This is a genomic window from Actinoplanes sp. NPDC051513, assembly GCF_044454685.1.
GTDB lineage: Bacteria > Actinomycetota > Actinomycetes > Mycobacteriales > Micromonosporaceae > Actinoplanes.
The window spans coordinates 56,379-112,508 of the sequence record NZ_JBITDW010000028.1 but is presented as its reverse complement, the minus strand read 5'-3'; the positions used below and the strand labels follow the sequence as shown (position 1 = coordinate 112,508).

The 56,130-nt window shown below is 71.1% G+C and carries 51 protein-coding genes (1 of these 51 cut by a window edge); 20 read left to right on the top strand and 31 right to left on the bottom strand.

Going from position 1 to position 56,130, the window contains the following annotated elements; all coding sequences use genetic code 11:
• Both ACIA5D_RS44455 and ACIA5D_RS44450 read right to left on the bottom strand, forming a co-directional pair.
• Positions 1-1,535, bottom strand: partial view of a tyrosinase family protein gene (locus ACIA5D_RS44455; protein ID WP_396036704.1) — the 5' portion only. 1,216 nt of this gene lie to the left of the window's left edge; 1,535 of the gene's 2,751 nt are visible here — the first part of the coding sequence; the start codon lies at positions 1,533-1,535; its stop codon lies off the left edge, out of view.
• Positions 1,536-1,721: 186 nt separating this feature from the next.
• Positions 1,722-2,555: a hypothetical protein gene (locus tag ACIA5D_RS44450; protein ID WP_396036703.1), complete on the bottom strand. Its 834-nt coding sequence runs from the start codon at positions 2,553-2,555 to the stop codon at positions 1,722-1,724.
• 465 nt (positions 2,556-3,020) lie between these two features.
• Here ACIA5D_RS44450 and ACIA5D_RS44445 point away from each other — a divergent pair, with 465 nt between their 5' ends.
• A complete protein-coding gene (locus tag ACIA5D_RS44445) occupies positions 3,021-3,737 on the top strand; it encodes a hypothetical protein (RefSeq protein ID WP_396036702.1) in 717 nt (238 codons plus the stop codon).
• Positions 3,738-3,779: 42 nt separating this feature from the next.
• Complete coding sequence (locus tag ACIA5D_RS44440; protein WP_396036701.1) at positions 3,780-3,902, top strand: hypothetical protein; 123 nt, start codon at positions 3,780-3,782, stop codon at positions 3,900-3,902.
• A 7-nt stretch (positions 3,903-3,909) separates the two neighbouring features.
• On the opposite strand, the gene ACIA5D_RS44435 is transcribed toward ACIA5D_RS44440, so the two are convergent.
• Positions 3,910-4,392 (bottom strand): DUF1772 domain-containing protein, encoded by a 483-nt coding sequence (locus ACIA5D_RS44435; RefSeq protein WP_396036700.1) that lies wholly within the window; start codon positions 4,390-4,392, stop codon positions 3,910-3,912.
• Between the two features lie 88 nt (positions 4,393-4,480).
• On the opposite strand from ACIA5D_RS44435, the gene ACIA5D_RS44430 reads away from it, so the two are divergent.
• Positions 4,481-5,074 carry a BON domain-containing protein gene (locus ACIA5D_RS44430; protein WP_396036699.1) on the top strand — a complete coding sequence of 198 codons (594 nt, stop codon included), beginning with the start codon at positions 4,481-4,483 and terminating at the stop codon, positions 5,072-5,074.
• Between the two features lie 64 nt (positions 5,075-5,138).
• Here the strand turns inward: ACIA5D_RS44430 and ACIA5D_RS44425 are convergent, their stop codons facing one another.
• Complete coding sequence (locus tag ACIA5D_RS44425; RefSeq protein ID WP_396036698.1) at positions 5,139-8,144, bottom strand: EAL domain-containing protein; 3,006 nt, start codon at positions 8,142-8,144, stop codon at positions 5,139-5,141.
• Positions 8,145-8,219: 75 nt separating this feature from the next.
• On the opposite strand from ACIA5D_RS44425, the gene ACIA5D_RS44420 reads away from it, so the two are divergent.
• Together ACIA5D_RS44420 and ACIA5D_RS44415 are read left to right on the top strand one after the other, a co-directional pair.
• Positions 8,220-9,791, top strand: coding sequence for a chitinase (locus ACIA5D_RS44420; protein ID WP_396036697.1), 1,572 nt, complete (start codon positions 8,220-8,222; stop codon positions 9,789-9,791).
• Between the two features lie 7 nt (positions 9,792-9,798).
• Positions 9,799-10,290 (top strand): GNAT family N-acetyltransferase, encoded by a 492-nt coding sequence (locus ACIA5D_RS44415; protein ID WP_396036696.1) that lies wholly within the window; start codon positions 9,799-9,801, stop codon positions 10,288-10,290.
• Here the strand turns inward: ACIA5D_RS44415 and ACIA5D_RS44410 are convergent.
• Entirely contained in the window at positions 10,275-11,420 is a 1,146-nt protein-coding gene (locus tag ACIA5D_RS44410) for an arabinogalactan endo-beta-1,4-galactanase (RefSeq protein WP_396036695.1), read from the bottom strand. The two genes, ACIA5D_RS44415 and ACIA5D_RS44410, sit on opposite strands and share 16 nt — an antisense overlap.
• A gap of 116 nt (positions 11,421-11,536) precedes the next feature.
• On the opposite strand from ACIA5D_RS44410, the gene ACIA5D_RS44405 reads away from it, so the two are divergent.
• The gene (locus ACIA5D_RS44405) at positions 11,537-12,592 is read left to right on the top strand and encodes a LacI family DNA-binding transcriptional regulator (protein WP_396036694.1); all 1,056 of its coding nucleotides are present in this window, start codon (positions 11,537-11,539) and stop codon (positions 12,590-12,592) included.
• An 18-nt stretch (positions 12,593-12,610) separates the two neighbouring features.
• On the opposite strand, the gene ACIA5D_RS44400 is transcribed toward ACIA5D_RS44405, so the two are convergent.
• The 3 genes from ACIA5D_RS44400 to ACIA5D_RS44390 all read right to left on the bottom strand — a co-directional run bounded on the left by ACIA5D_RS44400 (position 12,611) and on the right by ACIA5D_RS44390 (position 15,967).
• Positions 12,611-13,519: a pyridoxal-phosphate dependent enzyme gene (locus ACIA5D_RS44400; protein WP_396036693.1), complete on the bottom strand. Its 909-nt coding sequence runs from the start codon at positions 13,517-13,519 to the stop codon at positions 12,611-12,613.
• Between the two features lie 48 nt (positions 13,520-13,567).
• Positions 13,568-15,310, bottom strand: a complete 1,743-nt coding sequence (locus ACIA5D_RS44395) for an MDR family MFS transporter (protein ID WP_396036692.1) — start codon at positions 15,308-15,310, stop codon at positions 13,568-13,570.
• Between the two features lie 195 nt (positions 15,311-15,505).
• Positions 15,506-15,967 carry a MarR family transcriptional regulator gene (locus ACIA5D_RS44390; RefSeq protein WP_396036691.1) on the bottom strand — a complete coding sequence of 154 codons (462 nt, stop codon included), beginning with the start codon at positions 15,965-15,967 and terminating at the stop codon, positions 15,506-15,508.
• A 68-nt stretch (positions 15,968-16,035) separates the two neighbouring features.
• Here ACIA5D_RS44390 and ACIA5D_RS44385 point away from each other — a divergent pair, with 68 nt between their 5' ends.
• Positions 16,036-16,422 (top strand): 4-oxalocrotonate tautomerase family protein, encoded by a 387-nt coding sequence (locus ACIA5D_RS44385; protein ID WP_396036690.1) that lies wholly within the window; start codon positions 16,036-16,038, stop codon positions 16,420-16,422.
• Positions 16,423-16,522: 100 nt separating this feature from the next.
• On the opposite strand, the gene ACIA5D_RS44380 is transcribed toward ACIA5D_RS44385, so the two are convergent.
• Genes ACIA5D_RS44380 through ACIA5D_RS44365 form a run of 4 tightly spaced genes read right to left on the bottom strand, consistent with a single transcriptional unit; the run spans position 16,523 to position 20,797 of the window.
• Positions 16,523-17,083: a hypothetical protein gene (locus ACIA5D_RS44380; RefSeq protein WP_396036689.1), complete on the bottom strand. Its 561-nt coding sequence runs from the start codon at positions 17,081-17,083 to the stop codon at positions 16,523-16,525.
• Positions 17,084-17,105: 22 nt separating this feature from the next.
• Positions 17,106-18,104: an Acg family FMN-binding oxidoreductase gene (locus ACIA5D_RS44375; protein ID WP_396036712.1), complete on the bottom strand. Its 999-nt coding sequence runs from the start codon at positions 18,102-18,104 to the stop codon at positions 17,106-17,108.
• Between the two features lie 2 nt (positions 18,105-18,106).
• Positions 18,107-19,060 carry an Acg family FMN-binding oxidoreductase gene (locus tag ACIA5D_RS44370; RefSeq protein ID WP_396036688.1) on the bottom strand — a complete coding sequence of 318 codons (954 nt, stop codon included), beginning with the start codon at positions 19,058-19,060 and terminating at the stop codon, positions 18,107-18,109.
• A 54-nt stretch (positions 19,061-19,114) separates the two neighbouring features.
• A complete protein-coding gene (locus tag ACIA5D_RS44365; RefSeq protein WP_396036687.1) occupies positions 19,115-20,797 on the bottom strand; it encodes a GAF domain-containing sensor histidine kinase in 1,683 nt (560 codons plus the stop codon).
• Positions 20,798-20,908: 111 nt separating this feature from the next.
• Between ACIA5D_RS44365 and ACIA5D_RS44360 the strand changes: the two genes are divergently transcribed.
• The 5 genes from ACIA5D_RS44360 to cydC all read left to right on the top strand — a co-directional run bounded on the left by ACIA5D_RS44360 (position 20,909) and on the right by cydC (position 27,271).
• Positions 20,909-21,556, top strand: coding sequence for a response regulator (locus ACIA5D_RS44360; protein WP_396036686.1), 648 nt, complete (start codon positions 20,909-20,911; stop codon positions 21,554-21,556).
• 63 nt (positions 21,557-21,619) lie between these two features.
• The gene (locus tag ACIA5D_RS44355; RefSeq protein WP_396036685.1) at positions 21,620-23,014 is read left to right on the top strand and encodes a cytochrome ubiquinol oxidase subunit I; all 1,395 of its coding nucleotides are present in this window, start codon (positions 21,620-21,622) and stop codon (positions 23,012-23,014) included.
• A gap of 14 nt (positions 23,015-23,028) precedes the next feature.
• Positions 23,029-24,024 carry a cytochrome d ubiquinol oxidase subunit II gene (cydB, locus tag ACIA5D_RS44350; protein ID WP_396036684.1) on the top strand — a complete coding sequence of 332 codons (996 nt, stop codon included), beginning with the start codon at positions 23,029-23,031 and terminating at the stop codon, positions 24,022-24,024.
• A complete protein-coding gene (gene cydD / locus ACIA5D_RS44345; RefSeq protein ID WP_396036683.1) occupies positions 24,021-25,646 on the top strand; it encodes a thiol reductant ABC exporter subunit CydD in 1,626 nt (541 codons plus the stop codon). The genes cydB and cydD overlap by 4 nt, the downstream gene beginning before the upstream one ends.
• Positions 25,643-27,271, top strand: coding sequence for a thiol reductant ABC exporter subunit CydC (gene cydC / locus ACIA5D_RS44340; protein WP_396036682.1), 1,629 nt, complete (start codon positions 25,643-25,645; stop codon positions 27,269-27,271). Before cydD ends, cydC begins: the two co-directional genes overlap by 4 nt.
• Positions 27,272-27,487: 216 nt before the next feature.
• Here cydC and ACIA5D_RS44335 read toward each other — a convergent pair whose 3' ends face one another.
• The 3 genes from ACIA5D_RS44335 to ACIA5D_RS44325 form a co-directional block, all read right to left on the bottom strand.
• Positions 27,488-28,024 carry a PH domain-containing protein gene (locus ACIA5D_RS44335; RefSeq protein ID WP_396036681.1) on the bottom strand — a complete coding sequence of 179 codons (537 nt, stop codon included), beginning with the start codon at positions 28,022-28,024 and terminating at the stop codon, positions 27,488-27,490.
• A 123-nt stretch (positions 28,025-28,147) separates the two neighbouring features.
• A complete protein-coding gene (locus ACIA5D_RS44330) occupies positions 28,148-28,813 on the bottom strand; it encodes an NADPH-dependent F420 reductase (protein ID WP_396036680.1) in 666 nt (221 codons plus the stop codon).
• 28 nt (positions 28,814-28,841) lie between these two features.
• Entirely contained in the window at positions 28,842-29,276 is a 435-nt protein-coding gene (locus ACIA5D_RS44325; protein WP_396036679.1) for an AraC family transcriptional regulator, read from the bottom strand.
• Positions 29,277-29,294: 18 nt separating this feature from the next.
• On the opposite strand from ACIA5D_RS44325, the gene ACIA5D_RS44320 reads away from it, so the two are divergent.
• Entirely contained in the window at positions 29,295-30,158 is an 864-nt protein-coding gene (locus tag ACIA5D_RS44320; RefSeq protein ID WP_396036678.1) for an arylamine N-acetyltransferase, read from the top strand.
• 35 nt (positions 30,159-30,193) lie between these two features.
• Here ACIA5D_RS44320 and ACIA5D_RS44315 read toward each other — a convergent pair whose 3' ends face one another.
• The gene (locus ACIA5D_RS44315) at positions 30,194-31,195 is read right to left on the bottom strand and encodes an alpha/beta hydrolase family protein (RefSeq protein WP_396036677.1); all 1,002 of its coding nucleotides are present in this window, start codon (positions 31,193-31,195) and stop codon (positions 30,194-30,196) included.
• A gap of 359 nt (positions 31,196-31,554) precedes the next feature.
• Here ACIA5D_RS44315 and ACIA5D_RS44310 point away from each other — a divergent pair, with 359 nt between their 5' ends.
• From ACIA5D_RS44310 to ACIA5D_RS44300, 3 genes are all read left to right on the top strand, one after another.
• Positions 31,555-33,006, top strand: a complete 1,452-nt coding sequence (locus ACIA5D_RS44310; RefSeq protein WP_396036676.1) for a diguanylate cyclase domain-containing protein — start codon at positions 31,555-31,557, stop codon at positions 33,004-33,006.
• 17 nt (positions 33,007-33,023) lie between these two features.
• On the top strand, positions 33,024-34,028 hold the full coding sequence (locus ACIA5D_RS44305) for an NmrA/HSCARG family protein (protein WP_396036711.1): 1,005 nt from the start codon (positions 33,024-33,026) through the stop codon (positions 34,026-34,028).
• A 75-nt stretch (positions 34,029-34,103) separates the two neighbouring features.
• Positions 34,104-35,009 (top strand): NAD(P)/FAD-dependent oxidoreductase, encoded by a 906-nt coding sequence (locus ACIA5D_RS44300; protein ID WP_396036675.1) that lies wholly within the window; start codon positions 34,104-34,106, stop codon positions 35,007-35,009.
• 2 nt (positions 35,010-35,011) lie between these two features.
• Here ACIA5D_RS44300 and ACIA5D_RS44295 read toward each other — a convergent pair whose 3' ends face one another.
• Positions 35,012-37,510 carry an HAD-IC family P-type ATPase gene (locus ACIA5D_RS44295; protein ID WP_396036674.1) on the bottom strand — a complete coding sequence of 833 codons (2,499 nt, stop codon included), beginning with the start codon at positions 37,508-37,510 and terminating at the stop codon, positions 35,012-35,014.
• Positions 37,511-37,652: 142 nt separating this feature from the next.
• Between ACIA5D_RS44295 and ACIA5D_RS44290 the strand changes: the two genes are divergently transcribed.
• Complete coding sequence (locus tag ACIA5D_RS44290) at positions 37,653-38,141, top strand: DUF4232 domain-containing protein (protein WP_396036673.1); 489 nt, start codon at positions 37,653-37,655, stop codon at positions 38,139-38,141.
• A 167-nt stretch (positions 38,142-38,308) separates the two neighbouring features.
• Entirely contained in the window at positions 38,309-39,367 is a 1,059-nt protein-coding gene (locus tag ACIA5D_RS44285; protein ID WP_396036672.1) for a M48 family metallopeptidase, read from the top strand.
• On the opposite strand, the gene ACIA5D_RS44280 is transcribed toward ACIA5D_RS44285, so the two are convergent.
• The 7 genes from ACIA5D_RS44280 to ACIA5D_RS44250 form a co-directional block, all read right to left on the bottom strand.
• Positions 39,364-41,334, bottom strand: a complete 1,971-nt coding sequence (locus ACIA5D_RS44280) for an acyl-CoA dehydrogenase (protein WP_396036671.1) — start codon at positions 41,332-41,334, stop codon at positions 39,364-39,366. The genes ACIA5D_RS44285 and ACIA5D_RS44280 overlap by 4 nt on opposite strands.
• A gap of 217 nt (positions 41,335-41,551) precedes the next feature.
• Complete coding sequence (locus tag ACIA5D_RS44275) at positions 41,552-41,974, bottom strand: DUF6220 domain-containing protein (protein WP_396036670.1); 423 nt, start codon at positions 41,972-41,974, stop codon at positions 41,552-41,554.
• 67 nt (positions 41,975-42,041) lie between these two features.
• Entirely contained in the window at positions 42,042-42,662 is a 621-nt protein-coding gene (locus tag ACIA5D_RS44270) for a dihydrofolate reductase family protein (protein WP_396036669.1), read from the bottom strand.
• A gap of 30 nt (positions 42,663-42,692) precedes the next feature.
• Positions 42,693-45,272, bottom strand: a complete 2,580-nt coding sequence (locus tag ACIA5D_RS44265) for a glycoside hydrolase family 78 protein (protein ID WP_396036668.1) — start codon at positions 45,270-45,272, stop codon at positions 42,693-42,695.
• The gene (locus ACIA5D_RS44260; protein ID WP_396036667.1) at positions 45,269-46,135 is read right to left on the bottom strand and encodes a flavodoxin family protein; all 867 of its coding nucleotides are present in this window, start codon (positions 46,133-46,135) and stop codon (positions 45,269-45,271) included. The genes ACIA5D_RS44265 and ACIA5D_RS44260 overlap by 4 nt, the downstream gene beginning before the upstream one ends.
• Complete coding sequence (locus ACIA5D_RS44255; RefSeq protein WP_396036666.1) at positions 46,132-46,545, bottom strand: VOC family protein; 414 nt, start codon at positions 46,543-46,545, stop codon at positions 46,132-46,134. Before ACIA5D_RS44255 ends, ACIA5D_RS44260 begins: the two co-directional genes overlap by 4 nt.
• A complete protein-coding gene (locus ACIA5D_RS44250) occupies positions 46,538-47,896 on the bottom strand; it encodes an FAD-binding oxidoreductase (RefSeq protein WP_396036665.1) in 1,359 nt (452 codons plus the stop codon). The genes ACIA5D_RS44255 and ACIA5D_RS44250 overlap by 8 nt, the downstream gene beginning before the upstream one ends.
• Before the next feature lie 64 nt (positions 47,897-47,960).
• Between ACIA5D_RS44250 and ACIA5D_RS44245 the strand changes: the two genes are divergently transcribed.
• On the top strand, positions 47,961-48,596 hold the full coding sequence (locus ACIA5D_RS44245; RefSeq protein WP_396036664.1) for an MBL fold metallo-hydrolase: 636 nt from the start codon (positions 47,961-47,963) through the stop codon (positions 48,594-48,596).
• On the opposite strand, the gene ACIA5D_RS44240 is transcribed toward ACIA5D_RS44245, so the two are convergent.
• From ACIA5D_RS44240 to ACIA5D_RS44210, 7 genes are all read right to left on the bottom strand, one after another.
• Entirely contained in the window at positions 48,565-49,341 is a 777-nt protein-coding gene (locus ACIA5D_RS44240) for an ATP-binding cassette domain-containing protein (protein ID WP_396036663.1), read from the bottom strand. The two genes, ACIA5D_RS44245 and ACIA5D_RS44240, sit on opposite strands and share 32 nt — an antisense overlap.
• A 5-nt stretch (positions 49,342-49,346) precedes the next feature.
• Positions 49,347-50,384: an ABC transporter permease gene (locus ACIA5D_RS44235; protein WP_396036662.1), complete on the bottom strand. Its 1,038-nt coding sequence runs from the start codon at positions 50,382-50,384 to the stop codon at positions 49,347-49,349.
• Positions 50,385-50,402: 18 nt separating this feature from the next.
• Positions 50,403-51,377, bottom strand: coding sequence for a sugar ABC transporter substrate-binding protein (locus ACIA5D_RS44230; protein WP_396036661.1), 975 nt, complete (start codon positions 51,375-51,377; stop codon positions 50,403-50,405).
• Positions 51,378-51,503: 126 nt separating this feature from the next.
• Entirely contained in the window at positions 51,504-52,436 is a 933-nt protein-coding gene (locus ACIA5D_RS44225) for a ketopantoate reductase family protein (protein ID WP_396036660.1), read from the bottom strand.
• A complete protein-coding gene (locus ACIA5D_RS44220) occupies positions 52,433-53,566 on the bottom strand; it encodes a heme-binding protein (protein ID WP_396036659.1) in 1,134 nt (377 codons plus the stop codon). The genes ACIA5D_RS44225 and ACIA5D_RS44220 overlap by 4 nt, the downstream gene beginning before the upstream one ends.
• Entirely contained in the window at positions 53,566-54,360 is a 795-nt protein-coding gene (locus ACIA5D_RS44215; protein WP_396036658.1) for an SDR family NAD(P)-dependent oxidoreductase, read from the bottom strand. Before ACIA5D_RS44215 ends, ACIA5D_RS44220 begins: the two co-directional genes overlap by 1 nt.
• 22 nt (positions 54,361-54,382) lie before the next feature.
• Complete coding sequence (locus ACIA5D_RS44210) at positions 54,383-55,141, bottom strand: SDR family NAD(P)-dependent oxidoreductase (RefSeq protein ID WP_396036657.1); 759 nt, start codon at positions 55,139-55,141, stop codon at positions 54,383-54,385.
• A gap of 146 nt (positions 55,142-55,287) precedes the next feature.
• Between ACIA5D_RS44210 and ACIA5D_RS44205 the strand changes: the two genes are divergently transcribed.
• Positions 55,288-56,064 carry an IclR family transcriptional regulator gene (locus ACIA5D_RS44205; RefSeq protein WP_396036656.1) on the top strand — a complete coding sequence of 259 codons (777 nt, stop codon included), beginning with the start codon at positions 55,288-55,290 and terminating at the stop codon, positions 56,062-56,064.
• The last annotated feature ends 66 nt before the right edge of the window (positions 56,065-56,130 follow it).

Here is a 56,130-nt window from a genome sequence, read left to right as displayed (position 1 = left end):
GAGGTCGCCCCGTGGGCCCCATGCGCCGCGATCTGGGTGAGGGCCTGCCCGCGCACGGGGTCACCGAAGCCGTTGCTGGTGACCTTGGAGATGGCCAGGCCCCCGTACGTCGGGTCGTTCGGTGGGTAGGCATCGTCGTCAAACCGGATCAGCCCGATGCCGTTGTCCTTCTGGATCAGGTTCGCGAACAATGCTGCCGCGTCTTTGAGCACGTCGAGCCGCCTGGCCCCGCTGGTACCGGCCGGGTCCGACATCGAGCCGGACTGGTCGAGGGCCAGCTCGACGGCGACGGTCGGCCGCGGAATCGTGGTGGCCACGAGCTCGAGGTCGAAGGCCTGGTTCCCGACGGTCACCGTCGTGTTCACGGGCCCAAGCGACTGCGGCGCCGTACCGACGGCACCGGCCGTGAACTCGAACCAGATGCGCACCTCGCGGTACTGGGTGGGTCCGGCCTTGGAGAGAACCTGCGGGGTGGAGACCCCGAACGGGGCAGCCGGCGCCGGCCCGGTCACCTGCAGGTCGACGTCGACGCACGTGCGGATCCGGAAGGTCGCCGATCGCCAAGTGGTCTCGAGCTCCGGGACGTCGGTGAACACGACCTGGTAGCGGGAGGTGGCAGCGTTCAAGTGGTTCTCCGCCTCGACGACCTGGAAATCACTGCCGTTGGTGTCGTAGCAGGGCGGCGAGACCACGGACAGATCGAGGTAGTTGATGACCGCACGCTTCGTCGGGTCCGACGCCCACGGCTCCAGCCCCGTACCGCCCGCCCACGGCTCGACGCGCTCGGTGATCAGGGCGTTGAGCTGCCCCGCATTCAATCCGGCGTACGCCGTGGCGGACGCGAGGCGCTCGGGATGCGCCGGGTCCGTCTGCCACTTCGCCCAGAGCCTGTCCAGGTTCGAGTGCAGGAGGAACACGAACGGGTCGTGGAATGAGTAATGCGGGTTGCTGATGGTTCCGCCGATATAGCTGTGCGCGACGTTGTCGTGCGCGGCCTTCAGCGCCGCGCCGAAGGTCGCGAAGTCCGAGTTGTTCGAGATTGCCGCGTCCGAGGTGATCGCGGGCGTCCCGTCCGGGTTCGCGGCGACCGACCCGGCGTCTCGCCAGATCTTGGTGTGCCCGTTGCCGGTCTCGGCGTCTTCGGTCGATTCGAAGTCGTTGAGCAGGTGACTTACGTTCCCGGAGGCGTTGTCCATGAATTGAGGCGTGAACAGCGCTGCTCGTGGGCCCGAGGCCACACGCGGGTCGGTGGTCCAGTCCCAGTAATGCAGCGACAGCTCAGGGTCTACCTCGCGCAACAGCGCCTCGAGGCGGTTGACGATCACCCGGTGCCACGGGATGAAGCCCGGACCCCCGTGGACGTCGACACCGTTGAAGTGGGCGTTCTTGTGGATCTGCTCCTGCTTGTCCCAGTACGAAACCCCGTCCGGGAAAAACTTGGAGGTGTCCAGCGTGCGGATCGCCTCGATGAAGCGGTCCCGCTCGAGGGCACTGACCGTGCCGATGTTGCGTCGAATGCCATCTCCCAGAGCCATGGTGCACCACTCCTCCTGGTGGGCCACCCACGCAGTGCCCCGATGGTGTACAGAGGGCCCTAGGCTGCAGGTGATACGGCCAGTCGTAGATCCTGTCGGGGATGGCAGTACCTACTCCGCCTCTGATCTTGAATGGCATCGCATCGCGCGTGGTCAGTCTGAGGGTCGCGGGCTTTTTCGTCGCTGTCAGAGCGCCGGGATGTCGGAGGCGGCGGCGCGGGCACGACGGCGCCGCGCCCGCGCCAGTAGGGCGAAGGCGGTGGAGCCGATCAGGGCGATGCCACCGGCTGCCACGGCCCAGGCAGTGCGGCTGGCATTGGCCGTGAAGCCGGCGTCCTCGATCTTCGGTAGTACGGCGGCCGTGAGGCTCGGGGTCGGATCCGTCTGCGGTGCTGCGAGCATCGCCGCGGGTTCGCTTGTGCTCGCGGTCGTTGTCCCGGCCCGGCTCGGCGCCGGTGAAGCGGTTCGCCGCGCGGCCGGCGCCCGACCCGTACTCGCCGACGTGGAGCGGGCCGTGGCCGGGGTTCGGTTGGTGCTGGGCTTGGTAGCCGGTGTGGCGGTTCCCAGGATGGAGACGTGGAAGGACAGGTCCACGTCATCGGTGCCGCCCTTGCGGTCCAGCGCCTCGTAGAAGCTGAAGCCGGCCATCTCCCAGTCGGGGTGTGGCAGCGTTTTGACGATCTTGTAGTGCAGGACGACCGTCTGGGACTTGCCAACCGCCAGCGGTCCCGGACTGGAGCAGTACTGCCCGCCGTCCGGGTCCGGCCGGCAGCCGGTGCCACTGGCGAATTTGGTGCCCACCTGGGTCTGCACACCGGTCAGCGCCCATTCCGGCTCGACGGCCGGGCCGTGGTTGGTGATCGTTACCCGGATGCTGACCGTGTCACCGACGTGCCCCTTGGCGTCCGTCGTGGACACCGACAGGTGCGTTGAACCTTCGACGGCGCGGGCCGAGGCCGGAAGCGGCGCCGAGACGAGCAACCCCGCGGCCGCGGCCATCAGCCCGAACGACGCCCACATGCCCAGCACCTTCCGCCAGCCCGTCCCATCGACGGGAGAGCTTACCGATCGATCGATCGATTCGGACACCACCCCGGTTTGGGCAAATCCACCCGGTCAATCTTCCCGTGGAGGTTCAGCGACACGGCCGGACACCGGCTGCGGTTCCTCTACGCCGGCCGCGGTGTAGCGATCACCGATACGGCGGGGCGCGCCGAATGTGACACACAGCTCAGAATTGGCGTTCATGACTTATTCGTGAGGCTGCGTTTTGGCGGTGGCGGATCAGTTGGGCCAAGTGGGCAAGGGTGAGTGTTTAGTCCCCAGTTGATCGTTGCCTTGGCGCGGGATATTCGGATGCTAAGCGATCTGAAGTGACGTACATGCCGGTCGGCGCTATTCGGCCGAAAGGGGCACCCGGCGCGAAATCGGCCGTCCTCTGAGGACGTTTACAGGAAATGCACAGGCTCTTTAAGCGGCCTGATCATGGCCGGCCTGCTCGGGGCGGTGTACGCCCTCACCGGCGCCCGCCGCGGTGGGCTGCTGCTTCTGCTGGCGAGCTTCGCGGTCGGCGCCTTCGTCAAGTATTCGCAGTTCGTCCTCCTCGCCGCCGCCTTGACCGGCGTCCTGACGATCCTGCTGCTGGTGCGATGGCGTCGCGGGAGCCGGGAGGTGGGCGATCTCGTCGTGACGATCGGCGCCACGCTCGGCGCGGCCGCGGCGATGTTCCTGCTGTCGAAGCTGCTGGGCTGGCCGGGCGGCACCGAGTCGATGCAGGACCTGCTCACCGGGCACTTCCTCAGGCCGGATGTCGCCGACCCGGTCGGCGGCTGGCTGCACACCAACGGCACGTTCTGGCAGCTCTGGCTCGCCGAGCAGCTGCAGGAGCCGTTCCTGCTGACCGCGTGGGCGGCGGGAGCGTGGGGCGTGTTCCGTTTGAACAAGACCGCGGGGTACGTCGTGTTCGCCGCCCTGCTCGCCGGCCTCGCGAACCAGGTCGGCCACCCGAACGTCAGCCAGGGCGACCGGATCTACATCGCCGCCTGGCTGCTGGCGGTCTACGGAGTGCCGCTGCTGCTGCAGACCTTCCTCACCCGGCAGCAGTCCCCGGCCATGGGGATCCGTGCCCAGGCGGGCCCCCCGTCGGAAGAAGGTGTCGCGGACCCCAGCGAAGCTCGGCACCCATTCGGCCTAGCTCGGTGAACACCCCTATGGCGGGCGCCGTCTCGGCGCCCGCCATACGTCGTGCCCTTTCGTCAGCGAAGCCGGCGCAGCGGCAGCCGGCTCGCCGAGGCCGCGCTGCACTGGGCGGCCAACGGCCTGGGCCTGTTGCTGGCCGCGGCCCTTGCCACCACAAGCCTCGCCTGACCGGCGCCTACCGGGTCTGGCCGCGCACCACGAGGGCCCAGCAGAGGAAGCCGAATGCGGCGGTGCTGGCGATCGTGCGGACCAGGTTCCAGGCGGACCAGCGCGCCTCGTGGAAACGCTCACGAACCGCCGCCAGGTCGGTGATCCGGTCGGGGTCGCCGGCGGCCTTGAGCGCGTCGTTGAGCGGCACGTTGATCGCCAGGGTGATGATGACCACCGCCAGATACAGGACAAACGCGGCGATGATCCACGGCTTGCCCGGGTTGAGGAACGCCGCGGCGGCCGTCAACAGCAGCGCCCCGAAGAAGCTGGTCATGAACCAGGGATTTATGATCGCCCGGTCCATGGCCTGGAACGCCCCGACGAACGTGCGGTCGTCGGTGTCCGCCAAGCCCCGCATGATGGTGTGCTGGTAGAGACCGAACACCCCGGCCGCCAGCCCCATGGTCATGGTTGCCGCTATGAGCGTCGTCACCCGCACTACGAACATGTCGCCTCACAGTCCTGGTCGGAACAACCTCGTACGACCAGTCAACCGGTGCGACTCCCGTCGGGCCATCGTTGAGGATCTACGCCGCATGCGCGAGGATCTCACGCGCAGTCCAGCCGTTCGTGACCGCCGGCCGGCGGTTGTCGTGCTGCCCACTGTGCGCGGGGCGTTGTCTGCAACGGGGCGGGGTTTGAGTAACGTGACCGGGGCCGGATCGCTGGAGGGAATCGCTATGAACGATGAGGAACTGGCCAAGAACGTTGCCGCCGAGCTGTCCGAGGATCCCAAGGTGGACAGCACGCTGATCGACGTGCGGGCCGATGGCGGCGAGGTTCTGCTGCGCGGGACGGTCGGTAGCTTCTGGCAGAAGCGGGAGGCGCAGAAGGCGGCCGAACGCGTCGATGGGGTCACCAACGTCGACAACATCATTGACGTGCGCCTGCTGACCGAGCACCGGCGGGCCGACGCCGAGCTGCGTGCTGACGTGCTGCACGCGCTCAGCCTGAACGGCATGGTGCCGGGCACCGTCGACGCGTCCGTCGACGACGGCACCGTGCTGCTGAGCGGCACCGTCGACTTGGAGCACCAGCGGGAGGAGGCAGTCCGCATCGCGGGTAACGTGCGCGGCGTCGTCAACGTGCAGAACGACATCTTCCTGAACCCGCCCCTCACCGACGAATAACTGGATCCCCGATCGGCGAGGCGTTTGTTGACAGGCACCGCTCCCTCGCGGCGGCCTACAGCCCTCAAGAAGCGCCGACCGCCGCCCGCTCGGCCGGCATCGGCCGTCCCAGATAGAAGCCCTGCCCCAGCGGCACCCCGCACGACGCGAGAGCATCCCGCTGCCGGGCGGTCTCGATCCCCTCGGCGATCACCGTGCACGAATTCTCCCGGGCGAACGAAACCAGCGACTTGATCGCCGCCTGCCGGGCGCCCTCGTCCTCGACCCCGTCCAGCTGGGAGCGGCCGAGCTTGAGGAACGCCGGCTTCAGGGCCTCCATCCGGGCGAGGCTGTCGTAGCCCGCGCCGGCGTCGTCGACCGCGATCCGGACGCCCACGGGAATGTCCGGGATGTCGGCGGCGTCGCTGATCTCCAGCACCAGCGGCCGGTCGCTCTCGGCCAGCAGGGGCGCCAGCTCGCGAGGCCGCCGCAGCAGGTCGCCCGAGACGTTGACCGACAGCCACGTCCCCTCGGGCAGCGAGTGCGCCGACGCCAGGGCCGCACGGATCAGCGCCACATCGAGGTCGATCTGCACGCCCTGGGCCTGCGCGGCGCGAAGACCCTCCTGCGGGCTGCTGCCGTCGGCGAAGCGGGTCAGCGCCTCGTACCCGACCACCTCGCCGGTGGACAGCTCGAAGATCGGCTGGAACACCGTGAAGAAGGTGAACTCCTCGAACGAGGAGGACAGCGGCGAGGAGAGCGGCGACGTCCGGCCGGCCCGGGCCTCGGCGTGCGTCGAGCGCACCGCGACCAGCCCGGAGGAGCCGCCCGAGTCCGACCGGTAGTGCAGCACCGAGGCCCAGTCGCCGATCGCCCCGGTCGGCGCGGCCGAGGCCGGTGCCGGGGCGGGCGAGGCGGCGCGCGCCGGGCGCTTGACCGGGCGGTACAGCCAGTTCCGCAGGTGCGTCAGAAGGTCCACGATCGTGTTGCCGACCCCGACAAAAGCCACGATCGCGTACGTCGAGAGCACCAGGTTCAGCCCCGCGAAGACGAGGTTCGCCCACCAGTGCTGCTGAACATCGCGCACGACGGTCCAGGCGCACAGCGCGATCAGCAGCATCGGCAGCACCAGGTACGTGGTGGCGGCCGTCGTCCGGTTGCGCACTTTCGGCGTACGTTTGAAGGCGCTCTTCTCGCCCGTGAGCAGCTGAAGGATCGAGGCGAAGCTCCCCGAGAGATTGACCGGCAGCAAGATCAGGTTGAATCCGTAGATGCGCAGGACGTCGAGCCGCTTGTAGCCCAGGTATCTCAGGTCGGCGCTCATCATCAGGAAGTACGGCACCGAGACCAGCAGCAGGATCGGGTTCAGCAGGTCCGCGTTGAACGGGTAGGCCAGCATCACCACGAGGCACACGGAGCTCCAGAAGATGGAGGCCATGTAGTTCACGCGCAGGAAAAGCTCGCCGAAGCGGTTCTTCTGCCCCTTGGCGCGGCGCGCGCGGAACTGGTCCTTGAGCCGGCTGAGGATGAGCAGGCCGCCGTTGGCCCAGCGCTGCCGCTGGATGCAGAGCGAGCCGAAGTCGGGCGGGGTGGCGCTGTAGGCCATCCGCTCCGGGTAGTTGAACAGCGTCCAGCCGTGCACCCCGAGGTCGATCGTCGACTCGGTGTCCTCGATGACGGTGCGGTCCTGGATGTAGCGGCGGATCTCCCAGTCGCCCTCGTACGAGACCTCGCAGATGTCGTCGAGGGCCTTCTTGCGCAGCACCGCGTTGGCGCCGACCCAGAACGTCGCATCGTAGTGGGTCATGCCCTGGTGCACGATGTGCTGGATGTCGGTGGTGGCGCCGGAGATGCGCTCGATGCGGGTGGCCGAGCCGGGGAACGCGCTGTACGGCGTCTGCGCGACCGCGTCCTGGGCGTGCGCGCCCTGCTCGAGCAGGTGCACGAGGCGCAGCGCGTACTCGGGGAGCAGCACGCTGTCGGCGTCGAGGGTCAGCACGTAGTCCGGGTCCGGGATGCTGAGATCGCCGCGGCCCGGGCCGGCCGGCACGAGAGCGACGCCGAGCGGCGTGCCGACCTCGTGGTAGGTGCCACCCATGAGGCCGATGTAGCTGTTGAGGTTCATCGCCTTGTTCGGCTCGCTGGAGAGCGAGACGTACCGCTTGCGCTCGAAGCTCGTCATCGAGACGTCGAAGATCGCGAGCAGGCGGCGGTGGAGCTGGACGAGCCGCTCCTTGGGCAGGGCGGCCGACTCGCCGGCGCCGCTCTCCAGGGCCTCGGCGATCGTGGCGAGGTCCTCGGCGAGCCGGTTGAGGATGTGCTCGACGAAGAAGACGTCGGTGTGGTCGACCATCTCCTGGCGGCGGCCGAGGCCGTACAGCCAGCCCACCGCGAACCGGTACTCGGCGGCGAGGTCGCGCATGTCGTCCACGGTTGCGGCGCGACCGTCACCATCGGCGACGAACCGACCGTACGCTGCCTGAACGCGCGCGAACGGCGCCGCGAACTCCGCCTCGATCGTGCCGGGCAACGCTCGCGCGGCGAGCAGTTGTTCGCGGGCGGCGCGAGTCCTGGGCTGCTGCGGGTCGTCGATGAGCAGCACCACGCGCAGGCCGGGGTACTCCTGCAGCGCCGCCGACAGCAGCGTGGTCCGGATGACCCGCTCGTCCTCCTGGTACGACGGCACCAGCACCGTCATCGACGGCATCTGGCCGGCAAGGAGGTTGTCCAGCGCGATCCGCGGCGCCCGGTGGTGCGCCCGGCTGCGGTAGAAGAAGCCGATCCGGGTGATCAGGTACGCCGTCGCCGAGGCCGCGAGGGCGGTCACCACGACCATGTACACGATCGCCTCGACCGCGAGCCGCGCGGTGCCGGCGTGACCGGCGATGAACTGCTCGATCACCGTGTAGATGATGTAGCAGGCCCAGACCGCGATGGTGAGCACGATCGCGAGGCGGCCGCGCGCGATGCGTCCCTCGGAGACCGGCGGCGCCACCAGGGGGTGCGGGGCCGAGCGGCGGTCGGCGCCCCACTGGCGCCGGGCGTCCGGCGTGGGCTGGCCCGGTTGGCGCTGGTCCGGTTTGCGCGGCATATGAGTCCATCGGCGGGAACATCACCCTTCTGAACGTTTTCTTCATTGCGCGGCGAGATTGCCGATCGGGTAGCTATGCCGATCGAATCCGCCACGCTCCAGGCCGACCCGCTCGCCGACCCGGACTGGCAGGAGCCGGAGGCGCCGGTCGAGCGCTTGTCGTGGCTGCGGCTCGGCGTCCTGATCCTCGTGCTGGCCGGCCTCGGCGCCGGCGGCACCGCCGCGGTGCTGCATCTGCGGAACACGGCCGGCCCGACCGCGAAGTCATGGGCGGTCCCGTACGTCGACGTCACGCTGACCCCGGCGTTCGACTTCCAGGACCCGAGTGCCAACCCGGCCAACGACGTGGCCCTCGGCTTCGTCGTCGCCGACCCCCAGGACGGCTGCACGCCCAGCTGGGGCGGCTACTACACCGCCGACGAGGCCGCCGGCTCCCTCGAGCTGGACCGGCGGATCAGCCAGCTGCGCTCGGCCGGCGGCGACGTCATGCTCGGCGTCGGCGGGCTCAGCAACACCGAGCTGGCGGTCGCCTGCGCCGACCAGGCGAAGCTGACCGCCGCCTACCGGCAGTTGATCAAGCGGTACGACGTCGACACGATCGACCTGGACATCGAGGGCACGGCCGTCGCCGACACCGCGTCGCTGCAGCGCCGGGCCGCCGCGCTCGCGACGCTTCAGGCCGAGGGGACGCTGGACGTCTGGCTGACCCTGCCGGTGACGCCGGACGGGCTCACCGCCGACGGGCTCGCCGCGGTGCGGACGACGCTCGAGGGCGGCGTCTCGCTGCGCGGCGTGAACGTGATGACCATGGACTTCAACACCGGCGCCACGTCGCCGGACATGCTCGACCTGGCCACCAGCGCGCTGAACGCCACCCACAAGCAGTTGTCCGACCTCTACCTGCGGCTCGGCGTGAAGCTGACCTCCCCGCAGGTGTGGTCGCGGATCGGCGCCACCCCGATGATCGGCCAGAACGACGTCGACGCCGAGCGGTTCACCGTCGCCGACGCGCAGGGCCTCGCCCAGTTCGCGGTCGACAACGGCCTCGGCCGGGTCTCGATGTGGTCGTTGAACCGGGACGCTCCATGCAAGGGCACCTTCACCAACGTGGTCGTGCACTCGAACACGTGCAGCGGCGTCACGCAGGACTCGCTCGCCTTCTCGAAGACCTTCGCCGACCTGCCCGGCAGCGTGGTGGGCGCGTCGGGCCGGGACTCGGTCGCGATCCCCGACGCCTCGCCGAGCGTCGACGACCCGGCGAAGAGCCCGTACCCGATCTGGCGTCTCACGGCCCAGTACGTGACCGGCTACAAGGTCGTCTGGCACGGCGTGGTCTACGAGGCCAAATGGGCGAGCTCGGGCGTGGACCCGTCCGCCGCCGGCGACGCCTCGACGCCGAACCCGTGGGCGGTGATCGGCCCGGTGACCTCGACCGACGCCGCGCCCAAGCCGACGCCGACGGTGACCGGCGTGACCGCCCAGTGGAACACGACGACCATGTACGTGCGCGGCGACAAGGTTCTGTTCGGCGGGCTGCCCTACCAGGCGCGCTGGTCGACGAAGGGCGACGTTCCCTCGACCGAGTACCCGGTCGACCCGGACGACCCGTGGCAGCCGCTGTTCACCGTCCCCGGCGAACCGGTGTGATGAGGGCATGACATCCGTGGCACTTGGTGACGGGTACTGGATGGCCGAGGGCCCGCCCGCCGTCGACGACTACCTGAGCCTGCGCGGGCGCGCCGGCCTCAGCCCCCGCCGCCGGGACCAGGCCGAGGCGGCCGTGCGCGGCTCGTGGTGCGGCGTGCACGTCATCCACGAGGAGACCGACACGGTGGTGGCGATGGGCCGGGTGATCGGCGACGGCGGCTGGTACTTCCACATCGTCGACATGGCCGTGCTGCCCGAGCATCAGCGGCGCGGCCTCGGCAACGCCGTGCTGACCGCCCTGCTGGAGAGGATCAGGGCCGGCGCGCCGCCCGGCGCCTACGTCAGCCTGATCGCCGACGAGCCGGGGCGCCCGCTCTACCGCCGGCACGGCTTCGAGGACACAGCGCCGGCGTCGATCGGTATGGCCCGCCTGCTTGAGAAGGGCGGCGCGGGCCATCGCCGGGGATGGCCCGCGCCGAGGTCTCAGGGGCGCCGGTAGGACCGGATCGAGGGCAGCGCCCGTCCGGTGAAGTCGAACTGGGTGAGGTTGTCGTTGGAGGCCTCGGCGCCCGGCTGCCAGCCGACGCCGGGGATCCACTCGGGCTCCCAGGCCATGAAGCCCAGGCCCTTTCCGCCCGGCACCTGCGCGAGCACCCCGCGCAGCGCCTCGTAGAACGCGGCCTGTCCCTGCGGCGTCGCCGGGAAGCGGTCCACGTCCGGCAGGTACGCGTCGGGGCCGACGATGTTGCCGCGGCCGTCGCCGTCCTCGAACGTCCACGGGTAGGACACCTCGGCCAGCAGGATCGGCTTGCCGTAGCGGCCGGCCGAGTCGACGAGGTTGGCCTGCAGCTCGGCCATCGAGCCGTGCCACATCGGGTAGTACGACTGGCCGATGATGTCGTACGGCACGTCGTATTTCGCGATGTTGTCGAAGAACCACTGGGTGTCGCCCATCCGGCCGCCCTTGTCGATGTGCAGCATCGTCTTGAGGCGGTGGCCGCCGCAGCCCTCGAGCGCGCCCTCGGTGCCGGCCTTGAGCAGGTCGGTGAAGGCCTCCCACTGCTGGGTGCCGTCCGGCAGGTAGAGCTGGCCGACCGGCCACAGGATTCCGTTGGTCACCTCGTTGCCGATCTGGATGAGGTCGACCGGCGTGCCCTGGGCGGCGAAATCCCGTACGAGAGAACGGGTGTAGTTTTTGATCTTGGCCGTGAGACCGGCCAGATCGGTGGGCCAGCTCGCGGGGATGGGCTGCTTTCCGGGGTCGGCCCAGAAGTCGCAGTAGTGCGGGTCGAGCAGGATCTTCATGCCCGCCTTCTTGGCCCGCTTGGCCAGGGCCAGCGCGCGGGCCTTGTCGCTGTAACCGGCCGGCGGGTCGATCCAGACGCGCAGGCGCATGTAGTTGGCGCCCTCGTGGGCGAGGATCTGCTCGGCGGGGCGCACCCGCCCGGCGAGGTCGCGGTAGCGGACGCCGGCCTCCTCCAGCTGCGGGAGGAAGGAGAGGTCGGCGCCTCGGATGCTGAGGGTGGTCTTTGCTTTCTGCGCCGCGTGGGCCTGGGAGGGGACCAGCGTGGCCAGGGCGATTCCGCCGGCCCCGGCGAGGAAACCGCGGCGGCTGAGTGAGGACGGCATCGATGACCTCCATGTTCCAATGGAGACTGTGAGCGCTCACGGTGCTCCGCCGTAGGCGCGATGTCAAGGGCGCGTTATCGTGCAGACGTTCCAGAAACCGGAGGGACACAGAAGCGATGCCGGACGATGCGCCCGCCCACCCGAAATCGCGCGGCGCCGCCCGCCGGGCCCAGCGTCGCGGACCCACCATGGAGGACGTGGCGACGCTGGCCGGGGTGTCGCGCGGCACCGTCTCGCGGGTGCTCAACGGGGCCAACCATGTGAGCTTGGCATCGCTGGAGGCGGTCCGCGAAGCGATGCGCCAGACCGGGTACGTGGTGAACCAGAGCGCCCGCAGCCTGGTGACCCGCCGCTCGGGGGCGGTCGCGTTCGTGCTCTCCGAGCCGTCCGACCGTCTCTTCGAGGACCCGGTGCTCGGCGCGTTGCTGCGGCATTGCACCCAGCTGCTGGGCGCGCAGGGCCGCAGCCTGATGCTGTTGCTGGCCGGAACCCCCGAGGAGCGGGAACGCGTCCTGGTCTTCGCCCGCGCGGGCCACGTCGACGGGGTGCTGCTGGTGTCCATGCACGACGGGGATCCGCTCGCCGCCGACCTCGTCGGCACCGGCGTCCCGGTGGTCGTGTGCGGCCGGCCGCCGCTGGACGGCCCCGCGATGCCCTATGTCGCGGCCGACGACCGCGGCGGCGCGCGCCTGATGACGCAGTATCTGCTGGATCGCGGCGCCCGGCGGATCGCAACGGTGGCCGGCCCGGCCGACACGGCCGGGGGAGTGGAGCGGCTGGCCGGCTTCCGGGACGTGCTCGGCCGGCGGGCAACCGGGCGGGTGGTGGCCCGGTCCGCGGAATACAGCATCGAGGCCGGCCGGAACGCGATGACGCAGCTGCTGTCGTCGTGTCCCGACCTGGACGCGGTCTTCGTGGCCTCCGATCTGCTGGCCGTGGGCGCGTTGCAGGCGCTGTCGGGGGCCGGCCGCCGGGTGCCGGAAGACGTGCTGGTCGGCGGCTTCGACGACTCCACGATCGCGTCGGCGACCACGCCGCCGCTCACGACGATCCGTCAGCCGTTGTCGCAGGTGGCGGGCGAGATGGTGGAGGTGCTGCTGCACCTGGTGGCGGGCCGCGCCGCCTCGTCGCGGGTCCTGCCGACCACGCTGGTTCGCCGCGACTCGGCGTGACCACAGCGCTGTGAGCGCTCACAGGGGTTGGTCGACACCGAACAGGCCGGGCAGGCCGCCGCTGTGCAGGAAGACGACCCTCCGACCGGCGCCGGGCGTCGCGGCGAGGCCGGCCATCGCGCGCCCGGTGTAGATCGGATCGAGGAAGAGGCCCTCGGTGCGGGCGGCCAGGCGCAGCGCCGCCCGGACCGGCTCGGTCACCGTGTCGTACCCGGCGCCGATCTGTCCCTGGTCGATCGCCAGCTCGCCGGGGTTGCTCGTCAGCAGCGCCCGGACCGCGGCCTCGGGGTCGGGCGAGGCGCCGGTGTCGAAGCCCAGCACCCGCGCGGCGCCCAACTCGGCGACCAGGCCGGCCATCGTGGCGCCGGAGCCCACCGCGACGACCACCCGGTCGAACTGGGCCTGCGCCTCCAGTTCCCGGGCGCACTCGGCGTAGGCGGCGACGGACGTGGGGGAGGATCCGCCGAACGGGATCAGGAAGGAGCCCGCGTGCCGGGCGGCCTCCTCGGCCGCGACCTCGTCGGCCGGTCGCTCGCCGGCCCACACGATCTCGGCGCCGGCGAGCCGGTCGAGAAGCAGGTTGCCGGCCGGACTCTGCGGCGCGGCCGGACTCTGCGGCGCGGCCGGGTCCTGCGGCGCGTGGCCGGTCAGGACCAGCACGCAGGCCAGCCCGAGGCGGGCCGCGGTGGCCGCGGTGGCCCGGGCATGGTTGGACTGCGGGGCGCCGGTGGTGACCAGAAGCTCGGCGCCGGCGGCGAGCGCCTCCGCGCAGGTGTACCGCAGCTTGCGTGCCTTGTTGCCCCCGCCGCCCAGCCCGATCAGGTCGTCCCGCTTGATCCACAACCGGTCGAGCCCGAGGGCGGCGGCGAGGCGGGGCGCGTCCTCCAGAGGGGTGGGGAAGACGCCCAGATCAAGCGGTTCAACCATGCCGGGACTCTACGGCGTCCAGGCGTCCGCGAAGGGCGCGTCCCACGATCAGCCCTGCGACTCGGCGGTGGCCTGCGTGGTGGCCTCCGCGGCGTTCTTGGGGGCGTCCTCCGCGGCGTCCTTCCGGGCGGCCTCGGCGCGGTCCTCCTCGGCCCGCGCCGACAGCCCCGACTGGGTGCGCAGCGGCAGCTCCGGCAGGAACAGGAAGATCACCAGCCCGGCCGCCAGCACACCGGCCGCGATCAGGAAGATCATGTCCATCGAGGTCGAGAAGCCCACCTTGAACGGGGCCGCCAGCACCGCGTCCACGTGATTGAGGAACGACGTGTCGTTCAGCGCCGACGAGTTCAGCCCGCCCCGCAGCACCGCGATGATCGGCTTGTTGGCCGGGTCGTTCGCGACGGCCGGGTTCGCCAGCGCCTGCTGCAACCCGGGCCCCGCCGTCCGCAGCGCCGACGCGATGTTGGCGCCGACCGTGGAGAACAGCAACGACAGGAACACCGCAGTCCCCGCCGTCGCGCCCATCTGGCGGAAGAAGGTCGCGGACGACGTCGCCACGCCGATCTCCCGGGGCGACATCGCGTTCTGCACGGCCAGCGTGATCGGCTGCAAGATCAAACCAATACCCAGCCCGAGTACGGCCATGAAGGCGCCCGTACGCCAGAAAGGTGTCGCCGCGCCGATCGTGTGCAGCAGCGCGAATCCCGTCGCGGCCAGCACGCTGCCCAGAATCGGGAAGACTTTGTAGCGCCCGGTCCTGCTGATCAGCTGACCGGAGATGATCGAGCCGATCATCAGCCCCGCGGTCAGCGGCAGCAGTTGCAGGCCGGACTCGGTGGGCGTGGCGCCCCGGACGATCTGCAGGTAGAGCGGCAGCACCGCGAGCCCGCCGAACATCCCGACGCCTACCAGGAAGCCGCCGATGGCGGTGAGGCCGAACGTGCGGTTGCGGAAGAATCGCAGCGGGATCAGCGCGTCCTCCTTCATCGCGCGCTCGGCGACGACGAAAAGCAGCAGTCCGAGTACGCCCACCGCGTAGCACCCGATCGCGCGCCCCGAGTCCCAGCCCCAGGCCCGTCCCTGCTCCGCCACGATCAGCAGCGGCACCAGAGCGACGCAGAGGAACAGCGCGCCCCACCAGTCGATCCGGTGTTCCCGCTTCTCCTGGTCGATGTGCAGAACTTTCGCGACGACGATCAGCGCGACGATGCCGATCGGCACGTTCACGAGGAAGACCCAGCGCCAGCCGGTGATGCCGAGGATGGTGTCCGCCCCGGCGAAGAAGCCGCCGATGACGGGGCCGAGCACGCTCGACGTACCGAAAACCGCAAGAAAATATCCCTGGTAGCGGGCCCGTTCCCGGGGCGGCACGATGTCCCCGATGATCGCCAGCGCGAGCGAGAACAGGCCGCCCGCGCCCAGCCCCTGGAACGCGCGGAACGCGGCGAGCTGGTACATCGACATGGCGAACGAGCTGGCCGCCGACCCGACCACGAAAATCGCGATCGCGGCCAGGAAGAACTTCTTCCGGCCGTAGATGTCGGAAAGTTTCCCGTACAGCGGCGTCGAGATCGTCGCGGTGATCAGGTACGCCGTGGTGACCCAGGCCTGCGCGCTGAGCCCGTGCAGGTCGTCGCCGATCGTGCGGATGGCCGACGCGACGATCGTCTGATCGAGGGCCGCGAGGAACAGGCCGAGCATCAGGCCGCCGAGGACCTGTAAGACCTGGCCATGGGTGAGTGGGCTGCCCGGCGATGCGGCCGGGGCGGTGGGTGCGGTGGCGGCGCTCATTCGCATACTCCCTGGGCTTGCTGTAGGCGTGCTCCTACCCAGCGAATGGCGCCCCCAAAGGGTTCAATGGCGCAGCTAACCTGCGACGTCGGTCACGGCTGCCTGGTCGGTCACGGCGCCTCGTGGGTCACGGCGCCTCGTGGGTCACGGCGCCTCGTGGGTCACGGCGCCTCGTGGGTCACGGCGCCTCGTCGGTCACGGCGCCTCGTCGGTCACGGCCGCCTCGTCGGTCACGGCCGCCTCGTATGCGAGCAGGGTGTCGACCACGAGCCGCTGCTGCTCGGCGGAGAGCGACCCGAGCGCCTGCCGCCACGCCCGCGCGAACGGCGACAGCCACTCCGAGATCGCCGGCCGCGCCTGCTCGGTGATGTCGACGATGCGCCGCCGCCGGTCGTCGTCGTCCTCGCGCCGGGCCAGCACACCCTTCCGGCTCAGGTCGCCGATCAGCAGGCTCACCGTCGTCGGCGCGACCTCCAGCCGCGCGGCCAGCTGCGAAACTGTCTGCGGCCCATCGTGCAGAAGCAGCGAAAGCAGCGACAAGTGCCGCGGCGCCAGATCGAACGTGCGCAGCTGCTCGGGCGGCGTGATCCGCTTGGCCCGGCCGACCAGGCGGGGGAACAGCATGATCAGTTCACGCACGGCGTCGTCGGTTGACACTCCGCTGGCACCCCATTAGCTTTGACCTCAAAGGCAATTTGCATTCAAAACCATTTTAGGGGTACGACATGCCGCACCTCACCGTGCACGCAGCGGAGTCCGACCTCACCGGGCGCGAGCCCGAGTTGATCGCCGCGCTGACCGATGCCGTCGTCGCCGTCTACGGCGAATGGGCCCGCGAGATCGCCGTCGTGCTGTTGATCGGCGTGCCGGCCGCACGCTGGGGGGTCGGCGGAAAGGCGGCCTCCTCGCCCGCGCCGCGGGTGACTTTCGGGATTCGAGCGACCGTTTTCGACCGGCCCGACGCCGCCGACGTGCTGTCCCGGCTCGCCGCCGGGGTGACGGACGCGATCGCCGGCGTCGTGGGGGATCAGGTGCGCCCAGGTGTGACGGTCGAGTTCGTCGGAAGCCCGGATGGCCGCACCGGTGTCGGCGGGGTTCTGGTCGCGCACTGACCAGGGGTAGTTGTTCGCGGCGCCGTCCACAGGCGGCGGGCCCGGCATGCGAATGCCCTGCCGGGCCAGGGGCCGGCAGGGCACATGTGGTGTGGGGATGTCAGATCAGCCAGCGGTTCTTCTGCACCAGGGGAAGCTTGGCCCACCAGCGGCCGAGGCCCCACGTGTGGCCCGCGTAGGTGAGCGCCAGCGTGACCGCGCCGATCGCGTAGATCACGTGGTAGTCGATCAGCGGGTTGGACGAGCCCTGGGCGAGCGGCCACTCGGCCAGCCACATCAGGGCCATCATCGCGGTGGCGGCGACGGCGGCGACCCGCAGGCCGATGCCGAGGACCAGGGCGAGGCCGATGCCCAGCATGCCGAGCATGAATCCCCAGTCGGCGACCGGGTTGCCCGCGATGGTGTGGAAGAAGCCCTGCAGCGGGCCGGCTTCGACACTGGCGAGGAAGCCCTTGGTGGGCGATCCGCCGTTGATCCAGGCCTTGGCCGCCGGGGTGGCGTAGCCGAATCCGAAGGTCTTGTCGAGGAAGGCCCACAGGAAGACCAGGCCGGTGGAAACGCGCAGCACGGCGAGTGCCTTGGCCGCGCTGGTGGTCAACATGGCGCCGGGGGCCTCGACCTGCTCGAGGTGGGCCGCGTGGCTCCGGCCGATGATCGTCATAGCTTTCTCCTTCGTCCATTTCTTACATCCCCGACTCTCCTCCGCTTGCCGGCGCGGCAACCGGGCCATTGATCCCGATCGTCCCGGGACCAAAGTCCTCCATCACCTCGGAGGCGTCCCGGCGCGGCGCGGGGTGGCCCGGGGTGCCGTAGCCGAAGCGCACCACGATCTGCGGAGACCCGTTGCGGCCGAGGGCGCGCCGCAGCTGGTCGCGCGCGGCCGGCACCTCGATCGGCTGGCTGATCATGGAGGTGTCCAGGCCGGACGCGGTCGCGGTGAGCAGCACCTTCTGCAGCGCCTGGCCGGCGATGATCTGGTCGACCGGCAGGTCGCCGGGGGAGCCGAGGATGCCGATCAGCGGCTCCGGCTCGTAGTCGCGTGCGGTCGACCGCCGGCGGTCGTTGAAGAGGCGCTGCGGCAGCAGGTCCTGCGGCTCGGCCAGGGGCGCGCCGGCGCTGACCGGGACCGCGTCCCGCCACGCGGCGAGGGCCTCCTGGTACGCCGTGTCGCGGCGCAGCACCCGGTCGGCGCTCTGCGCGATCTCGGCGAACCCGCTCAGCGCGGTCGTTCCCACGAGCAGGTCGAGCCAGGCGCCCTCGTCCCGGGCGGCCTCGATGAGCCGTACCCGCACGTCGGCCGGCACGGGGTCGGGCCAGAACGGCCGGCGATTGCTGTAGCGGCGCGGGATGGCGTCGAAGAGCTCCTGCTCGGCGTAGGTCGTGGGCCGGGAAGGCTTGGCCGAGAGCCGGGCGATCACGCCGGGCGAGGGATGCAGCCGTACGGCGGCCGGACGACCGGCGGCCGCGAGGGCCAGCCGGGCGTTGTAGGTGGCCGCGCCGCAGGCGATGCGCGTCGCCCAGCCGCCGTGGTCGGCCGCCGGCAGGCTGCGCGACGGGTCGGCCAGGATCTCGACGGCGCCATCGCTGAGCCGGAAGAGCCACGGCTGGCTGTTGTGCAGCGACGGCGCCCGGACGCCGGCCGAGGCCGCCCGGTGCAGGTCCGCGACCTCGTAGGCGGCCATGGTCACTCGATTATGGTGATCACGTCGCGCGGGTCGCGGCGCGGCGTCGGCGGCGGGGGCGGGGCGTCGGGCAGGTAGCCGAGGCGGACCACCAGGTAGGGCTCGCCGAGGCCGGCGATCAGACCGCGCACCAGGTGCCGGGGCCACTCGACCTCGATGGCGTCGCTGATCAGCGAGGTGGACAGCCCGTCGGCGGTGGCGCGCAGCAGCAGCGCGGAGAGCGCCTCGCCGCCGCGCAGCAGGGCCTCGGGCTCGTCCGACTCGCCGAACAGCACCACGTACGCGGCGCCCTCGTCGTGCGCGTCGCCGGCCGGCTGGGCCGCGGCGCCGGCGGGGTCGAAGTCGCGCAGCGGCACCCGGCGCAGCTCCTGCCGGACGCCGGTCTCGGGCGGCACGCCGTCGCCGGTGAACGACGGCCGGCTGGTCCAGCGGGCGAGCTCGGCCTGGTAGGCCTCGTCGTCGCGTTCGGCCAGCGCCGCGGACTCGGTGCTGATGGCCAGCTCGGTGATCTGGTCCGGCCGCACCACATGCAGGTACGCGCCCTCGGCCTCGACCAGCCGGCGCAGCCGCGTCAGTTCCTCGTCGGCGACGGGCCGCGCGCCGTACGCGCGCCGGTCGCTGTGCCGCCGCGGTATGGCCGCGGCGAGGTCGGCGAGCGAGGGGGCAGCGGGCCCGTCGATGCGCAGGGCGGCGAGCAGATCCGGACGGGACGGGTCCGGCGTCAGCGTCACGGAGACCGCGAACCCGGCCGCGGCGAGCGAGACCCGAGCGTGGTGCAGCGCGGTGCCGCAGCTGAGCATCAGCAGGTTGCCCGATTTATCCACGGTGTCGAGCTGACGCGCCGAGTCCGCGAAGAGTTCCATGGTGTCGCCGGTGATCCGCCACGACCACGGCTGGGTGTTGAAGACCGAGGGTGCGTGCTGGGCCGCTCGGGCGGCTTCTTCGAGCGCTGTCATACGACAAACCATCGCGTACGCGGGCAGCACGCGTTCAGGGCCGAAGGTCCCGACTCACGCCGTGACCGGGGCCCGCCAGGTCACCACGGTTCCGTTGTCGCCCGGGCCGGGCCCGATCTCGAAGGTCCCGCCGAGGTCGTGGGCGCGCTCGCTCATGTTGGCGATCCCGCCGCGCGCCCCGGCCGGGTCGGCGCCGATCCCGTCGTCCTCGACCCGCAGCACGACCTCGTGCCCGTTCGCCCGCACCGACACCCGCACCCGGGTGGCCCGGGCGTGCCGGGCGACGTTCGACAGCGCCTCGCCCAGCACCGCCATCAGCTCCGGCACGATGTCGTCCGGGATCGCGCTGTCCACCGGCCCGATGGTGTCGAGGACCGGGCGGAAACCGAGCGTCGCCGCGGCGGACTCGACGGTCTCGTGCAGCTCGGTGCGCAGGGACGGGCCCACCGGCGTACGCAATTCGAAGATCGACCGCCGGATGTCGCGAATCGTCGCGTCGAGGTCGTCCACGGCCGCGTTGATCCGTTTGACCGCCTCGCCGCGTGCCGCGTGCGGCACCGCGCCCTGCAGCTGCATGCCGGTCGCGAACAGGCGCTGGATGACCACGTCGTGCAGGTCACGGGCGATCCGTTCGCGGTCCTCGAGCACCGCGAACTGCTCCCGCTGCTCCTGCGCCCGGGCCCGCTCGAGGGCGAGCGCCGCCTGCCCCGCGAACGTGGAGAGCAGCACCGCCTCCTCGTCGTCGGCCACGCGGTCGGCCGGCTGGGTGACGATCAGCATGCCGCGCAGGGTGTCCGCCGCCGTCAGCGGCGCGGCCAGGGCGGGCCCGTCGGGCACCGGCGCCGGCCACTCGGTGACCGCCGACAGGCTCTCGACCACCTTGTACTTCTCCTGGCCGAGCTCGACGTCGGCCGGCACCTGCCGGCCGGTCATCTCCTCGGCGCCGTCGGCCACCTCGATCGTGTAGCAGCCGTTCTCGTCGTCGTGCAACAGCACCATGACCAGCTCGGCGCCGGAGACCTCGCGGGCGCGGCGGGCGATCAGGCGCAGCGCCTCGTTGCGGCGCGCGGTGCTGACCAGCACCGCGGTGATCTCGGCGGTCGCGGCCAGCCAGCGCTCGCGGCGCTGGGCGAGGGCGTAGAGGCGGGCGTTGTCGATGGCGACGCCGGCCGCGGCGGCGAGCGCCACCACGATCTCCTCGTCGTCCTCGCTGAACTCGGGCGCGCCCCGCTTCTCGGCCAGGTACAGGTTGCCGAAAATCTGGTCGCGGATGCGCACGGGGACGCCGAGAAAGCTGTGCATCGGCGGATGGTGCGGCGGAAACCCGTACGAGTTGGGATGTTTGCGAATGTCCGGAAGCCGGACCGGGTTCGGATCGGTGATCAGGAGCCCCAGCACGCCCCGGCCGTGCGGCAGGTCGCCGATCTCGGCGTGGGTGGCGGCGTCGATGCCGTGGGTGATGAAGTCGGCGAGCTCGGTGCGGTCGGCGCCGATCACTCCCAGCGCGCCGTATCTCGCGCCGGCCAGCGCGCAGGCGGCCTCGACGATGCGCTGGAGCGTGCTGCGCAGGTCGAGGTCGGAGCCGATCCCGACGACCGCGTCGAGCAGCGCCCGCAGCCGCTCCCGGCTGGCCATGACGTCGCCGACCCGGTCGAGCATCTCCTGGAGGAGCTCGTCGAGCCGCACCCGCGACAGCGGCCCGAGCCCCAGCGAAGGCGGTTCCGCACGCTCCGACATGCCGCCAGGCTATCGGTGATCACGGTCGGCGGGCATCGTCCAGGGAAGGTGAGGTGGACACGGGACCTTGGTCCCTAGGTGGCGGGCGTCACGGCCCGGTAGAAATGAGGGATGATCCGCGTATTTCTGCTCGACGACCACGAGGTGGTCCGCCGCGGCCTGGTCGACCTGCTGCAGGCCGACGGCGACATCGAGGTCGTGGGGGAGTCCGGCTCGGCGCAGGAGGCCGCCCGGCGCATCCCGGCGCTGCGCCCCGATGTGGCCGTGCTCGACGCCCGGCTGCCCGACGGCAACGGCATCGACGTGTGCCGCGACGTGCGCGCGATCGACTCGACGATCAAGGGGTTGATCCTCACCTCCTACGAGGACGACGAGGCGCTGTTCGCCGCGATCATGGCCGGGGCCTCGGGGTATGTGCTCAAGCAGATCCGCGGGACCGACCTGGTCGACGCGGTGCGCCGGGTCGCCGAGGGGCAGTCGCTGCTCGACCCGGCGGTCACCCAGCGGGTGCTCGAGCGCATCCGCAACGGCGTGGAGCAGCCGCAGGAGCTGGCCGGCCTGACCGATCAGGAGCGGCGCATCCTCGAGCTCATCGCCGAGGGCCTGACCAACCGCGAGATCGCCGGCCGCATGTTCCTCGCCGAGAAGACGGTCAAGAACTACGTCTCCAGCCTGCTGGCCAAGCTCGGCCTGGAACGCCGTACGCAGGCGGCGGTTCTGGCCACCCGGCTGCTGGGCGAGAAGAAGGCAGGACTTTAGACCCTGCCGCCGGGCCGTCGAGCCTCGAAATGATCAGGGCGAACCTGCGGAAAGGACTCGCCCGTGGACACGCTCGACCTGGCGCGGTGGCAGTTCGGGATCACCACCGTCTACCACTTCTTCTTCGTGCCGATCACCATCGGCATGTCGGCCCTGGTGGCCGGCCTGCAGACCGCCTGGGTGCGCACCGGCAAGGAGCGTTACCTGCGGGCCACCAAGTTCTGGGGCAAGCTCTTCCTGATCAACTTCGCGATGGGCGTGGTCACCGGCCTCGTGCAGGAATTCCAGTTCGGGATGAACTGGAGCGACTACTCGCGCTTCGTCGGCGACATCTTCGGCGCGCCGCTGGCGATCGAGGGGCTGCTCGCGTTCTTCCTGGAGTCCACGTTCCTCGGACTGTGGATCTTCGGCTGGGATCGCCTCCCGCGCCGCGTGCATCTCGCGACGATCTGGATCGCCTCGATCGGGACGATGCTCTCCGCGTATTTCATCCTCGCCGCCAACTCGTGGATGCAGCACCCGGTCGGCTACCGCATCAACGAGGAGGCCGGCCGGGCCGAGCTCACCAGCATCGGCAAGGTCTTCACCAACTCGACGACGATCGTCACCTTCGCGCACACGCTGACGGCCTGCTTCCTCACCGCGGGGGCGGTGTTCCTCGCGATCAGCGCGTGGCACGTCAAACGTGGCCACCAGACCGACGTGTTCCGGCCCGGCCTCAAGCTCGGCGCCTGGGTGGTGCTGATCGCCGCGGTCGGCGTCTTCATCTCCGGCGACACGCAGGCCCGGGTCATGACCCAGCAGCAGCCGATGAAGATGGCCGCCGCCGAGGCGCTGTGGCAGAACTCCGGTCCGGCCAGCTTCTCGCTGTTCACGATCGGGTCGCTCAACGGCGACGAGGAGAGGTTCAGCGTCCGCGTTCCCGGCGTGCTGTCGTTCCTGTCCACCGGCACGTTCACCGGCGAGGTCGAGGGGATCGACAACCTGCAGGCCGAGTACGAGCAGAGGTTCGGCCCCGGCAACTACACGCCCAACATCCCGGTCACCTACTGGTCGTTCCGCCTGATGATCGGGTTCGGCAGCCTCGCGGCCCTGGTCGCGCTGGTGGCGCTCTGGTTCGCCCGCGGCGGCCGCACCCCGCGCAACCGCTGGCTCTGGATCGCCGCGATCGCCTCGATCGGCATGCCGCTGGCCGCGAACTCGTTCGGCTGGATCTTCACGGAGATGGGCCGGCAGCCGTGGACGGTCTTCGGCGTCTTCAAGACCGCCGACAGCGTGTCACCCGCCGTGAGCCCGGCCAACGCGGCCACGTCACTCATCGTGCTGACCGTCCTCTACGGCATTCTCGCCGTCGTCGCGCTGGGCATTTTCGTCCGGTACGCCCGGGCCGGCGCCCCGGAGATCCCGCCCGACCCGGATTCCTCTGAAGAGGACCGCCCGCTCGCGTTCGCGTACTGAAAGGGCTGCGGAGAATGGAACTCACCACCGTCTGGTTCGCGCTCATCGCGATCCTCTGGGCCGGATACTTCCTGCTCGAGGGATTCGATTTCGGCGTCGGCATGCTGCTGCCGGTTCTCGGCCGCGACAATCGCGAGCGCCGCCTGCTCATCAACACGATCGGCCCGGTCTGGGACGGCAACGAGGTGTGGGTGATCGTCGCCGGCGGCGCCACCTTCGCGGCGTTTCCCGAGTGGTACGCCACGCTGTTCTCCGGGTTCTACCTGCCGCTGCTGATCATTCTGGTCGCGCTCATCATTCGCGGCGTCGCCTTCGAATACCGCGGCAAGCGCGACGAGGACCGCTGGCGGCGTCGCTGGGACTGGTGCATCGTCGCGGGCTCGCTGCTTCCAGCGATCCTCTGGGGTGTCGCTTTCGGCAACATCGTCCGGGGTGTACGCCTCGACGCGCAGCACGAATACGCGGGCACGTTCTTCGATCTGCTCAATCCGTACGCGCTCGTCGGCGGCCTCACCACGTTCGTGCTCTTCGTGCTGCACGGCGCCGTTTTCATCGCCCTCAAGACCGACGGCGAGATGCGGCAGCGTTCCGGCGCCCTCGCCGCGCGGATCGCCCCGGCGGCCGTGGTCGTGGCCGGCGCCTTCCTCGCCTGGACCGCCATCGCCCACCACGACGGCGGAGGTCTCGCGCTGTTCGTCGCGGCGGCGCTGGCGCTGGCCGGGGCGGTGGTGCTGACCCGGCTGCGCCGTGAGGGATGGGCGTTCCTGGCGACCGGGGCGACGATCGTGCTCGCGGTGTTCGGGCTGTTCGTGACGCTGTTCCCGGACGTGATGCCATCGACCATCGCCGACGCGAACAGTTTGACCGTGCACAATGCGTCGTCCACGCCGTACACGCTCAAGGTGATGACCTGGGTGGCGGTGTTCTTCACCCCGATCGTGCTGCTCTACCAGGGCTGGACGTACTGGGTGTTCCGCAAGCGGCTGAGCGTCGAGAAGATCCCGGCATGAAACCCTTGGACGCCCGGCTTCTGCGCTATGCGCGCGCCAGCCGGTGGTATCTCGGGGCGACGGTGGCGCTGGGGGTGGCATCGGCCGCGCTGATCGTCGGGCAGGCCACCATTCTCGCGTACGGGATCAGCGCGGTCTTCCTCGATGGCGCCTCGATCTCCTCGCTCGTGCCGGCGCTGGCCGCATTGGCGGTCGTGACCGTCGCGCGCGCGGCGATCGGGTGGGCGCAGGAGTCGGCGGCCGCGCGGTCGTCGGCCGCGGTGAAAGAGGAGCTCCGGGGGCGGCTGCTGGCTCATGCGGCCGCCCTCGGCCCCGGCCGCGGGCCTGCCACCGGGGAGCTCATCACGCTGGTGACGCGCGGGCTGGACGCGCTCGACGCCTATTTCGCGCGGTATCTACCGCAACTGGTGCTCGCGGCTCTGGTTCCGGCGGTGGTGCTCGGCCGTCTTCTGCCGGCCGATCTGACGGCGACGGTGACGATCGCGTTGACGCTGCCGCTCATTCCGGTGTTCATGGCGCTGGCCGGGCTGCACGCCGAATCGGCGAACCGGCGCCAGTTCAAGCTGTTGTCGCGTCTCTCCCACCATTTCCTCGACGTGGTTTCCGGACTCGCGACACTGAAGGTGTTCGGGCGGGCCGGTGCGCAGGTCGAGAACATTCGGCGGGTCAGCGACGAGCAGCGGCGGGTCACCCTGCGGACCCTGCGGATCGCGTTTCTCTCGTCGCTGGTGCTCGAGCTGCTGGCGACCTTGTCGGTGGCGCTCGTGGCGGTGGGGATCGGATTGCGCCTCGTGTCGGGGAATCTCGATCTGCGGACCGCACTGCTGGTGCTGATCCTGGCCCCGGCGGCTTACCTGCCGTTGCGGCAGGTGGGGGCGCACTATCACGCGAGCGCCGAAGGGCTGGCCGCGGCATCGTCGGCCTTCGAGGTCCTGGAGAAGCCGCTTGTGGTCGCGGGCTCGGCGCCGGCGCCTTCGGGGGCCATCTCCTTCGAGGACGTTGTCGTGCGTTATCGGGAGAGTGATGCCCTGCGGCTCTCGACGGTTGTCGCGCCGGGTTCCTTTGTGGCGCTCACCGGGCCGAGCGGTTCGGGGAAGTCGACCGCCTTGAATGTGCTGCTGGGGTTTGCCGCCTGTGATGCGGGGCGGGTGACGGTGGGTGGCGTTGATCTGTCGACCGTTGACCCTGCGTCGTGGCGGTCCCGGGTGGCTTGGGTGCCGCAGCGTCCGTCGCTCTTTGCTGGGACAATTCGGTCAAATATCGCGCTCGGCGCCGATGCCGCCGACATTTCGGACATTCACCGGGCGGCCCGGCTGGCCGGGGCCCATGACTTCGTTCTCGAGCTGCCGGCCGGCTACGACACGGTGATCGGGGACGACGGGGCCGGGCTCTCCTCCGGGCAACGGCAGCGGCTCGCGCTGGCCCGCGCCTTCTTGCGGGACGCGCCGCTCGTGCTGCTCGACGAGCCGACCGCCAACCTGGACGCGTCTTCCGCGGAGGCGGTCATGACGGCGATCAAACGGCTCGCCGCCGGCCGGACGGTGATCATGGCGGCGCATCGGCCCGAGCTGATCGCGCTGGCCGACCGGGTTGTCGACCTGACGCCGGTGGGTGCGCGATGAGGCTCCGCATGCTGGCGGCGGTGCTGGCCGGGGCCGGCGCGGCGGGGGCGGCCGCCGGGCTGATGGCGACGTCGGCGTGGCTGATCTCGCGGGCCGCCCTGCACCCGCCGGTGCTGCACCTCATGGTGGCGATCGTGGCCGTGCGCGCCTTCGGGATCGGGCGCGGCGTTCTGCGTTACGCCGAGCGCCTGGCCGGCCACGACGCGGCGTTGCGCGCTCTCGGGCGTACCCGGACGCGGATCTTCGCCCACCTGGCGAAAGTCGCGCCCGCGGGTCTCGCCGACTTCCGCCGCGCCGACCTCGCCCGGCGCCTCTGCGACGATGTGGACGCGGTGCTCGACCTGCTCACCCGGGTCGTCCTGCCCTACGCCGTGGCCGTGCTCGTCGGCGCCGGGTCGGTGCTGCTGATCGGCTCGCTGTCGGTGCCCGCCGGCGTCACGCTCGCCCTGGGCCTGTTGCTGGTCGGCGCCGGCGTTCCCGCGCTGCAGTCGCGCGCGTCCCGCCGGGCCGACGGCCGTCTCGCGCCGCTGCGCGGCTCGCTCGCCACCGCGACGGCCGACCTGGCGCATGGCCTTCCCGACCTCATCGCGTACGGGGCGGTGGACGACCGCCTGCGAAAGCTCGCCGCCACCGGTGCCTCGTTGCGCGAGGCCGAGCGGCGCTCCAGCGCGATGGCCGGCATGGCGGCGGCCGTCACCGCGGTGGCGACCGGGCTGTGCCTGCTGGTAGGGCTGGCCGCCGGGGCGGTTGCCGTGCGTGGCGGCGTCCTCCAGGGTGAATTGCTCGCCGTGGTCGTGCTGACGCCACTCGCCGTGTTCGAGACCGTGGGCGCTCTGCCGGCGTCGGCCCAGCGGTTCGCCGCCTGCCGGGCCTCGGTCCGCCGGCTCCGCGAGGTGCTCGACGCCCCGTCGCCGGTCGTCGTGCCGGCCTCGCCCGCCGGCGTCCCGGCCGGGCCGCACACGCTGCGGCTCGAGAACGTCAGCGCCGGCTGGGTTCCCGGCCGTGCCGTGCTGCGGGACGTGTCGCTCACGCTCGCGCCGGGGGACCGGGTCGCGCTGGTGGGACCGAGCGGGTCCGGCAAGAGCACGGTCGCCGCGCTGCTGGTCCGCTTCCTCGACCCGTCGTCCGGCCGGGCCACCCTCGACGGCGTCGACCTGCGCTCGTTCACGCCCGAGCGGGTACGCGAGATCGTCGGGTACCTGCCCGAGGACGCCTACCTCTTCGACACGACGATCGCCGCGAACCTGCGGATCGCCCGCCCGTCCGCTTCCGAGCAGGAGTTGCGGGCGGCGCTGGCCTCCGCCCGGCTGCTGGACTGGGTGGATTCGTTGCCGCAGGGTCTCGAGACGCCGGTGGGGGAGCACGGGATGTCACTGTCGGGCGGGCAGCGCCGTCGCTTGGCACTTGCCCGGGCCCTGCTGGCCGGCTTCGAGATCCTCATCCTCGACGAGCCGACCGAGCATCTCGACGACGAGACGGCCTCGGCCCTGACCCGCGACCTGCTGGCCGCGGCCGGCGACCGGACCGTCCTGCTGATCACCCACCGGCCCGGCTTCGCCGCCTCGGTCGACCGGGTGGTCACCCTGGGGGAGTCCCCGGCCGGCCGGTACGCGAGCGTTCGCTGACCCGCTCGCGGCGACGCATCGGGCGTTGCGTGCCCACGTGTTGTGTGCCCACGTGTTGTGTGCCCACGTGTTGTGTGCCCACGTGTTGCGCGCCCATGTGTTGCGCGCAACTGGGCCGTTGCGCGCATTGGGCCGTTGCGCGCACGGGGCCGTTGCGCGCACGGGGCCGTTGCGGGCACTGGTGTTGCGCGCCCAGGCGTCCTGGCCGGCGTTCGGTCAGGCGGCGGAGGCCGTCGTCTCGCGGCGGATCGCGGTCGCGTGGCGGTCGCGCAGCTCCTGGTAGAGCGCGCGGAACCGCTCGGGCTGGGCGTGGAAATCGACGCCCTTCTCCCACAGCGAGGTGTTCACGCGGGCGCCGTCGCCCCGACGGATCATGATGCATTTTCCGGACGGGATCGCGAAAGCGCCGACGCGGTGGCCCACCTGCTCGACGGTGATGTTGTCGACCTGCTGCCACGTGAGTTTCCTGGTGGACATCAGGTTGCGGATCATGATGCCGTCGTCGCTGGTGTAGAGGCCGATGCGGTGGATCCGCCACGCGCCGGCGAGCCAGACGACGGCCAGGAAACCGGCCAGGGCAAGCTCCAGCGCATCCGTCAGGCCGAGCATGCGGGACGTGGCCCAGTGCAGGTAGGCGAGGGCGCCGGCCTCCCAGAGCACCACCCACCAGCGGCCCCGGCCCGGCTCGTACGGGCGGGTCCAGGAACGGGACATGGCGAACTCCGGGGTGCGTGGGAGGCAGGAAAGTCTCACCAGTGCAGCGTCCGGCGTGGGCGGAAGGAATCGGCCGATCGGGCTGCTCGCGCGCACTGACGCGTACCCGTCAGAACCAGCAGTGACCCCCACCCGGCCGGCTGGGGGTCACTCAGGCCGATGTCAGCGCTTGGCCTCGGCCACCGCGGCCCGGACCTTGTCGGCGCTCGCGGGCGTCCCGGCCGGGTCCTCGACGGTGCCGTAGGGCGGGCCGTAGGCGGGCTGACCGGGCTCCACGCGCCAGCTCTCGGCCAGCGGGCCGACGTCGACCGTGTCGTAGCCGATCGCGTCGAGGAACTCGGTGGCAACCTTCTTGGCCTCGCCGTCGTCACCGGCGATCGTCAGCGCGGTGCGGTCGGCGGCGCCGTGCGGGCGGGTCAGCGAACCCAGGTGCAGGTGGAAAATGTTGTTGAATACTTTCACGACCTTGGCGCTGCCAAGGTGTCGCTGCTCCAGCTCGGCGCTGGTGAGCAGGCCCTCGTCGAGCTCGGCGAAGTGGCCGTCGCGGGCCGCGTAGTAGTTGTCGGTGTCGAGAACAACTTTCCCGGCGAGTTGCTCGACCGGCAGCGTCGCGTGCGCGTGGAACGGCACGCTCACCACGACCAGGTCGGCCTGGGCGGCATCGGCGGGCGTCGCGGCGCGCGCCTTGTCACCGAGATTTCGTACGAGGTCGGCCAGCGTCTCCGGGCCACGCGAGTTGCTCAGCACCACGTCGTAGCCGGCGTTCACGGCGAGGCGCGCGACGGTGCCGCCGATCAGTCCGCTGCCGATGAATCCCACAGTCGTCATGCCCCGGACAACATCCCTGCCGCGGCAACTATTGCGCGGTTTCGCGGAGCAGATAGGAGATCTGCGTCTCGGGAATCTCCTGGTGCGGGCCGTAAATTTCCCAGCGCGGCCCGGCGAGGGGCAGGCCGCGGCTCAGGATCGCCTCGTGGGCCGCGCCGAGGCGGTCGTATGGCCCGCGATGGATGGTCGTCGCGACCCGGCCGCCGGGCAGCTCGGACGCCACGACCGGGTCGCCGAGCGGGATCGGCGCCGACAGCAGCACGCCGACCTCGACGTGCGGGATGTCGTCGAGGTAGAGCATGACGTTGGGACAGCCCCGCGTGATGCCGGCCGCGTGGAGGCGCTCCCAGACCTGGTCGAGCATCGGTTTCCACGCCCGCGGGAAATCCGCCCAGCTGCTTTTCGCGCGCACGACCGCCGTGGGCCGCGCCCCGACGGAACTCACCACTACCTCGTAGCCCATGTGGGTCATGATGACGCGATGAGCGCCTCGATCGACATCTCCGGTTACCTGCGGCGGCTGCGGCTCGGCCACCTCGAGGGGCAGCCGCCGAGTGTGGAGAGCCTGCACCTGCTGCACCGGGCGCACGCCGAGCTCATCCCGTACGAAAATTTCGAGATCTGGCTCGGCCGGCCGACGACGGTGGACCCGGCCGAGTCGGTTGCGCGAATCCTGCGCGGCCGTGGCGGTTACTGTTTCCATCTCAACGGCGCTTTCTCGGCGCTGCTGATGGCGCTCGGCTACCGGGTGACGCGCCATCTCGGCGGCGTGCAGAACAACACGCTCCGGGAGGCCGGCGCCACCGGCAACCATCTGGTCCTGACAGTTTCTGAACTTCCGTCCGCTGCCGCCCCGTCCGGCCGGTGGCTGGCCGATCTGGGCATGGGCGACGGCCTGCACGAGCCGCTGCCGCTCACCGCGGGCACTTTCCGGCAAGGCCCTTTCGAGTACGTCCTCCGCCCGTCCGACGCCGAGCCCGGCGGTTGGCGTTTCGACCACGACCCGAGCGGTTCATTCCTCGGCATGGACTTCCGTTCCGCCGGGACGGAGATGTCCGCCTTCGACGACATGCACAGTTTCCTGTCCACGTCGCCCGATTCCGGCTTCGTACGCGCCCTGGCCGTGTTCCGCCGCGACGCCACGGGATGCGATTGCCTGCGCGGCCTGGTGCTGACCCGCGTGGGCGAGCTTTCGTCGCGGACCATTCTCGACCGCGAGACGGACTATTTCGCGGCGCTGGCAGACGTTTTCGACATTCACCTCGAGGACGTGACGAGGACCGAGCGGGCCGCCCTCTGGCGGCGCCTGAGCGCGGCGCATGAAGAGTGGCTCGCCCAGGCCTGACCCGCCGCCGGCCACCGTCGCCCGATGCCGGGCCGCTACTTCGAATCGATGCGGCCCTGCGGCTCAGCGCTCGCCGCCGCCCAGCCGGAATCCGACGGGTCGAGCGCGCTCCGCAGGAAGGCTGCGGTCAGCCGCCGGACGGCGTCCACTCGCTCCGGGCTCTCGTCGGTGGTCTCGGTGGACTGGTAGCCGGTGATGCCGCCCAGCGAGTGCTCGGCGCCGAACAGGGTGAGCAGGCTCTTCGCCCCCGGGCTCAGGCGGTAGGCGTCGGTGAACCATTCCGGGCCCCGCACGGACAGCGCGGACTGGTCCTTGTCGCCGGCCACCACCAGGGTCGGGGTGGTCATCGACGCGAAGTCGGGGTTCATGAAGGGGAAGTGCTCGGCGGCGAAGGGTGTGAGGTCGGCGCCGCCGGTGCCCGGCACGGCCAGCAGCACGCCCGCCCTGACCCGGGGGTCGGGGGTGGCGAGGGCGCGCGGGTCGAGCGTGCTCGCGGCGCCGGGGTTCTGCGGATCGGCCGTGGCGCCGGGGCTCTGCGGATCGGCCGTGGCGCCGGGGTTCTGCGGATCGGCCGTGGCGCCGGGGCTCTGCGGATCGGCCGTGGCGCCGAGCACGCGGGCGCCCAGCAGCATGCTCACCGATTGAGCGCCCCACGAGTGACCGGCGGCGGCGATCCGGTCGCGGTCGATGCGGCCCGCGAGACCGGGCACGGCGTCCTCGACGGCATCGAGGTGGTCGAGCGTCCGGGAGAGGTCCTCCACCCGGAAGCGCCAGATCTCCGGATACCGGGCGTCGTCGGGGGTGACGTTCAGGGTTCGCGAGTCGAGGTGGGTGGGCTGCACGACGACGAAACCGTTCGCGGCCCAGTAGACGGCCAGCGGGGCGTAGCCGTCCATCGACTCGCCGAAGCCGTGCGAGAAGACGATGACGGGCAGGTCGGTTCCGGCCGCCGGGGCCGACACCCGGAGCTGCAGGTCTTCGCCGCGGCCGGGCGCGGGCAGCACGACGGGCCGGACCGAGATGACGGGGATGGTCATGGTTGTCTCCTGGGTAAGCGGATCCTGGTTCCGTTTCGACAATATGGAACCAGGTTCCGCTTAACAAGGTGACAACGGTCTCAGCCGAGCCCGGGCGGGCCGTCAGTCGAAGTCGTAGACCGTGGTGGGGATGCCGGCGGCGTTCCGGCTCGGGCCACCGCCGGGAGATGGCCAGGACGAAGCCATTGCCCCAGCCGCCCAGATCGTTGCAGACGTGGGCGATTATCTTCGGGCCCTTCGCCTGCGGGCTGGTGGCGTCGCCCTTGACGATTTTCAGCGACGGTTCCATGGCCGGAACCGAAGGGCACGGGTACGACAAAACCGTCAGGTGCGCGCGGCGGCCGCCGAAAGGAACGACCATGCCCAGCCGCCTCCCGATCGCGCACCTGTGCCTCGGCGTGCTCTACGCCGTCCTCATGGTGCTCGCGGTCAGCCTGGGCGAAAATGTCGCGGAAGTTGCCCGGGTCGTTTTCGGCCTGATCGGGCTGGCCGCCGCGGCATGGGCGGCGCGCGACCGGGGTCCCGCCCACCGCGCGTGGCTGGCGGTGGCGGTGAGTTTCGCGGTGCTCGTGGTGTCGCCGCTGCTGCGGGTGGCGCTCACGCGCGTGGGCATCGGCTCCGCCGACGACGTGACCCACGTGACTTTCGTGCTGGCCCTGCTGGTCGCGCTGCGCATGTTTCCGCTGGCGCGGATGAACCGCCGCGAGCGATGGAAGTCCGCGATCGACGCGACGACGGTCCTGGTCGGCGGCACGATGGTGCTCTGGTACACCTCGTTCGGCGGGCACGCCGAGCGCAACCTGCTGGTCTCCGCCGGCCTCTTCCCCCTCTCCGACCTGGCCCTTCTGTTCGCCGCGTCGCGGGTGCTGCTGCGCGGCGCCGACGATACCGCCCAGCGTCCGCTGCGCTGGCTGGTGGCCGGCGCGCTGGTGCTTTTCGCGGGTGACGCGGTGCACGGTTCCCTCGTCGCGCACGACAAGATCGAGTTCCACGCCCCGTGGCAGTTCCTCTGCTGGATCACGGCCGACGCGCTGCTGGCGGCCGGCGCCCTCACGCAGTGCGCCGCCGTCGCCGGGAAACCCCGTGGGGTCCGGCCGAGCGTTCCGGTTTCGCGCTTTCTCCCGTACGGGGCGGTGGCCGTCGCCCACGTCCTGATGTTCGCCGCCGCCGTGCAGGAGGGCACGTTCTTTCCGTGGGGCGGCCTGGCCCTCGGCGGCGCCGCCCTCAGCGCGCTGGTCCTGTTCCGTCAGGCGCTGGTGCAGCGGGAGAGCGATGAGCAGGCCATCACCGACCACCTGACCGGCCTGCCCAACCGCAACCTGTTCCGCGCCACCGACACCCGCTCGCTGGCCCGGGCCGCCCGCACCGGCCGATACAGCGCGGTCCTGGTGATCGACATGAACGGCTTCAAGGAGGTCAACGACACGCTCGGCCACAAGTCCGGCGACCTCGTGCTGGTAGAGTTCGCCGAGCTCCTGCGCCGCTGCGTGCCCGCGCCGGGCCTGCCGTGCCGGCTGGGCGGCGACGAATTCGCCGTGGTGCTTCCCGATCTCGGCAATCCCGGGCAGGCGTACGAGGTGGCCGGCCGGATCGCCGCCGAGGTGTCCCCGGTCGTCATCGCCGGCAAGATCATCGCCATGGCGGCCAGTGTCGGCGTGGCCGTCTCCGCGCCCGGCGAGCTCACCCACGACGAGATCGTCCACCGCGCCGACCAGGCCATGTACCGCGCCAAGCGGTCCGCGCCGCACACCCGCTGGGCGGCCTGGCAGGAGTCGTTCGAGCAGCCGGTCACCGAGCTGCGCGCGGCCTGAGACCGACGCCACAACCCATCGGGAATTGTCGATCCCTTCAGCCCGTTGAGCGGGCCACGAGAGGGGAGCGAATCAGGAACGAGAAGAAGGTCATCGCGGTCGTCGGCGCCACCGGGGCGCAGGGTGGCGGCCTGGTCAAGGCGATCCTGGACGACCCCGAGGGCGGTTTCGCGGTGCGCGCGCTGACCCGCGACGCGACCTCGCCGCGCGCCCAGGAGCTGGTCAAGCTGGGCGCCGAGGTGGTCGAGGCCGACAACTACGACCCGGAGAGCCTCGACCACGCCTTCGCCGGCGCGTACGGGGCGTTCGTCGTCACGAACTTCTGGGCGCACATGTCGGCCGAGCGCGAGCTCGAGGAGGCCGCCAACCTCGCCGGTGCCGCCAGGAAGGCGGGGCTGCGGCACGTCATCTGGTCGACGCTCGAGGACACCCGCGACCACATCCCGGCCGGCGACGACCGGATGCCCACGCTGCAGGGCACGTACCGGGTTCCGCACTTCGACGCCAAGGCCGAGGCGGACGCGCTGTTCGTCGAGGCCGGAGTGCCCACGACATTCCTGCGCACCACGTTCTACTGGGAGAACCTCGCGAGCGGCTGGGGCGCGTCCCGCGACGAGAACGGCGTGCTCACGCTCGGCCTGCCGATGGGCGAGAGCCGGCTGGCCGGCATCGCGGTCGACGACATCGGCAGGACCGCGTACGGGGTCCTGAAGGCCGGCGACGCCTACGTGGGCAAGACGCTGCACATCGCCGGCGAGCACCTGACCGGGCACGAGATCGCGGCCGGCCTGACCTGGGCGGTCGGCGAGACCGTCGTCTACCGCCCGATGAGCCACGACGAGTACCGCGCGCTCGACTTCCCGGGCGCTGACGAGGCCGGGAACATGCTGCAGTACTACACCGAGTTCGCGGACTACTTCACCGGCGTGCGCGACCTCGACGAGGTACGGCGGATCAACCCCGGGCTGCAGACCTTCGAGCAGTGGCTGCGCGCCCACGGCCACACCATCCCCGCCGCCTAGCCCCACCGCCTAGGCGGGTTTGCCGTTCTGGCAAGGAAGCTTGCGCCAGCGACAAGGCGGGCGCATGGTCGACTCATGAATGACGCGTACGAAGTAGTGGTGATCGGTGGCGGAGCGGCCGGCCTGAGCGGCGCCCTCATGCTCGCCCGCTCCCGCCGCTCGGTCCTGGTGATCGATGCGGGTCAGCCCCGCAACGCCCCGGCCGAGGGCATCCACGGCCTCCTGGGCCGCGAGGGCATGTCGCCCCTCGAACTGCTGGCCCGCGGCCGCGAGGAAGTCCGCGGCTACGGCGGCGAGGTCGAGGAGGGTGAGGTCGCCTCCGTGGGCCGCGACGGCGACGGCTTCGCGGTGAGGCTCGCCGACGGCCGCGGGGTGGGGGCCAAGCGGCTGCTGGTGACCGCCGGCCTGGTCGACGAACTGCCCCCGATCCCCGGACTGCGCGAGCGCTGGGGCCGCGACGTCGTGCACTGCCCGTACTGCCACGGCTGGGAGATTCGCGACCAGGCCATCGGCGTGCTGGCCACCGGCCCGATGTCGGTGCACCAGGCGCTCCTGTTCAGCCAGCTCAGCGACGACGTGATGTTCTTCGCCAACGGCCAGGAAGTCTCCGCCGAGCAGCGGGAGCAGCTGGTGTCCCGCAGCGTCGAGATCGTGACCGGCGAGGTCGAGGGCCTGGAGATCGCCGGCGACCGCATCACCGGCGTCCGCCTCGACGGAAAGACCGTGCGACGAGAGGCGATCGCCGTCGCGACCCGGATGGTGGCCCGCGCCGCCTTCCTCGCCGACCTGGGCCTCAAGACCGTCGAGCACCCCACCGGCATGGGTGAGCACATCCCGGCCGACCCGACCGGCCGCACCGAGGTGGCCGGCGTCTGGGCGGCCGGCAACGTCGCCGACCTCTCCGCCCAGGTCGGCTCGGCCGCGGCGGCCGGCGCCCTCGCGGGCGCCCAGATCAACGCGGATCTGGTGCTGAACCCATAGCCTTAGCCGTGCAGGTTGTCGAGGCCGAGCAGGCGGTTGAGCAGCCGCAGCCGGTAGGCCAGGCTCAGCGAGGCGAACCACAGCGTCAGCATCACGAAAACGATGACGAACATCGGGCGCGACGGCCCCGCCAGGCCGAAATACGTGTACAGCGTCGGCGAGAACAGCACCGCCCCGAACGCGACGATCAGCCCGCACACCAGATAGGTCGGCCGCCGGTCGGCGATCGGCGCGGTCCACGCGGCGAACAACCGGTTCGGCGGCGCGAGGAAAAGTATCAGCAGGAACGACGCCAGGCAGAAGAAGGTCGAGAGCCCGGTCTGCGCGGCGATGGTCGCGGCCGCCACCGTGAAGTCGGTGTCCGACCCGTACGTGAGGCCGGTGTATCTCTCGAACTCGCTGATCACCTCGGTGGGCGTCCGCCCCGAGCTGAACCCCACGGTGACGGCCTCGTAGAGGCCGGCGTAGATCGCGGTGCCGAAACCCGACGTGATGACCGCCGCCGGCACCACAAAACCGGCGAGCCCGCTGAGCAGGTTGCGTTCGGGCGGCAGGGGCTTGGCCCACATGGTCAGGAAGAAAGTGGGCACGCCGACCGTGAAAAGCGTGAGGCCCACTTGCGTGGGCGAGTAGGGAAAACCGATCCCGAGCATGGTGACCGCGAGGATGACCAGGCCCTGCGTGGCGACCCGGGCCAGGAAGACGTAGAGCGACATCCCGATCCCGTTGATGATCCGCCGGCCCTCCCGCTGGGCCGGCGGCAGCGCGGCGAACGAGTCCTCGACCAGCACGATGTCGGCCACGTCCCGGGTGACCGCGCTGCCGCTGCGCATCGCCACGCCGACCTGGGCGCCCTTGAGCGCGCGGGCGTCGTTCACCCCGTCGCCGATCATCGCGACGTAGTGGCTCTGCCGGCGCAGCGACCGCACGATTCTTTCCTTGTGCTCCGGTGCGACCCGGCCGAAAACTGTCGTCCTCTCCACCAGGCGGTCGAGCGTCGCGTCATCGAGCGAATCCAGCGAGGCTCCCGCGACCGGCTCGCCGGCGTCGAGTCCGGCGCGGGCCGCGATCGCCGCCACCGTGCGCGGATCGTCGCCCGACAGCACCTTCATCGCGACGCCGTCTCCGCGCATGCGAACGATGGTCTCGCCCACCTCGGGCCGCAGCTCGTCGGCGAGGGCGACCAGACCGAAAGGCTCGAGCGCCGGCAGGGTGGGGTGTCCGGCGCCGTCGCGCAGATTCGCTCCGCTTTCCCCGGGCTTCGCCAGCAGGAGTACGCGGAGACCGCACTCGGCGTGTTTCGCGACCTCGTCCTCCGCGACGGGCGGGGTCAGATGCCCGGCCAGCGCGTCGGGCGCCCCGAGCACCCAGGTTCCTTCGTCGGCGATGATTCCCGACCACCGCAGCGACGACGCGAACGCAATTTCGTCCCGTACGCGGAAAGCCTGACCGCCCAGCGCAAGCGCCAACGCCTGCGTCGTCAGATTCGGGGTTGTCGCGCTTCGCGCGAAAGAACCGAGCGTCTTTTCCACGTCGGCCCGGCTGTGCGCGCCGATGGGGTGGATCTCGTCGACCGTGAGGCGGCCGGTCGTGAGCGTGCCGGTCTTGTCGGTGCAGACCACATCGACGTTGCTGACCGACTCGACCGCGTTGACCTGCTGCACGAGCGCGCCCGAGCGGGCGATCGCGGCGGCGCCGGCGGTGTACGCGACGGCGATGAGGAAGAAAAGCCCGTAGGGCACCAGGCCGGAGAGCACGGCCGTCATCTGCACGACGCGCAGCAGCGTGAAGCCCTCGATCGCGGCCTGGCCGAGGATCGCGCCGCTCATCAGGGCGGTCAACGCCATCACCAGGCGCACCAGAAACTCCACCCGCCTCTGCAGCGGCGTCTTGTCGGTGGTGACGCGCCGCGCCTCCGCCGTCAGCCGGCCGGCGTAGCTGTTCGCGCCCACGTCGCGCGCGACCATCAGCCCCTCGCCGGCCACGCACAGGCTTCCCGACCGCAGGTCGTCGCCCGGCAGCTTGGGGACCGGGTCGGACTCGCCGGTCAGCAGCGACTCGTCGGCCTCGACCCGCCCGCCGTCGAGCAGCGGCCCGTCCACCACGATCTGGTCGCCGGCCCGCACCCGCAGCACGTCGCCGCGCACCACCTGATCGGGCGGGAGCGCGGTCTCCCGGCGGTCGCGCAGCGCGGTCACCGGGACGCGTTCCAGCAGCTGGAGGCGGTCGAGCTTGCGCTTGGCGCGCATCTCCTGGGCGGCGCTGATCACCGCGTTGATCAGGCCGAGCCCGACGCTGATCAGCGCGTCGCTGAACCGGCCCATGGCCATCAGCGCGGCGCCGATGACGAACAGGATGATGTTGAAAAAGGAGAAGACGTTGGTGCGCAGGATGTCGGCGTAGCTGCGTGAGCCGCCCTTGACCGGCGCGTTCGTCTCGCCCCGGCGGCGGCGCTCGGCGGCCTCGGCGCTGGTCAGCCCCTCCATCGTCGGCGCAGCCATCGGCTCATGACGCTACCGCCCCGTTGGTGTGGTTTTTGGCGGTTTCCGCCCGGACGGTCACCCCGTGTTGAGGCGAGCGTGGCGGGGTTGCGGGAGTCGGGGAAGATCAACGGCTGTGCGATACACCCGAATTCTGCCGTTGGTGGCCGTTCTCGCGGGGGTGGCCGCCTGCACCGGCTCGCCCTCGCCGACGCCCGCTCCCACCGCGAGCGCCTCCGCCGTCGTGGCGCCCGCCTGTCCAGCGCCCGGGGTGCTCATCACCGCCGATCGGGGTGACGCGGCCGCCGGTTACCGGGAGATCAGCCTGCACCTGACCAACTGCGGCGCCACCGAGTACACGCTGCAGGGCCGGCCCGAGATCACCGTGCTCGACGACAAGCATCAGCCGCTCCACGTGACCATCGGCGCGAGCATCCACTACACGGCCGGCCCGCGTCGCGTGACGCTCAAGCCCGGCCAGGGCACGACGGCCGTGCTCGCCTGGCACAACACGGTCACCAGCGGCGCCGTGCAGAACGGCGCCGCGCTCGAGGTCGCCCCGGTCAAGGGCGCGCCCGAGCAGGTCGTGGCCCTTCCCGCCGCGATGGACCTCGGCACCACCGGCAAGCTCGACACGAGCGCCTGGCTCTGATCGCGGGCCGTCCACCGCAGCTGGTTGCGCGGGGTCGGTAGGCTCCCGCTGCGATTCGGGCATCGGCCGAAAGTCGTACCGGATGGGGGTTAATCCCCGCCGGAGGCGGATGCCGTCGAGCGCCCGGGGCGGGGGACGCTCGTAACCCGACGACACGGAGGGAAACGATGACGACGGACGACGACAACCGGCCGGAGCGGCAGCGGGTCACGTTGACGGGGATCAGTTCCCGTGCCTGGGAGCATCCGGCGGACCGGGGCGCGCTGACGGCGCTGCGGGAGCTGCGCGGCTTCGACGACGTGGTGCGGGCCATCTTCGGCATGTGGAACGAGCGGGGGTTCCGCCTGTCGTACCTGGCCGGCGCGATTCGCGTGGACCATCGGCAGTACCCGCGGGTGTACCAGCGCTTCACCGAGGCCGCGCGCACGCTCGACGTGCCCGAGCCGCCCGAGCTGTACGTGCACCAGTCGCCGATGATCCACGGTCAGGCGATCGGCATGGACAGGCCGTTCATCGTGATCAGCACGGCGGCCGTGGAGAAGCTCGACGACGACGAGCTGCGCACACTGCTGGGCCGCGAGATCGGGCACGTGCGCAGCGGCCACGCGGTCTACCAGACGATCCTGACGCTGCTGACCCGCTGGGTGACGAACATCAGCTGGATTCCGGTGGGCGCGCTCGCGCTGCGGGCGGTGATCGTGGCCATGTACGAGTGGTGGCGCAAGGCCGAGCTCTCCGCCGACCGGGCGGGGCTGCTCGCCGCGCAGGACCAGGCCGCTTCGATCCGGCTGTTCATGAAGATGGCCGGCGGCGGCGATCTCTCGCAGATCGACACGGCGGCGTTCCTCGAACAGGCGGCCGAGTACGAGGGCGGCGGTGACCTGCGCGACAGCCTGCACAAGTTGGGCATGACGGCGTTCAGCAGCGAGCCGTTCCCGGTGGCCCGCGCGGCCGAGCTGCGCCGCTGGGTGGACTCGGGCGACTACGCGCGGATCGTGGGCGGCGACTACCCGCGCCGCGACGACGACCGGGACGCGTCGATCGCCGACGACGTGAAATCGGCCGCCGCCAGCTATCGCGACACTTTCCGCAGCTCTTCCGACCCGCTGGTGTCGCTGGTCCGCCGCGCGGGCGGCGGCGCGGCGGACCTGGCCGGCTCGGCGGCCCGCGGCGCCCGCGACTGGGCGAGCGGCCGCGGCAACAACGAGGACGGCCGGAACAACTAGGCGCTGTGCGCGGGCGCGAGGACCTGGGCGTCGTGGGCCGCCATGACCTCCTGACGGCCAGGCTCCTCGCGCAGCGCCGCGCACGCCAGCCACTCCTGCGGCACGGCGAACGCGTCGACGAGCTCGGCCATGTGCGGGCGGAGCTGCGCCAGCAGGGAGTTCACCTGCGCGGTGACCGCCTTCGAGCGCGGCGGCGTCAACCGCTGATGCTCGAGATACCACCCCTTGTGCGTCTCGATGGCGCTCAAGGCGTACAGATCGCAAATCTTTGACAAAAGGCGTTTGGTCTCGGTGTCCGTGACGCGATCGATCGCGGCGACGAACGCCTCGAGTACGACCCGGTCGACGTGCGCCGACGCCACCGCGAGCACGTGGTCCTGCACGTCGTTGAAGATGTCGAACGAGCGGGCCGGCTTCTTCGAGGCGCCGCGGCGCAGCCGCCGGATCACGCCGTCGAGCAGATGTTTCTCGCGGTCCTCGAACATTTTCAGGTGCCAGCCGCGATCGGTGAGCGCCACCTCGTCGTAGCGCCCGGGCACCGCGTCGACCAGCCGCTGGATCAGCGACCGCGCCGCCGTCCGCTCGAGCACCATCTCGCGCACCTGCTCGGCCACGAAAGTCGCGCGACCCCACCCGTCGAGCGAGCCGAACGCGTCGCGGTAGCCGGTGAGCAGCCCCTTCGCCACGAGCTGCAGCAACACGGTGTTGTCGCCCTCGAAAGTGGTGAACACGTCGGTGTCCGCCTTGAGGCCCGCCAGACGGTTCTCCGCGAGGTAGCCGGCGCCGCCCAGGGCCTCCCGGCAGGTCTGGATCGTGCGGGTCGCGTGCCACGTCTGCGCCGCCTTGAGGCCCGCCGCCCGTGACTCCAGCTCCCGCTGCCGATGCTCGTCGACCGGTCCGTCGGCCGTCTGGATTTCGTGCAACGCGCCGACCAGCTCTTCTTGAGCGAAATTCAACGCGTACGTCGTGGCCAGCGCTGTCAGCAGCTTTCGCTGGTGTGCGAGGTAGTCGTTCAGGGCGATCTCGCGTTCCTCGCCGGGCGCCGCGAACTGCCGCCGCGCCTCGCCGTACCGGATCGCGATGGTCAGCGCGCTCTTGGTGGCGGCCGAGGACGACCCACCGACGACGACCCGCCCGCGCACCAGCGTGCCGAGCATCGTGAAGAAGCGCCGGGTGTCGTTCTCGATCGGGCTCGTGTAGGCGCCGTCCGGCGCGACCTGCCCGTACCGGTCGAGCAGCATCTCGCGCGGCACGGTCACGTGATCGAAGCTCAGGCGCCCGTTGTCGACCCCGAGCAGCCCCGCCTTGTGCCCGTCGTCGCCGATCGTCACGCCCGGCATCGGGTTGCCGTCGTCGTCGCGGATCGGCACCAGCCAGGCGTGCACGCCGTACTCGCGCCCGCCGGTGATGAGCTGGGCGAACACGACGGCCATCCGGCCGTCTCGGGCCGCGTTGCCGATGTAGTCCTTGCGGGCGGCCTCGTGCGGCGTGTGCAGGTCGAAGGTCTGAGTTTCCGGGTCGTACCCGCACGTCGTGCGCAGCTGCTGCACGTCGGAGCCGTGGCCGGTCTCGGTCATCGCGAAGCAGCCCATGAGGTCGGCCGAGATGATGTCCCGCAGGTAGGCGTCGTGATGTTTCTCGGTGCCCAGCGCCACGACGGCGCCGCCGAACAGCCCCCATTGCACGCCGGCCTTCACCATCAGCGAGAGGTCGAGCTGGGCGAGCATCTCGGCGGCGACGACCGATCCTCCGGGGTCGGCGCCCCCGCCGTACGCGATGGGAAAGCCGGCCGCGATGCCCGGCTCGACCGGAAGCTCGCGGATCAGCCGGGAGATTCGCTCCCGGCTCTGCTCGAGCGTCTCGCCCGGCACCGCCACGAAATGCGACCCGGCGAGCTGCTCCCGAGCCGCCTGCCGAACATGCGCCCACCGCCCGTCGAGCGCGTCCCGAAGCCTGAAGTTACTCATGAGTAATACTGTACGTCGCCGTCAGATCGAGCGCCTGCCTGGCCGGCGCGGCAGCCGGGGCGAGCCAAGCTCGAAGCCGGCGCCGAAGACGGCAACCACCGATGACCGCAACGGGCGGCACTCACCGTGACCACGCACGACCCCGGCCATGGCAGCCCAGCCCAGCCGCCGCTTCACCGCAACGGGCCGCACCCACGATCACCCACCCCCGGGGCGGTCAGGAGGTCTGTCGTGCCCGCGTGGCAGGCCTCGACGGTGCGGCGACCTGGCGGAGGATCGTGCCCGAGATGGCCAGGATGGCCAGGCCGTTGAGGCCGTGCAGGCCGAAGAGCAGCGGGCCGGCCGTGGTCGTCCCGCCGTCGTCGCCCAGGTTCTCGGCCACCTTCGCGATGAGCACCTGGATGGTGACCAGGCCCGCGATCAGCGCCGACATACCGGTCACGCGGCGGGGGAGGCCGGCCAGCGGGGCGAAGATGGTCATCAGCACCGGCAGGAGGAACGTCACGTAGCCCAGCGTGCGGTGCGCGTCGAAGGACTCGTCGTTCGGCACGGTGGTGAAGGCTCCTGCGGCGGCGAGGAAGAACTGGGCCAGGACGACCAGCAGGTTCAGGGCGGCCAGGGCGGTGAAGGCACGGCGCATGGGTGGTCCTCTCGTCGTGATGTCCCCAGCAGGACGAGCCGGCGGGCGAGAACGTGACGGCACACGGCTACCGGGACGCGATCCGATAGCGCAGGTGGGTCACGCGGTCGCTCTCGATGACCGACGGGTTCTCCAGCATCGTGAGGGGAACCTCGTGGTCGCCGAAGAAGCGGACGCCCGCGCCGAGGACGACCGGCGCCACGTACATGTCGATCTGGTCGACCAGGCCGGCCAGCAGTGCCTGCCCGGCGAGGTCACCCGCGGCGATCGACACGTCCCGGCCGGCGGCCAGCTTCCGGGCGCGCCGCACGGCGGGCTCGAGGCCGCCGGCGAACTCGAACGGCGCGTCCGGGTAGCGGCTCGGCCAGTCCCCGGCGTCGCGGTGGGTCACCACGACGACGTGGTCCCCGATCGCCGGCTTGCCGGTCCACCCGTCGGTCAGGTCGAACAGCCGCCGCCCGATCACCGTCGCGCCGATCAGCGGCCAGGTCTCGCGCAGCAGCTCGGCGCTGCGCGCGGCCGGGCGGTACCCGCCTCGCGGCCGGTACTGCCGCGGGCCGGTCGGCAGTTCCACGTCGCCGTTGAAGTACCAGTCGAACAGCGGCCCGACCCCGTCGTCGCGGCCGGCGATGAACCCGTCGACGGAGACGGTGGCTCCGACCAGCACCCTGCTTTCGTCATTGTTCATGGCAGGAAAGACCGCCGGGCGCGGCCGGATTCATCGGTCGGCGGTCAGATGATGCTCACCGGGGACGAGGTGGTGTGTCGCGCCGTCGGGGAGGACGGCGTCGGCGGTCGTCCCGGGCGGCACCGACACCGACAGGTCGAAATGTCCGTCGCGCAGCGACCAGCGCACCTCGATCCGGCCGTACGGTGCTTCGTGCGCGGCGTGCGCCCAGGTCAGGCCGCCGCCGATGACCGGACGAACCAGAAACGTCCGATAGGCCGGCTCGACGAAACTCAGCCCGGCCACGTAGCGATGCAGGAACGAAACCACCGCGCCCTTGGCGTAGTGGTTGAGCGACTCCCTGGCCTCGCCGGAAGCCGAGACGCCGTCCCAGCGCTCCCACATGGTCGTCGCGCCGTGGTCGATCATGTAGAGCCACGAGGGCGCGGTGTCCTGCAGCAGCAGCGCGTAGGCGACGTCCGGGCGCCCGGCGCCGGCGAGTGCCGGCAGCAGGTCGGGCGTGGACAGAAAGCCGGTCGTCAGGTGGTTGCCGGCCTCCTCGACCAGCGCGACGAGCCGGTCGGCGACGGCGGCCCGCAGCGACGGCGGCACCAGGTCGAAGGCGAGCGCCCGCACATGGTTCGCCTGCGTGCCGGGGGTGAGCTGGCCATCCGCCCCGATGAACTCCCGCTGCCACGCGTCCCGGGCGCCGGCCGCCAGCGTCTCCCACGGCGCCACCGGCTCGCCGATGACCGCGGCGATCCGGGCCATCAGGCCCGCGGAGTACGCCAGGTAGGCCGTGGCCACGTCGCTCTTGTCGGCGGCGACGAAAGCCGGAAAGTCCCCGGGCTCGTCCCCCGGGGCGAGCCACTCACCCCAGTGGAATCCCGAATCCCACAGGTACGCCTCGTGCGGCTCGGCGACGGGCCGGCGGGCGACCCGGCCGGGGTGCCGGTTCTCGCGGGCCATCGCGAAACCGCGTGCCATCCACGCTTGCATCGCGGGCCAGTTCTCCGCGAGGACGCGCGTGTCCCCGTACGCCTGGAAGAGCCTCCACGGCACCACGACGATCGCGTCGCCCCACCCGGCGGAGCCGTTGAGGTGGGCCATCGGGGATCCGAAGCCCTCGGCGGGCGGGCACGGGCTCATGTTCGCGATCGTGCCGTCGTCCCACTGGTCGGCGACCACGTCGCGCAGCCATTTCGCGCTGAACCCGGCAATGTCGTAGAGGAATGCCGCGGTCCCCGCGAAAGTCTGCCAGTCACCGGTCCAGCCGGCGCGTTCCCGCTGCGGGCAGTCGGTGGGGATGTCGCACACGTTGTCGCGCAGGCTCCACACCGCGGCCTCGTGCAGGGCGTCGACCCGGGGGTCGCTGCATGCGAACCAGCCGGTGCGGCGCATGTCGGTGTGCACGACGACACCGCGTACGTCGTCGGGCGAAAGTTTCTCAGCGAGGCCCTCGACGCGCACGTAGCGGAAGCCGTGCGTGGTGTGCCGCGGCTCGAACGTTTCTCCCGGCGAGCCCGCCGGAACGACCACGTCGACCATCCCGGCCGGCAGCGGCGCGGGCAGGAACGGGAAGTCGGGCCGCAGGTGGTCGGTGGTCACGTCCCCGTCGGCATCGAGGGCCTCGCCATGGGTGAGCGTGATCGGCGTGCCGGCCGAGCCCAGGCGGGACAGGCGGATCCAGCCGTTGATGTTCTGCCCGAGGTCGACGATCTGCCGGTCGCCGACCGAGGTGATCGAGACCGGCGTGATCTCCTCGACCCGGCGCACGGGCGGGGACGGCGAGTCGGTCAGCGTGTCGTAGCCCCGGTCGGCAGTGGTCACCGGAAGCCAGGCGCTGTCGTCGAAGTCCGGCGTGTCCCAGCCGGCCGGGAAGTCGCGAAGATCGGCGCTCTCGCCGGCGATGAGGTCGGCCGTGCGGATGTGGCCGGCGGCGGAGCGCCACGACGGGCCGGTGCCGACGACGAGCGACGAGCCGTCGGCGAGCCACAGATGCAGCTCGGCGAGGAGCGCGGTCCGGTCACCCCACTGCGTGGGCTTGTGCAGGGCGCCGATCTGGCCGGCGTACCAGCCGTCGGTGAGGATCACGCCCAGCGCGTTGGCGCCCTCCCGGACGAGCGAGGTGACGTCGTAGGCCTGCACCTGGAGCCGCTTGCGGTACTGCGTGTAACCCGGCGTCAGCTCGGCGTCCCCGACCCGCTTGCCGTTGAGGAAGGCTTCGTAGATGCCGTGGGCGGTGATGTAGAGCCGGGCCCGCTCGATCGCCGGCGCCGGGAACGTTCCGCGCGTGAGCGAACCCGCCGGCTCGATCCAGGCCGCCGTCGGCAGCACGCCCGCCTCGAACCACGAGGGCGAGGACCAGTCGTGTTCGCCGAGGTCGGACCAGACCTTCACCTGCCACGTCACCCTCTCGGCGGGGACGAGGGCCTCGCCGGCGTAGGGGATCAGGATCGACCGGTCGCTCGCGACCTTCCCGGTGTCCCAGCCGTTGCCGGCGCGAAGCCGATACCCGAGTTGCCGCGCGGCGCCCGCCGGAAGCCGCCACGACAACCGCGGTTCCCGCGCGAGGATTCCGAGCGGCCGCACCAGGTGCTCGACCCCCAGGTCGTGCGCGACCCCGCTCACCGCGGCGTGGCCGGGGCGAAGTCCGGCACCGACGCCGCGCGTTTCTCGATCTCCGAGGCCTGAAGGCGGTGCCGGGCCGCCGTCTCCTGGATCTCGACGGCGTGCGCCCGCTTCTCCGCCATCGACAGCACCGAGGTGGTGCGATCGAACCAGTCCACCCCGCCCGGCGTCAGCGCGCCCCGGCAGCCGCAAGTGGCGCAGGACACCGCCGTCCCGGTCAGCTCGATCACGCTGAGGTGGCACATCGGGCAGAGGCCGGGCGCGCCCCGATAGGAGACGTCGTCAAACGCCTTGCCCAGCTGACTCGCCACGTTCGCGCCGAGCGTCGCCGCCCGCTGCAACGCCGCATCGTCGAGCACGATCGAGCGCGGCGTACCGGCCCCCTCGAAGACGACCTGGTCGGCCACGGCGATGTGCATCGAGAACGTGAGCGTGTGCATCAGCGGCAGCGCGAGCGTCTTCCACTGTGGAGTCAGCGACCCGCCGACCGCGAGGAACCCGGCCACCCGCGGCCGCAGCACCCGCTCGTCGACCCGGAACGGCACCGCCGGCTCGGTTCCGGAGCGTCGCAGCGCCACCAGCTGCTCGATGATGGCGGCGTCCGCGTTCGGCCCGAGCAGCCGGTCGACCAGCAGCTTGAGCCCTGCCGCCATGGTGCGGCTCATGATGGGCGTGCTCACGATCAGGCCGTCGCACTCGACGAGCTTCTCCCAGAGCCAGTCCAGATCGTCCTGCACGCCGAGGTCGAGGTCGACGAGCCGGACGAGCTCGTTCTCAGCGGCAGAAGCGGCGAGCGCCGTCCGCAGCAGAATCTCGGCGCTCCCGCCGGCCGCCCCCGCGCTCAGTCCCAGCACCCTGCTCATGGCCGCTCCACCAGTTCGACGAGGTTTCCTTCCGGGTCGGCCACGTAGGCCATCCGCACGCCCTTCTCCGGCGAGGGCTGCGGCGTCATGACGGGCCGGGCGCCCAGCGAGACGGCCCGCTCGAAAGCAACATCGAGGCCGCGTACGTCGAACGCGATGTGCCCGAACGCCTCGGACAGCGCCGCCTCGGCGGGATTCGCCGCCCGCAGCCCCGCCGCCGACCCCGGCCGGTGCAGCAGCTCGAGCCGGTCGCCGTGCGATGCGTGGATCAGCATCACGATGTCCAGGTCGATCGCGTCCACCCGCAGCGTCAGCTCCCGCTCGTAGCCGAACGCGGCGCAGTACCACTGGGCGGCCGCGCCGAGGTCGTGCACCGACAGGCCCACGTGGTCGAGGCGCGGCTCAGCCATGGCGGTTCAGCCCGGCAACGTCGGCGGTGAGGTACGACGCGAAGCGCCCGTTCGGGTCCCACCTCGCCTGGATCTCTTGCAGGCGCGCGAAATTGGCGTCGGACAGGAACCGGTCCTGCCGCCGGGTGAAGTCGGTGTCGCCGAGGTAGACGCCGGTTCCGGGGAGGGCGGCCGTGCGGCTGTGCACCCACGACCGGTACTTCTCGTCGTCGACCGGGTCCTCGTAGATGGCGTACGTGGCGATGTACACGTTGCCCTCGACGGAGAACGCCATGTCGGGCAACGGCCGGTTCGGCGCCCACCCGTACCAGATGGAGAACGCCTGCCTGGTGTCCAGCTCGCGCCACAACCGCAGCAGCGGCCCGGCCAGAACCGAGGCGGGCGCGTCGGTCCAGGTGCAGTCGACGGCGAAGCGGTAGCCCTCGGGGTTCTGCTCCTCCTGCGCCTGGTTCTCCTCGGCGATGGTGGTCTCGCCGCGCACGTGCCCGAGCTTGCGCCCGGCGAGGGGTCCGTCGTCGAAAGCGGCCAGCAACTCCGCGGCCTCCGCCGGTGAGGACGTCATGACGGTGGTGTGCAACAGCAGGACGGTTCCCGGGTGGGCGACACCGGGATCCAGCGGCACGCGGGGCAGGCGCGTGGCGGCGATGACCGGCTCCACCCGGCGGTCGAGTTTCGGCAGCAGCTCATGCATCCAGGCAAGCAGCGTTTCGCCGTCCTCGAGGCCGAACACCCAGGTGTCATGCCACATCACCGGATACGCCGGATACGTCCGCAGGTGGAAAGCGGTCACGATGCCCGGAAATCCGGGGCCGGCGCCACGAGCGGCCCAGTAGAGGTCGCTGTTCTGGTTCGCGTCGGCCCTGACCAACTCGCCGGAAGCCGTCACCACGTCGACGGCGGCCACGCTCTCGCAGGCCCACCCGACCGAGCGGCTGTTCCACCCCTGTCCGCCCTGCAGCAGGAACCCGCCGATCCCGACGCCGGGGCAGTGCCCGCCGGGAAAGGCGCGGCCGCGGGAAGCCAGGAAGGGCGCCAGTTCCAGGCCGCCCCGCACCGAAGGGCCCGCGACCACGATCGCCGTGCTCTCGTCGTACGCGATGTCGTGAAGATCTTGCAGATCGATGAGCAGGCCGCCGTCGCGGACGCTCCACGCCGCCCAGGAATGACCGCCGGCGCGAACGGCGACCTGCCAGCCGCGCTCGGCGGCGAGCCGCACGCCGTCAGCGACGGCTTCGGCGTCGGCGGCCACCAGCACGGCGTCGGGATAGCGGTCGGGGCGCCGGCGGTTGAAGACGCGCCCCACGCGGGCCTGTTCGTAGCCCGGCCGGTCACGCAGGAACAGACCGTCCATCCGGAGCCTCACTTTCTTGCTGTATGGAAGCCGATTTCTCGATGCGAGAGTATGCTGCGTCCCCGTGAAGCTGACCCATTTCGGCCATGCGTGCCTGCTCGTGGAGACCGGCGCCCGGCTGCTCATCGACCCCGGGACGATGTCCGACCTCGACGGCGTGCGCGACCTCGACGCCGTGCTCGTCACCCACCAGCACCCCGACCATCTCGATATCTCCCGCCTGGCGGCGCTGATGTCGGCCAACGAAAAGGCGAGCCTGGTCGTCGACGCCGACACCGCGGCCACCGTCGAGGGCCTGCCCGCACACGTCGTGGTCGAGCCGGGCGACCGCTTGCGCTTCGGCGAACGTGAGAGCGAGGCGACGGTCGACGTGCTGGGCGGACTGCACGCGGCGGTCTACGGCGACGTGCCCGGCTGTTTGAACGTGGGCTATCTCGTGGACGAGGGAGCGTTCTTCCACCCGGGCGACTCCTTTCTCGTGCCGCCGTCCGATGTGGACGTGCTCGCGGTGCCGGTGGACGGGCCGTGGCTCAAGCTGGCCGAGGCGGTCGACTACGTGCGCGCGGTCGACCCGCGGGTGGCGGTGCCGATGCACGAGGGAGAGACGACCGACCCGGCCAAGTACTGCGGGATGCTGACGGCCTTCGCCCCGCAAACAAAGCGCCTGGTCAGGGGTACATCGACGGACGTGCGCCCGTGATCCAGCCGACGAGCTGGTCGTTGTCCGTCTCGGCTACCGGCACGTCGGCGACCTTCCGGCCGCGGTTGAGCACCGCGATCCGGTCGCAGACCTCCATGGCCAGGGGCAGGTTGTGGGTGACCAGGATGCAGGCGACGCCCTGGTCGGCGAGGCGGCGGATCAGCGCCTGCACCTGCTGGGTCTGCTCGTAGCCGAGCGCCGCGGTGGGCTCGTCGAGCAGCAGCACGCCGCTCTTCTCCCCGCCGACGCGCGTCGCGCCGCGGGCGAGCGCGACCACCTGCCGCTGCCCGCCGGAGAGCATCTCCACCGGGCGGGTCATCGCCGCCGTGCGTACCCCCAGCCGCTCCAACTCCGCGGTGGAGCGTCGCCGCTGCGCCTTGTGGTCGACGAAGCCCAGCCAGCCGAGCGGGCCCCCGCGCAGGATCTCGCGGCCCAGGTTGAGGTTGGTGGCGATGTCCTGCGCGTCGACCAGCGCCAGGTCCTGGTAGACCATCTGGATGCCGGCGTGCGTAGAGTCGGCCGGTGAGGCGAACGTGGCGGGCGTGCCGTGCACCCGGATCTCGCCGCGGGTCGGCTGGTGCACGCCCGCCATCAGCTTGAGCAGCGTCGACTTGCCGGCGCCGTTGTCGCCGAGCAGGCCCAGCACCTCGCCCTGCGCCACCTCGACGTCCACGCCGTCGAGGGCGCGGACGTAGCCGTAGTGCATGTCGATGTTCTTCAATTCCAGCGCCGGCGTGGAAGTCACCGGAGTCACCTCGTTCCGGTGTGGACGGACGCGTTCGCGGACTGCACCAGGCGGCGGGAAACCGTGGTGGAAACCCACTTCTCGACGCCCAGCGAGCCGAGCAGCAGCAGGCCGGTCACCGCGGTCGCCCAGTACGGCTGGATGCCCTTGATGGTCAGCGCGTTCGAGATGGTGCCGAGGATCAGCGCGCCGACCAGCACCCGCGGCAGCGACCCGCGCCCGCCGGCCAGCGAGACGCCGGCGAGCGCCACCGCGGTCAGCGCGTTGAAGATGATGCCCGGGCTGGCGGCCGGGTTCGCCTCGGTCACCAGCGCGGTGGTGACCAGGCCGCCGAGCGCCGCGCAGAATCCGCTGACGACGAAGCCGAGCACCTTGTAGCGGTCGGCGTGGATGCCGGAGCGGCGTACCGCCTCGGGGTTGCCGCCGACTGCCATCAGCCGGATGCCGTCGCGGGTGCGGGTCAGGAAGACCGTGCCGAGCGCGAACAGCACCGCCACGATCCAGACCGGCGCCGGTACGCCCAGGTAGCGCTGGGTGCCCATGAAGGCGAGGGAGTCGAGCCCCGGGACCGTGTAGCCGCCGACGAGGGCCGAGGCGAGCCCGGACATCGCCGACAGCGTGCCGATCGTGACCACGATCGGGTTGAAGCCGCGCAGCGTGATCAGGCCGTTGACCAGCCCGACCACCGCGCCGAGGACCAGGGCCGCGACGATCGACAACCAGGTCGGCGTGCCGTGCGTGATCAGCCAGCCGCAGACGCAGCCGGCCAGCGCCGCGGTGCCCGGGATCGAGAGATCCAGGGCGCCGCCGATGATCCCGACGGCCACCCCGGCCGCGAAGATCGCGGTGATCGCCGCGGCGTTGGCGATCAGGAGCGCGTTGTCGATGCTCGCGAAGTACGGGTTCGCCCAGATGCTGAAGGCGACCAGCAGCAACGCCCAGAGGACGAAGATGCCCCGGTCCCGGACGAAGATGAGCCAGCGGATGACTGCCGGATCCCGGTCGGCTTTGTCGCTCGCAGCACGCGCGGGTGCGATCGTCACGGCCATGGTCCCCTCAGCTCAGCTTCCGGCCGTCGTGGTCTTCTGCGGCACGATCAGGATCTCACCGTTCGCCTTCGGGTCGGCCTGCATCTTGACCAGGGTGTCGAACGACTGGGTCATGTCCGCCTCGAACTGCAGCGCCACCGAGGCGTAGATCTTGCCGTCCTTCACATTCTTGAGAACCTCGTCGTTGCCGCCGAAGTCGGTGACACAAGCGAGCTTCTTGCCGGCCGCGTCGGCCGCGCCGAGCGCGCCGAGCGCGCCCTCGTCGTTGGCCGACATGACCGCGCTCAGGTCGGGGTTGCCCTGCAGCACGTTGCCGATGTCGGTCTGGCCCTTGGCCCGGTCGACGACGTTGATGGTCTGCACGACGGTGGCGTTGGGGGCGGCGGCCTTCAGCGCGTCGAGGGCCGACTTGTCGAAGACCTCCTTGCCGGCCGAGCCTTCCTGACTGGCCGTGTAGAGAACCTTCGCGGCGCCGCCCAGCTTCTCGGTGATGCACTTGCCGAGCTGCGAGCCGAGCTCCTTGCCGCCGGCCTCGTAGTCGATGTAGTCGAACGTGATGCCCGGCTGGGGGCCGGTGTACCCGTACTCGTCGGGCTTGCCGTTGACCAGGATCGGCACGCCCTTGGACTGGGCGGTCTTGAGGATCTGGCCCATCGACTTGGGCGCGACCGCGATCACCCAGGCGGCGCCGGCCCGGCCCGAGCTGATCACCTCGTTGAGCTGCTGGGTCTGCTTGGTCGCGTCGAAGTTGGGGTCCTGGACGATGACCTCCCAGCTCTTCGACTTGGCGTAACCCTTCACGCCCTCGGAGAGGCCCTTCAGCGCCGGCGGCGCGAGGGAGAGGGGGGAGAAGACCAACGTCTGGGGGAGCTTGTTGGCGGCAGCGCCGATGGTGCCCGAGTCGTCGCTCGATGAGTTGCCGCACGCGGCGGTGAGCAGGAGCGGAGCGGCCAGAGCGGCGGCCAGGGCGGTGCGGAGAACGGTCATCGCGAACTCCTTGCTATGAGCGTTACTTTCACATCGTGAAAGCCGATTTCTTTTAGATGTGAGAAACATAGGTGAGCTGTTGCACGATGTCCATGGCTTGACCGGACGATTTCTCACCTGTGACGGCTAACCGTGCTGCCAGGACGTTTCGAGGCCACGCACCAGGGCGACCATGGCGTCGTGGGCGGGCGTGGGCACGCCGTGGCGGCGTCCCTCGGCGGCTACGCCGCCGTTGAGAACGTCGATTTCGGTGGTACGGCGGGCGAGCACGTCCTGCAACATCGAGGGCTTGTGCGCGTACGCCTCCCGCACCGCCTCCTCGACCGCATGCCGAGGGTCGCGCGTGAGGGGGATGCCGGCTCTCGCGCAGACCCGTTCCGCCTCGTCGATCAGGCGTTCCACCTCTCTTCGCAGCGCCGGATCGGTGCAGACGGCACCGACGGTGAGGCCGGTGAGCGCAGAGAGCGGGCTGGTCGCGGCGTTGAACACGACTTTCGTCCACTGAGGGCCGCGCGCGTCGTCGACGGCGTGGGTCTTCAGACCGCCCTGGTTGAGCTTCTCCGCCAGCAGCGCGATCTCGCCGGCTCGGGCGGGGCTCGGCTCGAAGGGGCCGATCCAGGTGTCGCCGGGTGCGTCGTAGCGCACGACGCCGGGGGCGGTGACCGCGCCCGCGGTGACGATGGTGCCGCGGATGACCCGGGGGACCAGTCCGGCGATCACCTCCTCGTTACCGACGCCGTTCTGCACGCTGACGACGGCGGCGTCCTGCAACGCATGCCGCGCTCCCGTCATCGCCGCGTGGGTGTGCTGTGCCTTGGTCGCGACGATGCCGAAGTCGCAGGGCGGCAGGCCGGCGGCGTCGGTGAGGGTCTGGACGGGGGCGGTGAAATCGGCGAGGCCGGTGACTTTCAGGCCATGCTCACGAATGGCTTGCATGTGCTCGGGCCACGGGTCCACGGCCCAGACCTCGACCCCGGATGCTCGGGTGAGATGGGCGGCGTAGAGGCTGCCGATCGCGCCGCACCCCAGGATCGCGACGCGCACCACCTCGCCGCTCATGACGCGGCCGGCGCGGGCTGCGCTGCCGGCTCGGGCTGCGCTGCCGGCTCGGGCTGCGCTGCCGGCTCGGGCTGCGCTGCCGGCTCGGGCTGCGCTGCCGGCTCGGGTTGGGCTGCCGGCTTGGGTTGGGCTGCCGGCTCGGGCGGGGCTGCCGGCTCGGTGAGCGCGGCGCGGGCCAGGGCCGCGCAGGTCGCCGGATCGGCGCCGCCGACGCCGAGGCCACCCACCACCGCGCCCCCCAGCTCGACCGGAAGACCGCCGGGCGCCGCCAGCAGAGGCGCCGGGTGCAGGGCCGGGAGTTGCGTGGCCGGATACCAGTCGGCCAGTTGCTCGCTCGGCACGCCGAACCGGGCCGCCGCGCTCGCCGTCGCCAGCGCGACCTCGACGCCGCCGGCCGGGGCGTCGTCCATCCGGTCCTGCTGGATGGGGTCGCCGCCACGGTCGACCACCGCGACGCTGACTTTCAGGCCCTGAGCCCCGGCCGCGGCCAGGACGCGATCGCAGAGGTCGAGGGCCCAGTCCAGCTCGCGCTGCCGGGCGGCGGGCAGGGCCGGCTTCATGCCGAGGCTGTCGGCGGGGGAGACGGTCAGATCGCCGAAACGGGCCTGCCAGCGGGCCCGATCGTCGCCGTGCTGGCCGGCGTACGGCACGCCCATGGCGTACGCGATGAGCAGGTCTTCCGGGTTCGCGGGCTCGCCGTCGGCGCTGACCACCTCGGGCGCCACCCCGGTCGGGAGGAACGGGCTGACCGTCGCGCCCGACGCCGAGATGCCGCCGGTCACGACGCCGTCGCCGTCGCGGATGGGCAGGCCGCCCGCCCCGGGGAAGAGCGCCTCGGGCGAGGCGGTCACGAAGCCCGTGCTGATCGGCGCGGGCAGCGTGGTCATCCGTTGGAGGTGCTCCGAGCTGGGGATCTGCTGGGTCGCCGAGATCCAGGCCTTGGAGCGGGCGCGGGCCATGCCGCCCGGGCCGCCGTGGTCCAGCCGCGACGCCGTGACCAGGGCGCCGCTCGCACCGACCACGGCGATCGCGCCGCGCAGCCCGAGTTGCTCGGCCTTGTCCACCGCCCGCCGCACGAGCTCGCGCGCGTCGGCGAGCGAGATGTCGGCCGGATGGATGCCGGCGTCCATCAGGCGCCGACCATGTTGTACCCGCCGTCGGCGACCATGTAGCCGCCGGTCATGTGGAAGGCGTCGTCGGTGGCCAGGAACAGCGCCGTGCCGGCCAGCTCGGCGGGACCGGGGATGCGGCCCATCGGGGTCATCTTGCGCAGCTGGTCGCCGCGGCCCTCACGCCAATCCTTGCGGCCCAGCGTCGCCTCGGTCTCGATGAAACCGGGGGCGAACACGTTGACCCGGACGACGGGGGCGAAGGCGTGCGCGTACGACTTGGTGAGGCCGAGCAGGCCGTACTTGGCCGCCGCGTACTGCGGGGCCCGGGCGCTGCCCCGGACGATCACGGTGGAGCCGATGTTGACGATCGCGCCGTGGCCCTGGTCGAGCATGCGGGCGCCGAACTCGTGGACGCAGGCCATCGTGCCCTTGATGTCGACGGCGAGGACATGGTCGACCGACTCCTCGGTGATGTCCCGCCACGACATCTGCTCGCGGGCCACGTCGCCGACGTTGTTGATGACCGCGTCGACGCCGCGGAGCTGCTGGAACGCCTCGTCGGCCAGCCGCGCCACCTGCGACCAGCCGGCGATGTCGGCCTGCAGCAGCACCGGCTCGGCGCCCGCGTCGCGGACCCGGTCGGCGGTCTGCTCGGCGCCGGCCTTGGACGAGCGGTAATGCACGCCGACAACGCGGGCGCCCTCCTGGGCGGCGCGGACCGCGATCTCGGCGCCGAAGCCGGTGCCGGCGCCGGTCACCACGACCGAGCGGCCCTCGAAGCGGCGGGGGAGGGGAACGGGATTCAAAGCCACTGGAGCTTTCCTTTCGGACGGTTCAGACGAGCACGCGCCCGCCGTCGACATAGAGGACCTGGCCGGTGATGAAGCCGGCCCGGTCGGAGGCGAGGAAGGTGACCGCGTCGGCGACCTCCTCCGGCACGCCGAGACGCTGGGCCGGGACGAGACTTTCCAGGGCGGCGCGATTGCCGTTCCGGTCGAGGTGGTCCTTGGTCAGATCCGTCTCGATGTAACCGGGCGCGACGGCGTTGACGGTCACTCCGTGCGCCGCCCATTCGCGCGCCATCACGCGTACGAGTTGGTTGAGACCGCCTTTTGTCGCGGCATAGGGCGCGTGGTTGGCGTGCGCCAGCAAGCCGGAGACGGACGACACGAAGATCATCCGGCCGTAGCCGGCGCCGACCATCAGCCGCCCGACCTGCTGACCCAGCCAGTAGGCGGTGGAGAGATTCAGCTCGACGAGCTGCTGCCAATCGGCATCGGTGAGATCGAGGACCGGGCGGCGCACGTTGCGCCCGACGGCATGCAGGAACACCTGGGGTACGCCGATGCGCGCGGTCGCCTCCTCGACGACCTGCCGGCAGCGTCCGGCATCGCGCAGGTCGCAGGCGATGGTCTCGATGACGCCGCCCGCCTCCTTGGCCGCGCGCGCCACCGTCTCGAGCTTGTGCTCGTCGACGTCGACCAGCGCGACCCGGGCGCCCTGGACGGCGAGGCTCATTGCGCTCGCGCCGCCGAGACCACCCGCACCGACTACGAGGGCCGGCCGACCGGAGAGCGCTAGCCAGTCAACCATGAGATACCCCTTGCTCTCGGCAGATCAGTTCTCGCATTGTGAAAGCGATTATCCGATACCGTAGACGCCGGGTTCGGGGCTGTCCAGGCTCCAGTTGCGCGGGGCTCTACGCTCATGCTTTTCACCAACTTTCCGCGGGGAGCACCATGGCGGACGCGAAGCCGGAGTACCGGGTCGAGGCCTTGGCCAAGGGCCTGCGCCTGCTGAGCCTCTTCACCGAGCAGCGGCCGACCTGGCGGGTCACCGACCTCGCCGAGGCGGCCGGGCTGCCGATGCCGACGGCGTACCGGGTGGTGCAGACGCTCACCTCCGAGGGCTACCTCGATCATCTGCCGAGCGGGGACTACCGGCCGGGCGTTCGCGTCCTTACCCTCGGCAGCGCCGCGCTGCGCAGCCTCGACCTCGTCGAGCTGGCCACGCCGCGCCTGCAGCGGCTGGCCACCGACACGGGCGAGACCGTCAACCTCGCGGTGCTGACCGGCGACCGCGTGTTGTACCTCGTGCGGCTGCGCAACTCCGACCTGGTCACGGCCAACATCCAGGTGGGCTCGACGCTGCCGGCCGTGCACACCTCGATCGGCAAGCTGCTGCTCGCGCACCTCGAGCCGGCCGAGCTGAAGGCGCGCGTCACGGCCGAGTCGTTCCCGGCGCAGCACGGCCCCAACGCCAAGGTCTCCCTCGACGAGCTGGGCGAGGAGCTCGCGCGGATCCGGGAGCAGGGCTGGGCGGTTCAGGACGAGGAGCTCGCGTACGGGCTGAGGTCGGTGGCCGGGCCGATCACCGGTCCGGACGGTCGTGTCGTGGCCGGGGTCAACCTCGCCGTGCAGGCCCGCGACTGGTCGGCGCAGCGGATCGTGCGTGAGCTGAAGCCCGTGGTGCTGGCGACCTGCACGCAGATCTCTCAGCTCGTAGCCGGTTCGTAAAACGGACTTCACGGTACGAGAGTGCTACCGTTGACGGTGCTTTCCCGATCGAAAGGGTGATCCACA

Coding starts and splice junctions, on each gene's coding strand:
- ACIA5D_RS44410 (WP_396036695.1), bottom strand. CDS start 11,420: ATGCCGTCCTCACTCAGCCGCCGCGGTTTCCTCGCCGGGGCCGGCGGA.
- ACIA5D_RS44415 (WP_396036696.1), top strand. CDS start 9,799: ATGACATCCGTGGCACTTGGTGACGGGTACTGGATGGCCGAGGGCCCG.
- ACIA5D_RS44360 (WP_396036686.1), top strand. CDS start 20,909: ATGATCCGCGTATTTCTGCTCGACGACCACGAGGTGGTCCGCCGCGGC.
- ACIA5D_RS44310 (WP_396036676.1), top strand. CDS start 31,555: ATGCCCAGCCGCCTCCCGATCGCGCACCTGTGCCTCGGCGTGCTCTAC.
- ACIA5D_RS44285 (WP_396036672.1), top strand. CDS start 38,309: ATGACGACGGACGACGACAACCGGCCGGAGCGGCAGCGGGTCACGTTG.
- ACIA5D_RS44250 (WP_396036665.1), bottom strand. CDS start 47,896: ATGGACGGTCTGTTCCTGCGTGACCGGCCGGGCTACGAACAGGCCCGC.
- ACIA5D_RS44320 (WP_396036678.1), top strand. CDS start 29,295: ATGAGCGCCTCGATCGACATCTCCGGTTACCTGCGGCGGCTGCGGCTC.
- ACIA5D_RS44315 (WP_396036677.1), bottom strand. CDS start 31,195: ATGACCATCCCCGTCATCTCGGTCCGGCCCGTCGTGCTGCCCGCGCCC.
- ACIA5D_RS44450 (WP_396036703.1), bottom strand. CDS start 2,555: ATGTGGGCGTCGTTCGGGCTGATGGCCGCGGCCGCGGGGTTGCTCGTC.
- ACIA5D_RS44255 (WP_396036666.1), bottom strand. CDS start 46,545: ATGGCTGAGCCGCGCCTCGACCACGTGGGCCTGTCGGTGCACGACCTC.
- ACIA5D_RS44205 (WP_396036656.1), top strand. CDS start 55,288: ATGGCGGACGCGAAGCCGGAGTACCGGGTCGAGGCCTTGGCCAAGGGC.
- ACIA5D_RS44445 (WP_396036702.1), top strand. CDS start 3,021: ATGGCCGGCCTGCTCGGGGCGGTGTACGCCCTCACCGGCGCCCGCCGC.
- ACIA5D_RS44395 (WP_396036692.1), bottom strand. CDS start 15,310: ATGAGCGCCGCCACCGCACCCACCGCCCCGGCCGCATCGCCGGGCAGC.
- cydD (WP_396036683.1), top strand. CDS start 24,021: ATGAAACCCTTGGACGCCCGGCTTCTGCGCTATGCGCGCGCCAGCCGG.
- cydC (WP_396036682.1), top strand. CDS start 25,643: ATGAGGCTCCGCATGCTGGCGGCGGTGCTGGCCGGGGCCGGCGCGGCG.
- ACIA5D_RS44400 (WP_396036693.1), bottom strand. CDS start 13,519: ATGGTTGAACCGCTTGATCTGGGCGTCTTCCCCACCCCTCTGGAGGAC.
- ACIA5D_RS44420 (WP_396036697.1), top strand. CDS start 8,220: ATGCCGATCGAATCCGCCACGCTCCAGGCCGACCCGCTCGCCGACCCG.
- ACIA5D_RS44330 (WP_396036680.1), bottom strand. CDS start 28,813: ATGACGACTGTGGGATTCATCGGCAGCGGACTGATCGGCGGCACCGTC.
- ACIA5D_RS44435 (WP_396036700.1), bottom strand. CDS start 4,392: ATGTTCGTAGTGCGGGTGACGACGCTCATAGCGGCAACCATGACCATG.
- ACIA5D_RS44295 (WP_396036674.1), bottom strand. CDS start 37,510: ATGGCTGCGCCGACGATGGAGGGGCTGACCAGCGCCGAGGCCGCCGAG.
- ACIA5D_RS44365 (WP_396036687.1), bottom strand. CDS start 20,797: ATGTCGGAGCGTGCGGAACCGCCTTCGCTGGGGCTCGGGCCGCTGTCG.
- ACIA5D_RS44270 (WP_396036669.1), bottom strand. CDS start 42,662: ATGAACAATGACGAAAGCAGGGTGCTGGTCGGAGCCACCGTCTCCGTC.
- ACIA5D_RS44425 (WP_396036698.1), bottom strand. CDS start 8,144: ATGCCGCGCAAACCGGACCAGCGCCAACCGGGCCAGCCCACGCCGGAC.
- cydB (WP_396036684.1), top strand. CDS start 23,029: ATGGAACTCACCACCGTCTGGTTCGCGCTCATCGCGATCCTCTGGGCC.
- ACIA5D_RS44300 (WP_396036675.1), top strand. CDS start 34,104: ATGAATGACGCGTACGAAGTAGTGGTGATCGGTGGCGGAGCGGCCGGC.
- ACIA5D_RS44210 (WP_396036657.1), bottom strand. CDS start 55,141: ATGGTTGACTGGCTAGCGCTCTCCGGTCGGCCGGCCCTCGTAGTCGGT.
- ACIA5D_RS44325 (WP_396036679.1), bottom strand. CDS start 29,276: ATGGGCTACGAGGTAGTGGTGAGTTCCGTCGGGGCGCGGCCCACGGCG.
- ACIA5D_RS44380 (WP_396036689.1), bottom strand. CDS start 17,083: ATGACGATCATCGGCCGGAGCCACGCGGCCCACCTCGAGCAGGTCGAG.
- ACIA5D_RS44375 (WP_396036712.1), bottom strand. CDS start 18,104: ATGGCCGCCTACGAGGTCGCGGACCTGCACCGGGCGGCCTCGGCCGGC.
- ACIA5D_RS44220 (WP_396036659.1), bottom strand. CDS start 53,566: ATGGACGCCGGCATCCATCCGGCCGACATCTCGCTCGCCGACGCGCGC.
- ACIA5D_RS44405 (WP_396036694.1), top strand. CDS start 11,537: ATGCCGGACGATGCGCCCGCCCACCCGAAATCGCGCGGCGCCGCCCGC.
- ACIA5D_RS44260 (WP_396036667.1), bottom strand. CDS start 46,135: ATGAGCAGGGTGCTGGGACTGAGCGCGGGGGCGGCCGGCGGGAGCGCC.
- ACIA5D_RS44275 (WP_396036670.1), bottom strand. CDS start 41,974: ATGCGCCGTGCCTTCACCGCCCTGGCCGCCCTGAACCTGCTGGTCGTC.
- ACIA5D_RS44225 (WP_396036660.1), bottom strand. CDS start 52,436: ATGAGCGGCGAGGTGGTGCGCGTCGCGATCCTGGGGTGCGGCGCGATC.
- ACIA5D_RS44230 (WP_396036661.1), bottom strand. CDS start 51,377: ATGACCGTTCTCCGCACCGCCCTGGCCGCCGCTCTGGCCGCTCCGCTC.
- ACIA5D_RS44370 (WP_396036688.1), bottom strand. CDS start 19,060: ATGACAGCGCTCGAAGAAGCCGCCCGAGCGGCCCAGCACGCACCCTCG.
- ACIA5D_RS44280 (WP_396036671.1), bottom strand. CDS start 41,334: ATGAGTAACTTCAGGCTTCGGGACGCGCTCGACGGGCGGTGGGCGCAT.
- ACIA5D_RS44430 (WP_396036699.1), top strand. CDS start 4,481: ATGCGCGAGGATCTCACGCGCAGTCCAGCCGTTCGTGACCGCCGGCCG.
- ACIA5D_RS44385 (WP_396036690.1), top strand. CDS start 16,036: ATGCCGCACCTCACCGTGCACGCAGCGGAGTCCGACCTCACCGGGCGC.